Annotated in this window: 51 protein-coding genes (1 of these 51 running past the window's edge); 22 read left to right on the forward strand and 29 right to left on the reverse strand. The window is 72.9% G+C overall.

Annotated features, from left to right (window positions below):
- On the reverse strand, nt 1-1,072 hold a 1,072-nt coding region (locus Pta02_RS04295), incomplete at its 3' end, for an NAD-dependent epimerase/dehydratase family protein (RefSeq protein ID WP_203873585.1).
- A gap of 79 nt (nt 1,073-1,151) precedes the next feature.
- Between Pta02_RS04295 and Pta02_RS04300 the strand changes: the two genes are divergently transcribed.
- The 3 genes from Pta02_RS04300 (at nt 1,152) to Pta02_RS04310 (ending at nt 4,208) form a co-directional block, all read left to right on the forward strand.
- Complete coding sequence (locus tag Pta02_RS04300; protein ID WP_239129517.1) at nt 1,152-2,459, forward strand: zinc-dependent metalloprotease; 1,308 nt, start codon at nt 1,152-1,154, stop codon at nt 2,457-2,459.
- A 112-nt stretch (nt 2,460-2,571) separates the two neighbouring features.
- Nucleotides 2,572-3,117: an NUDIX hydrolase gene (locus Pta02_RS04305; RefSeq protein ID WP_203873348.1), complete on the forward strand. Its 546-nt coding sequence runs from the start codon at nt 2,572-2,574 to the stop codon at nt 3,115-3,117.
- Nucleotides 3,118-3,203: 86 nt separating this feature from the next.
- Nucleotides 3,204-4,208 carry an endonuclease/exonuclease/phosphatase family protein gene (locus Pta02_RS04310; RefSeq protein ID WP_203873349.1) on the forward strand — a complete coding sequence of 335 codons (1,005 nt, stop codon included), beginning with the start codon at nt 3,204-3,206 and terminating at the stop codon, nt 4,206-4,208.
- A 143-nt stretch (nt 4,209-4,351) separates the two neighbouring features.
- Here Pta02_RS04310 and Pta02_RS04315 read toward each other — a convergent pair whose 3' ends face one another.
- From Pta02_RS04315 to Pta02_RS04325, 3 genes are all read right to left on the reverse strand, one after another.
- Nucleotides 4,352-4,999 (reverse strand): hypothetical protein, encoded by a 648-nt coding sequence (locus Pta02_RS04315; RefSeq protein WP_203873350.1) that lies wholly within the window; start codon nt 4,997-4,999, stop codon nt 4,352-4,354.
- On the reverse strand, nt 4,993-5,526 hold the full coding sequence (locus tag Pta02_RS04320; protein ID WP_203873351.1) for a M48 metallopeptidase family protein: 534 nt from the start codon (nt 5,524-5,526) through the stop codon (nt 4,993-4,995). Before Pta02_RS04320 ends, Pta02_RS04315 begins: the two co-directional genes overlap by 7 nt.
- A 141-nt stretch (nt 5,527-5,667) precedes the next feature.
- Nucleotides 5,668-6,453, reverse strand: a complete 786-nt coding sequence (locus tag Pta02_RS04325) for an enoyl-CoA hydratase/isomerase family protein (RefSeq protein WP_203873352.1) — start codon at nt 6,451-6,453, stop codon at nt 5,668-5,670.
- A 375-nt stretch (nt 6,454-6,828) separates the two neighbouring features.
- Between Pta02_RS04325 and Pta02_RS04330 the strand changes: the two genes are divergently transcribed.
- A complete protein-coding gene (locus Pta02_RS04330; protein ID WP_203873353.1) occupies nt 6,829-7,929 on the forward strand; it encodes a ThiF family adenylyltransferase in 1,101 nt (366 codons plus the stop codon).
- 47 nt (nt 7,930-7,976) lie between these two features.
- Nucleotides 7,977-9,341, forward strand: coding sequence for an ABC1 kinase family protein (locus Pta02_RS04335; RefSeq protein WP_307837446.1), 1,365 nt, complete (start codon nt 7,977-7,979; stop codon nt 9,339-9,341).
- A gap of 842 nt (nt 9,342-10,183) precedes the next feature.
- Here Pta02_RS04335 and Pta02_RS04340 read toward each other — a convergent pair.
- From Pta02_RS04340 to Pta02_RS04360, 5 genes are all read right to left on the reverse strand, one after another.
- Entirely contained in the window at nt 10,184-10,378 is a 195-nt protein-coding gene (locus Pta02_RS04340; protein WP_203873630.1) for a hypothetical protein, read from the reverse strand.
- 70 nt (nt 10,379-10,448) lie between these two features.
- Entirely contained in the window at nt 10,449-10,718 is a 270-nt protein-coding gene (locus tag Pta02_RS04345) for a WhiB family transcriptional regulator (RefSeq protein ID WP_203873588.1), read from the reverse strand.
- A 133-nt stretch (nt 10,719-10,851) separates the two neighbouring features.
- A complete protein-coding gene (locus Pta02_RS04350) occupies nt 10,852-11,160 on the reverse strand; it encodes a hypothetical protein (RefSeq protein WP_203873354.1) in 309 nt (102 codons plus the stop codon).
- A 116-nt stretch (nt 11,161-11,276) separates the two neighbouring features.
- Nucleotides 11,277-12,143, reverse strand: a complete 867-nt coding sequence (locus Pta02_RS04355) for an acyl-CoA thioesterase (protein WP_203873355.1) — start codon at nt 12,141-12,143, stop codon at nt 11,277-11,279.
- A complete protein-coding gene (locus tag Pta02_RS04360; protein ID WP_203873356.1) occupies nt 12,140-14,209 on the reverse strand; it encodes an ATP-dependent DNA helicase UvrD2 in 2,070 nt (689 codons plus the stop codon). The genes Pta02_RS04355 and Pta02_RS04360 overlap by 4 nt, the downstream gene beginning before the upstream one ends.
- A gap of 174 nt (nt 14,210-14,383) precedes the next feature.
- On the opposite strand from Pta02_RS04360, the gene Pta02_RS04365 reads away from it, so the two are divergent.
- Nucleotides 14,384-15,319: an alpha/beta hydrolase gene (locus tag Pta02_RS04365; RefSeq protein WP_203873357.1), complete on the forward strand. Its 936-nt coding sequence runs from the start codon at nt 14,384-14,386 to the stop codon at nt 15,317-15,319.
- 129 nt (nt 15,320-15,448) lie between these two features.
- The gene (locus Pta02_RS04370) at nt 15,449-15,700 is read left to right on the forward strand and encodes a mycoredoxin (RefSeq protein ID WP_203873358.1); all 252 of its coding nucleotides are present in this window, start codon (nt 15,449-15,451) and stop codon (nt 15,698-15,700) included.
- A 113-nt stretch (nt 15,701-15,813) separates the two neighbouring features.
- Here Pta02_RS04370 and nudC read toward each other — a convergent pair whose 3' ends face one another.
- Nucleotides 15,814-16,797: an NAD(+) diphosphatase gene (gene nudC, locus Pta02_RS04375; RefSeq protein WP_239129518.1), complete on the reverse strand. Its 984-nt coding sequence runs from the start codon at nt 16,795-16,797 to the stop codon at nt 15,814-15,816.
- Between the two features lie 218 nt (nt 16,798-17,015).
- Here nudC and Pta02_RS04380 point away from each other — a divergent pair, with 218 nt between their 5' ends.
- The 3 genes from Pta02_RS04380 to Pta02_RS04390 are packed head-to-tail and all read left to right on the forward strand — an operon-like array spanning nt 17,016 to nt 21,522.
- The gene (locus Pta02_RS04380; protein ID WP_203873360.1) at nt 17,016-18,176 is read left to right on the forward strand and encodes an ATP-grasp domain-containing protein; all 1,161 of its coding nucleotides are present in this window, start codon (nt 17,016-17,018) and stop codon (nt 18,174-18,176) included.
- Nucleotides 18,173-19,903, forward strand: coding sequence for an IucA/IucC family protein (locus tag Pta02_RS04385; protein ID WP_203873361.1), 1,731 nt, complete (start codon nt 18,173-18,175; stop codon nt 19,901-19,903). The genes Pta02_RS04380 and Pta02_RS04385 overlap by 4 nt, the downstream gene beginning before the upstream one ends.
- On the forward strand, nt 19,900-21,522 hold the full coding sequence (locus Pta02_RS04390; RefSeq protein WP_203873362.1) for an IucA/IucC family protein: 1,623 nt from the start codon (nt 19,900-19,902) through the stop codon (nt 21,520-21,522). Before Pta02_RS04385 ends, Pta02_RS04390 begins: the two co-directional genes overlap by 4 nt.
- 79 nt (nt 21,523-21,601) lie before the next feature.
- Here Pta02_RS04390 and Pta02_RS04395 read toward each other — a convergent pair whose 3' ends face one another.
- From Pta02_RS04395 to Pta02_RS41020, 10 genes are all read right to left on the reverse strand, one after another.
- Nucleotides 21,602-25,159 carry an ATP-dependent helicase gene (locus Pta02_RS04395; RefSeq protein ID WP_203873363.1) on the reverse strand — a complete coding sequence of 1,186 codons (3,558 nt, stop codon included), beginning with the start codon at nt 25,157-25,159 and terminating at the stop codon, nt 21,602-21,604.
- 142 nt (nt 25,160-25,301) lie between these two features.
- Nucleotides 25,302-28,796 (reverse strand): ATP-dependent helicase, encoded by a 3,495-nt coding sequence (locus Pta02_RS41010; RefSeq protein ID WP_239129519.1) that lies wholly within the window; start codon nt 28,794-28,796, stop codon nt 25,302-25,304.
- A 127-nt stretch (nt 28,797-28,923) separates the two neighbouring features.
- A complete protein-coding gene (locus tag Pta02_RS04410) occupies nt 28,924-30,498 on the reverse strand; it encodes a beta-N-acetylhexosaminidase (protein WP_203873364.1) in 1,575 nt (524 codons plus the stop codon).
- A 92-nt stretch (nt 30,499-30,590) separates the two neighbouring features.
- Entirely contained in the window at nt 30,591-33,488 is a 2,898-nt protein-coding gene (locus Pta02_RS04415) for a CDP-glycerol glycerophosphotransferase family protein (protein ID WP_239129525.1), read from the reverse strand.
- Between the two features lie 68 nt (nt 33,489-33,556).
- Nucleotides 33,557-33,901, reverse strand: coding sequence for an MGMT family protein (locus Pta02_RS04420; RefSeq protein WP_203873590.1), 345 nt, complete (start codon nt 33,899-33,901; stop codon nt 33,557-33,559).
- 46 nt (nt 33,902-33,947) lie between these two features.
- Complete coding sequence (locus tag Pta02_RS04425; RefSeq protein WP_203873365.1) at nt 33,948-34,316, reverse strand: hypothetical protein; 369 nt, start codon at nt 34,314-34,316, stop codon at nt 33,948-33,950.
- Nucleotides 34,317-34,414: 98 nt separating this feature from the next.
- A complete protein-coding gene (locus tag Pta02_RS04430; protein WP_239129528.1) occupies nt 34,415-35,656 on the reverse strand; it encodes a S8 family serine peptidase in 1,242 nt (413 codons plus the stop codon).
- A gap of 50 nt (nt 35,657-35,706) precedes the next feature.
- A complete protein-coding gene (locus Pta02_RS04435; RefSeq protein ID WP_239129531.1) occupies nt 35,707-36,885 on the reverse strand; it encodes a hypothetical protein in 1,179 nt (392 codons plus the stop codon).
- Between the two features lie 50 nt (nt 36,886-36,935).
- A complete protein-coding gene (locus Pta02_RS41015; RefSeq protein WP_239129535.1) occupies nt 36,936-38,135 on the reverse strand; it encodes a S8 family serine peptidase in 1,200 nt (399 codons plus the stop codon).
- Nucleotides 38,129-38,860, reverse strand: a complete 732-nt coding sequence (locus Pta02_RS41020; RefSeq protein ID WP_239129538.1) for a hypothetical protein — start codon at nt 38,858-38,860, stop codon at nt 38,129-38,131. The genes Pta02_RS41015 and Pta02_RS41020 overlap by 7 nt, the downstream gene beginning before the upstream one ends.
- A gap of 132 nt (nt 38,861-38,992) precedes the next feature.
- Here Pta02_RS41020 and Pta02_RS04445 point away from each other — a divergent pair, with 132 nt between their 5' ends.
- Both Pta02_RS04445 and Pta02_RS04450 read left to right on the forward strand, forming a co-directional pair.
- On the forward strand, nt 38,993-39,487 hold the full coding sequence (locus Pta02_RS04445) for a hypothetical protein (RefSeq protein ID WP_203873367.1): 495 nt from the start codon (nt 38,993-38,995) through the stop codon (nt 39,485-39,487).
- Nucleotides 39,487-39,789: a transcriptional regulator gene (locus tag Pta02_RS04450; RefSeq protein ID WP_203873368.1), complete on the forward strand. Its 303-nt coding sequence runs from the start codon at nt 39,487-39,489 to the stop codon at nt 39,787-39,789. Before Pta02_RS04445 ends, Pta02_RS04450 begins: the two co-directional genes overlap by 1 nt.
- Nucleotides 39,790-39,959: 170 nt before the next feature.
- On the opposite strand, the gene moeZ is transcribed toward Pta02_RS04450, so the two are convergent.
- A complete protein-coding gene (gene moeZ / locus Pta02_RS04455; protein WP_203873369.1) occupies nt 39,960-41,141 on the reverse strand; it encodes an adenylyltransferase/sulfurtransferase MoeZ in 1,182 nt (393 codons plus the stop codon).
- A gap of 73 nt (nt 41,142-41,214) precedes the next feature.
- Entirely contained in the window at nt 41,215-42,102 is an 888-nt protein-coding gene (locus Pta02_RS04460; RefSeq protein ID WP_239129542.1) for an alpha/beta fold hydrolase, read from the reverse strand.
- A 209-nt stretch (nt 42,103-42,311) separates the two neighbouring features.
- On the opposite strand from Pta02_RS04460, the gene Pta02_RS04465 reads away from it, so the two are divergent.
- From Pta02_RS04465 to Pta02_RS04475, 3 genes are all read left to right on the forward strand, one after another.
- A complete protein-coding gene (locus Pta02_RS04465; protein WP_203873370.1) occupies nt 42,312-42,647 on the forward strand; it encodes a hypothetical protein in 336 nt (111 codons plus the stop codon).
- 321 nt (nt 42,648-42,968) lie between these two features.
- The gene (locus tag Pta02_RS04470) at nt 42,969-43,292 is read left to right on the forward strand and encodes a hypothetical protein (protein ID WP_203873371.1); all 324 of its coding nucleotides are present in this window, start codon (nt 42,969-42,971) and stop codon (nt 43,290-43,292) included.
- Between the two features lie 205 nt (nt 43,293-43,497).
- The gene (locus tag Pta02_RS04475) at nt 43,498-43,842 is read left to right on the forward strand and encodes an SH3 domain-containing protein (protein ID WP_203873372.1); all 345 of its coding nucleotides are present in this window, start codon (nt 43,498-43,500) and stop codon (nt 43,840-43,842) included.
- 96 nt (nt 43,843-43,938) lie between these two features.
- Here Pta02_RS04475 and ku read toward each other — a convergent pair whose 3' ends face one another.
- Nucleotides 43,939-44,760 (reverse strand): non-homologous end joining protein Ku, encoded by an 822-nt coding sequence (gene ku / locus Pta02_RS04480; protein WP_203873373.1) that lies wholly within the window; start codon nt 44,758-44,760, stop codon nt 43,939-43,941.
- 223 nt (nt 44,761-44,983) lie between these two features.
- Here ku and Pta02_RS04485 point away from each other — a divergent pair, with 223 nt between their 5' ends.
- From Pta02_RS04485 to Pta02_RS04495, 3 genes are all read left to right on the forward strand, one after another.
- The gene (locus tag Pta02_RS04485; protein WP_373872339.1) at nt 44,984-45,202 is read left to right on the forward strand and encodes a hypothetical protein; all 219 of its coding nucleotides are present in this window, start codon (nt 44,984-44,986) and stop codon (nt 45,200-45,202) included.
- A 142-nt stretch (nt 45,203-45,344) separates the two neighbouring features.
- Nucleotides 45,345-45,965: a TetR/AcrR family transcriptional regulator gene (locus Pta02_RS04490; RefSeq protein WP_239129545.1), complete on the forward strand. Its 621-nt coding sequence runs from the start codon at nt 45,345-45,347 to the stop codon at nt 45,963-45,965.
- Between the two features lie 210 nt (nt 45,966-46,175).
- On the forward strand, nt 46,176-46,409 hold the full coding sequence (locus Pta02_RS04495) for a DUF3107 domain-containing protein (protein WP_239129548.1): 234 nt from the start codon (nt 46,176-46,178) through the stop codon (nt 46,407-46,409).
- Nucleotides 46,410-46,890: 481 nt separating this feature from the next.
- On the opposite strand, the gene Pta02_RS04500 is transcribed toward Pta02_RS04495, so the two are convergent.
- Nucleotides 46,891-47,535, reverse strand: a complete 645-nt coding sequence (locus tag Pta02_RS04500) for a ferritin-like fold-containing protein (protein WP_203873374.1) — start codon at nt 47,533-47,535, stop codon at nt 46,891-46,893.
- Between the two features lie 470 nt (nt 47,536-48,005).
- Between Pta02_RS04500 and Pta02_RS04505 the strand changes: the two genes are divergently transcribed.
- The 3 genes from Pta02_RS04505 (at nt 48,006) to Pta02_RS04515 (ending at nt 51,849) form a co-directional block, all read left to right on the forward strand.
- Nucleotides 48,006-49,826, forward strand: coding sequence for a DEAD/DEAH box helicase (locus Pta02_RS04505; RefSeq protein WP_203873375.1), 1,821 nt, complete (start codon nt 48,006-48,008; stop codon nt 49,824-49,826).
- Between the two features lie 173 nt (nt 49,827-49,999).
- Nucleotides 50,000-50,872, forward strand: coding sequence for an alpha/beta fold hydrolase (locus Pta02_RS04510; protein WP_203873376.1), 873 nt, complete (start codon nt 50,000-50,002; stop codon nt 50,870-50,872).
- A gap of 59 nt (nt 50,873-50,931) precedes the next feature.
- Complete coding sequence (locus Pta02_RS04515) at nt 50,932-51,849, forward strand: oxygenase MpaB family protein (RefSeq protein ID WP_203873377.1); 918 nt, start codon at nt 50,932-50,934, stop codon at nt 51,847-51,849.
- Between the two features lie 66 nt (nt 51,850-51,915).
- Here Pta02_RS04515 and Pta02_RS04520 read toward each other — a convergent pair whose 3' ends face one another.
- The 4 genes from Pta02_RS04520 to Pta02_RS04535 all read right to left on the reverse strand — a co-directional run bounded on the left by Pta02_RS04520 (nt 51,916) and on the right by Pta02_RS04535 (nt 55,189).
- Complete coding sequence (locus tag Pta02_RS04520; RefSeq protein WP_203873378.1) at nt 51,916-52,896, reverse strand: RecB family exonuclease; 981 nt, start codon at nt 52,894-52,896, stop codon at nt 51,916-51,918.
- Between the two features lie 5 nt (nt 52,897-52,901).
- Nucleotides 52,902-53,618, reverse strand: a complete 717-nt coding sequence (locus Pta02_RS04525) for an MBL fold metallo-hydrolase (protein ID WP_203873379.1) — start codon at nt 53,616-53,618, stop codon at nt 52,902-52,904.
- A gap of 244 nt (nt 53,619-53,862) precedes the next feature.
- Nucleotides 53,863-54,477 (reverse strand): MarC family protein, encoded by a 615-nt coding sequence (locus Pta02_RS04530; protein WP_239129551.1) that lies wholly within the window; start codon nt 54,475-54,477, stop codon nt 53,863-53,865.
- A gap of 43 nt (nt 54,478-54,520) precedes the next feature.
- Nucleotides 54,521-55,189, reverse strand: a complete 669-nt coding sequence (locus Pta02_RS04535) for a DUF6758 family protein (RefSeq protein ID WP_373872340.1) — start codon at nt 55,187-55,189, stop codon at nt 54,521-54,523.
- A 47-nt stretch (nt 55,190-55,236) separates the two neighbouring features.
- Here Pta02_RS04535 and Pta02_RS04540 point away from each other — a divergent pair, with 47 nt between their 5' ends.
- Nucleotides 55,237-55,656: an NUDIX hydrolase gene (locus tag Pta02_RS04540; protein WP_203873381.1), complete on the forward strand. Its 420-nt coding sequence runs from the start codon at nt 55,237-55,239 to the stop codon at nt 55,654-55,656.
- On the opposite strand, the gene Pta02_RS04545 is transcribed toward Pta02_RS04540, so the two are convergent.
- Nucleotides 55,619-57,206: the 3' portion of a sialidase/neuraminidase family protein gene (locus Pta02_RS04545; protein WP_203873382.1), read on the reverse strand. The gene runs 935 nt beyond the window's last position; 1,588 of the gene's 2,523 nt are visible here — the last part of the coding sequence; the start codon falls outside the window, past its right edge — the gene reads right to left on this strand; the stop codon is at nt 55,619-55,621. The genes Pta02_RS04540 and Pta02_RS04545 overlap by 38 nt on opposite strands.

Here is a 57,206-nt window from a genome sequence, read left to right on the forward strand (position 1 = left end):
AGGTGCGGCGCTTCTTGCGCGCGACGCGCACGATCGCGGCGGTGCCCAGGACCGCGACGGTGGCGCCGGCCGCGGTGAGCGTGGCCTCCTTGCCGGACAGGCGGCGGCCGACGACCGCGTGCTTGCCCTCGCGCAGCTCCAGCAGCTGGGTCAGCGCGGCCTCGTTGGTCCACTGGGGCTTCCAGCCCGCCGTACGCAGAGCCGCGCAGTCGACCACCCACGGATAGACGACGTAGTGCAGGTCGGTGGCCGGGGCCGGGGTGATGCCCAGCCGGTGCAGGCGCTGGGCGGTGCCGAAGGTCAGCCCGGCGGGCAGCTCGAAGCGGCGCAGCCCGGAGACCTCCTCCACCTGCTCCTGCTCCAGCCAGCCCTCGCCGCCCACCGCGACCACGCCGGAGACCGTGCCGAGCGCGGCCAGCTCCAGGGCGGAGACCAGGTCGTCGACGTGGCAGAACTGCCAGCGGGGACTGCAGCCCTTCACCGTCAGCAGCCGGGGCGCCTCGAAGTGCCGGGTGACCACGTTGTCCACGCCGGGACCGACCAGGGCCGCGGGGCGCAGCACGGTCACGTCGAGGCCGGGATGGCTGCGCAGCGCCCGCCGTACCAGGGCCTCGATCTCCAGGTGGTCGCCGACGATCCCCGTGTCCAGCTCGGCCGCCACCGCGGAGTCCTCCGGCAGCGGGACCTCGTTGTCGGGCGCCGCGCCGTACACCATGGCGCTGGTGACCACGACGACGCGCCGGACCCGGGCGGCGGCGCTGGCGGTGAGCACCGTCTGGGCGGCGCGCAGGTTGTAGGCGCGCCGCTCCGCGGCGTCGGACCCGAGTGCGCAGTCCGTCGCCAGATGGACGAGGACGTCGATGTCGGATATCCGGTTCGCCAAGAGCGGATCCCGGATGTCGAGCACCCGCCACGTGACGTCGGGCACGTCGCCGCGCTGATCGTCGATGGCCACGACTCTGCGGAAATCCGCAGACGAGGCGACCTTCGCGAGAAAAGCGCGGCCTATGCCCGAGGCCGCGCCGGTGACGGCGACGACCGGTGGCCGGAGGCGTTTCGAGGTAGGCACCAGGTCCTCACTTTGCACTGATCCGCCGTCCGACGGATAACGTGGCGGATGTGGACTCCTCCATCCTGCATGAGGTAGAGCGGTGACTGACTTGCCAGGTCGGGAAAACGACCCCAACGAGAACCCGTTCGCCATGTTCGGGAACCCGGAGCAGATCGCGGCGGCGATGCGCCAGTTCGCCGACATGCTGTCCGCTCCGCAGAGTTCCGGTCCCGTCAACTGGGACATGGCGAAGAACATCGCACGGCACGCGGTGGCCGCCGAAGGCGACCCCAGCGTCATGGAAGGCGAGCGGCGTCAGATCGTCGACGCCCTGAACCTCGCCGACCTGTGGCTCAACGAGGCCACCGCGCTCCCGAGCGGGGTGGGCAACCCCCAGGCGTGGAGCCGGTCGGAGTGGATCGAGAAGACCGTCCCCGTCTGGCGGCAGCTCTGCGATCCCGTCGCCGCCCGCATGGTGGAGACCATGAGCGGCACGCTCGGCGCCGCGGGCCTGCCCGCCGAGGCCCAGGCCATGGCCGGGCCGCTGATGGGCATGATGAAGCAGATGGGCGGCATGATGGTCGGCCAGCAGATCGGCCAGGCCCTCGGCTCGCTCGCCCGGGAGGTGGTCGGCTCCACCGACATCGGCCTGCCGCTGTCGGGTGACGCCGCCCTGCTGCCCGGCGGGATCGCCGCGTTCAGCCAGGGCCTGGAGATGCCCGCCGAGGAGATCCGCCTGTACCTCGCGCTGCGCGAGGCGGCCCACCACCGGCTGTTCCAGCACGTGCCGTGGCTGCGCGCCAACCTGCTGAACGCCGTCGAGGAGTACGCCAGGGGCATCACGGTGGACGTGTCCGGGCTGGAGGAACAGCTGCGCGGGCTCGACATCAACAACCCCGAGCAGATCCAGGAGATCCTGGGCGGGGGCGCCCTGCTCAAGCCCGAGGAGACCGAGCAGCAGAAGACCGCCCTGAGCCGTCTGGAGACCACGCTCGCCCTGATCGAGGGCTGGGTGAGCACCGTGGTCGCCGGTGCCGCCGCCGGCAAGCTGCCCTCCGCCGCCGCCCTGGGCGAGACGGTACGGCGCCGCCGCGCGACCGGCGGGCCCGCCGAGCAGACCTTCGCCACCCTCGTCGGCCTCGAACTGCGGCCGCGCCGCCTGCGCGAGGCCGCCGCCCTGTGGCAGGCGCTGGAGGCCGACCGCGGCGCCGACGGCCGCGACGCGGTCTGGAACCACCCCGACCTGATGCCCACCGCCTCCGACCTCGACGACCCGGCGGGCTTCGTCCGGGGCGAGCCCGAGTTCGACCTTTCCGGGCTGGAGGCCTCCCTGCGGGAGTCCGCGGGTGAGAACGAGAAGGCCGACGAGGAGAAGAAGGACGAGGGCGGGGAGGGCCGCGGCGCGTGAGCGGGCGAGTCGAGGGACGCGGTCGCGCTGCGGCACCGGCGGGAGCCTCAGGGTCGCCGGGAAGCTCGGGATCGGCGGGAACCTCGGGAACCGCGAGGCCGGCGGGAGCCGGGTGAGCCTGCACGCGGACGCCCGGGCCGTGCTCGGGGGGTGGACGGCGCCGACCGCGCAGGAGGAGCTCCTGCGCAAGGATTTCCTGGAGCACCTGCACGCCAACGAGGACGGGATGTACCGCGAGTGCGTCCCCGGCCACCTGACCGCCACGACGGCGGTGCTCTCCCACGACGGCGAGATGGTGCTGCTGACGCTGCACGGCAAGGCCAGGATGTGGTTCCCGATGGGCGGCCACTGCGAGCCCGCCGACCTCTCGCTCGAGGCGGTGGCCCTGCGGGAGGCCACCGAGGAGTCGGGGATCCCGGGCCTGCGCCTGCTGCCCGGGCCCCTGGCGCTCGACAAGCACCGCGTCTGGTGCCATCAGCCGTTCAGCCACCATCTCGACGTCGAGTACGGCGCGGTCGCCCCGGCCGGGGCCGAGGCGGTCATCAGCGAAGAGTCGATGGACCTGCGCTGGTTCCCGGTGGACGAGATCCCCGACCCGACCGACGAGGCCACCCGGAGACTGGCCCGACGCGCCCGGGACGTCCTGCTATCCGGCTAGGTACGTCGAAGTTGGACCGTTTTACACGCGTTTCACATGATGCCGGTTATGGTCGTGCTCACAGACGACGAGCGAATCGGGGCAGCGTGAGTGTGGACATCGCGTCGAGCAGGAGCGTCGGCGGCACGGTCGTGACGCCGCCCCGTCGCCGCTGGCGCGTTCCCACCGCGTTGGCCTGGGCCGCCGTGGCCCCGTTCGCCGCCTGGGCGGTCGCCAGGGTGGGCGGGCTGGAGCGCGACTCGCTGACCACCCAGCTCATGACCGCGACGCCGTACGCGGCGGCGGGCTCGCTGGTGCCGGTCGTCTTCGGCCTGCTCGCCCGCAACCGCGCCGCCACCGCCGTCGCCCTGGTCACCACGGCCGCGCTCGGCTTCAGCGTGCTGCCCCGGGCCGTCGGCTCGGCCGAGGCCGCCGGGTCCGGCACGCCGCTGCGCGTACTGAGCCTCAACATGCTGTTCGGCCACGCCGAGCCCGACGCCGTCATCGATCTGGTCAAGCGGTTGAGGCCGGACGTGCTGAGCACGCAGGAGCTCACGCCGGGGATGGTCGAGAAGCTCGACGCGGCCGGGATCGGGGAGATCCTGCCGCACCGCGTGCTCCAGGACGAGTGGAGCGCCGGGGGCAGCGGCCTGTACTCCCGGTATCCGATGACCCCGCTGGAGAACCTGTTCCAGCCGATCGGGCACAACATGCCCGCCGCCGTCATCACGGTCCCGGGGGCCAAGCCGATCGAGTTCGTGGACGTGCATCCCTACCCGCCGCTGGGCGGTCAGGTGCACGACTGGACGGCGGCCATCGAGGCCTTCCCGCCGGCCGCCGCCGACAAGATCCGCATCCTCGCCGGCGACTTCAACGCCAGTCTCGACCACGCGGTGCTGCGCCGTTTCCTGGACCAGGGGTACGCCGACGCCGCCGACCGGGCCGGCAAGGGCCTCATCGCCACCTGGCCGGCGGGCAGGAGCATCCCGCCGATCATCACCATCGACCACGTCGTGGTGGACGAGCGGGTGGGCGTGAACGAGGTCAGCGTCCACACCGTGCCCGGGACCGACCACCGCGCCGTCTTCGCCGACCTGCGCCTGCCCTTCTGAGGAAGCGGCCTGCCCCTCTGAGGGGGCGGCGCGCCCTTCTGCGGGGACGGCGTGCTCTTCCGGGGAACGGGCGTGCCCTTCCGGGGAACGGCGTGCTCTTCCGAGGGGCGGTCAGCCGTACCTCCGCCCTCCTGAGCGAGGCGTCAGCGGTGTCTCCCCGCGGCCAGCAGGTCACGGGTGTTGTCCCAGCCCTCCAGGCCGGGATCGAGGCGCCGGATGTCGTCGGGGACGCGCAGGCGGTGCCAGCCGGGGCCGGTGGCGACCATGCGGCGGCCGGGAGCCGAGGCCCGCAGCGCCTTGACCGGGTCGGTGTCGTCGAGGCCCGCCCCGGCCCACTCGGGATAGGGCAGGCGGGCGGCCACCGCCACGGCCCCGCCCCCGTCGGCGGGGCAGACGGCGATCCCGGCGCGTCCCAGCTCGCGGAAGAGCTTGCCGATCAGCAGCGGCGGCAGGTCGGGCGCGTCCCCGCTCAGCAGGACCGCCTGCCCGCCGTCCGGCAGGGCCGCGCGGAGCGCCGCGAAGGCCGCCGTCACCAGAGCGCCGCCGGACAGCTCCGGATCGATGGGCAGCACCGGCGTCCCCGGCCAGACGATCTCTTCCATCCCCGGCACACCCGTCACGAGCACGGGGGTCACGAAGTCGAGCCCGGCGGCCACCTCGTAGGTGTCCTCGGCCACGGCCGTCAGGAACTCGCCGGGGTCGACGCCCACCGGCGCGGCGTCCGCCATCGCGGGCGTGACGAGGACCGCGACCAGCCGCCGGTCTCCGGCCGGAGGCTCCTCCGTCACCATTCTTCCGGGGCTCCGCTGTCTTCCGCGGCGCCGTTGGAGGCCATCGAGAATCCCTCCAGGAACCCGCGCGCCCGCTCGGCCCGCGGATAGTTCTCGACCAGCGCCCAGAACCGGGGACCGTGGCTGGGCACCAGCAGGTGCACGAGCTCGTGCATGATCACGTAGTCGACCACCCACGCGGGCATGCCCCTCAAGCGCGTGGAGATCCTGATCGTCCCGTGGTCGGGGGTGCACGAGCCCCACCGGTGATGCTGGTTCTCGACCCACCGCACGCTCACCGGCCGTGCCCTGTTGTCGAGGTAGCGGGCCGACAGCTCGTTGGCCCGCTCGAGGAGGCCTTCGTCGGAGGGCCGTCTGCGCTGCTCCTTGGCCGCCAGTCTGTCGAGCATCCGGCGCACCCACTGCTCTTCATCGGTCCTGCTCAATCCGTCTGGGAGCAGCACGATCGTTTTCTCGCCGTCGCGGTACGCGGAAACGGTCCGCCGACGACGAGAACTCCGACGGACCTCGACTGTCTCGGGGGGCACATATGCACGGTAGCCGAGAATGGTGAATCCCCACCAGAGGGCAGAACACGTTCCTGCTGGTCAATCCCCGTTCGTTGATTGTTCTTCCAGACCGATCGACTATGGGTCTGACTTATCGAATTAACCGGGATATCCGCCGTCTCACGAGTTCCCGAATCGCGGAGCCCGTCGTTCTCTCTGTGCCGCGAGTCCTTCACGCATGTCATCGGAGGTCATCGTCACCGGCTGCGCCAGGGACTCCCAGCGCAGTGCGGCCTCCAGATCCGCGTGGCCGCCGCCGGCGAGGGCGAGCTTGGTGAGCCTCGTGGCGATGGGGGCGTTGGCCGCCGTCCTGTCGGCGATCTCCAACACCTCGTCGAGCAGGGACACGCGGGGGAAGGCCCGGGTGACGAGCCCGACGGAGGCGGCCTCGGCGCCGAGAACCGTGCGCCCGGTCAGGAGCATCTCCCTGGCCACGCCCACCCCGGCGGCCCTGGGCAGCAGGTAGGTCGCGGCCATGCCGGGATGCAGGCCGAGCGAGGTGAAGGGAACCAGCAGTTTGGCGTCCTCGGCCGCGTAGACCAGGTCGCAGGCGAGGGCGAAGCAGAACCCGGCCCCGACGGCGGCGCCGTTGACCGCGGCGATGGTCGGCACCTCCAGGTCCGCGATCGACAACCACGTCCTGTAGAAGTCCAGCATGCGCTCGCGCAGGGCGGGGACGCTCTCGGCGCCCCGCTCGGCCAGCCAGGACAGGTCCCCTCCCGAGGAGAAGGCGCCCCCGGCGCCGGTGACGACGACGCACCGCACATCCCGGTCGCGGCGCAGCCCGGCGATGGTCTGCCGCCACTGCCCGGTCATCCCGTCGGTCATCGCGTTGCGCCGGTCGGGACGGTTGAGAGTGAGCAACACCACACCGTTGTCCCGCCGCTCCACCAAGAGCTCATCCATGCGGGCGAGCGTAGTGGACCCGGGATCACCTCCACGGGCGCCCCGGGCGACCGCCCGGCGGCGGGGTCGTCCGCAGCGGGTTGTCCACAGGCAGATCGCCTGCAGCCGGGTTGTCCACAGGCAGGTGGAAAGCCGTCCGGGCCCGGCGGGGACCGTGGCACGCTGGCACCTCCCCGGCACCACCGGTGCGTCCCCCGAAGGAAGGCATCCGCATGAGGTGCCGTCCGACCCCTCACAGGAAGGCGGTCCCATGAGGTCCTGCCCGAAGCCTCGCATGGAGTCCTCATACGAGATCCCCCGAGAGGGCGGTCCCATGAGGTCCTGCCCGAGGTCCCGTATGAGGTCCCGTATGAGGTCCCATGGGAAGGCGGTCGCGTGAGGCCGCGTCTGAAGCCCGTGCTCCGGCGGGTCACCAGGGACGAGCGCACCCTGCAGTTCGGCGTGCATCCCCGTCGCGCGGTCGTGCTGACCGATCTCGAACCCCGGGTCCGGCGCTGGGTCGAGAGCCTGGACGGCACGCGCGACCTTGACGGGGCGCTCGCCGGCGCGGCCGCCGCCGGTCTCGGCGGAGACCGGGGCCGGGCCCTGCTCGGCATGCTGGCCGAGCGGGGAGTCGTCGACGACGCCGGGGCGGCCTCGCGGCCGGCGCGCTCCATGACCCTGGCCGAGCGCGACCGGCTCCAGCCCGACCTGGACGCGCTGTCCCTGGACCCCGGCGTGACCGACGGCGGGCTCGCCGTCCTTGAGCGCAGGCGCGCCGCCCAGGTGCGGGTGTACGGCGCCGGCCGGGTCGGCGCGCAGATCGTCGCCCTGCTCGCCGCCTCCGGAGTCGGGCAGCTCTGCGTGATCGATCCCGGTACGGCGCGCCCGCAGGACCTCGTCCCCGGCGGGCTCACCCGGATCGAGCCGGGGATGAGCAGGCAGGACGGCGCGGTGGAGCTGGCCAGGAGCCTGTCCCCCTCCGTCACCGCGTGGACCGGGGAGAACGCCGCCCACCTGTCCGACGGGGCCAGGCGCCCCGCGCTCGCGGTGCTCGCGCCGGTGACGCCGCTGGACGGCCTGCTCGTGCGCGACCTGGTCACCTGGCGGATCCCGCACCTGCTGGCGACCGCCTTCGAGGGGTTCGGCTCGGTCGGCCCGCTGGTGCTGCCGGGTCAGAGCGCCTGCCTCGACTGCCTCGACCTCGCCCGGCGCGACCGCGATCCCGGCTGGCCCGTGGTCAGCGCCCGCCTCGGCGGGTTCCCCGCAGGGGAGATCGCGTGTTCCGCCGCCCTGTCCTCGCTGGTGGCGGCCATGGCGGCCGGTCATGCGCTTGCTCAGATCGATGGGCGTGAGTCCTCTGTGACAAACGGCACAATAGATGTAATGCCTGATTGGAGATGGAAGGCAGCATCCTGGAACGTTCATCCTCAATGTCGTTGCTTCCGAAACGAGTTGGGTTCGCTGACAATGGTCGCGTCGGCACCCTGCCGTTGACAGGCACCACAGCGAAGGGAGGGAGCGGCGTCTCGCTAACGGGAGGCATGCCGCGAACCGAGGTGAGTGACCTTCCGCGCCGCGCAGTCACGCGCTCCGCCAAGCTGGCGGCCCTGCCCATCGGGTTCGCCGGTCGCACCGCTCTCGGCCTGGGAAAACGCATCGGGGGGAAGTCCGCCGAACTCGTCGCTCAGGAGATCCAGGAGCGTACGGCGGAGCAGATATTCAAGGTTCTCGGCGAGCTCAAGGGCGGGGCGATGAAGCTCGGCCAGGCTCTGTCGATCTTCGAAGCCGCCCTGCCTCCCGAGATCGTCGCTCCCTACCGGGCCACGCTGACCAAGCTCCAGGACGCCGCTCCGCCGCTCCCGGCCAAGACCGTGCACAAAGTGCTCTCCGAGCAACTGGGTGACGACTGGCGCGAGCACTTCCAGTCGTTCGAGGACCACCCGACGGCGGCCGCCTCGATCGGCCAGGTGCACAAGGCCGTCTGGCACGACGGGCGCACGGTGGCGGTGAAGATCCAGTACCCGGGGGCCGGCAAGGCGCTGCTGTCCGACTTCAACCAGCTCGCCCGCCTCGGCAAGCTTTTCGGGGTGCTCCTGCCCGGCCTCGACATCAAGGCCGTCCTCGTCGAATTGCGTGAGCGGATCGTCGAGGAGCTCGACTATCTCCAGGAGGCCGAGGCCCAGCACGCCTTCGCCCTGGAGTTCAAGGACGACCCCGACTTCCTCGTCCCGGACGTCGTGGCCGCCAACGAGCAGGTGATCGTCTCCGAGTGGGTCGACGGCACCCCGCTCTCACGGATCATCGCCCAGGGTTCCCAGGAAGAGCGCGACCGGGCCGGCCTGCAGTTCGTCCGGTTCCTGTTCTGCTCCCCGTCCCGGGTCGGGATGCTCCACGCCGACCCGCACCCGGGCAACTTCCGGATCACCGACGACGGCCGGCTGTGCGTGCTCGACTTCGGCGCGGTCAACCGGCTGCCCCAGGGTTACCCGCCCGCCTTCGGCAGGCTGACCCGCATCTTCCACCAGGGCGACATGGACACCGTGGTCCAGGGCCTGCGCGACGAGGGTTTCATCCTCCCCCACATCGAGGTGGATCCCGAGGCCCTGCGGGCCTTCCTGGCCCCCTACGTCGAGCCGACCGCGGTGGAGGAGTTCAGCTTCAGCCGCGAATGGCTTCAGCAGCAGGCCGCCACGGCCACCGACCTGCGCCCCGGCAACGTGGTGCGCCAGCTCAACCTGCCGGTGTCCTACGTCCTCATCCACCGCGTCCACGCGGCCGGCGTCGGCGTCCTGTGCCAGCTCGGCGCCACCGCCCGCTTCCGCGACGAGGTCATCCGCTGGGTCCCCGGCTTCGCCGACGACCTCCCCGCCCAGGACACCCCGCCCGACGACACCCCTGAGGAGTGACCCCGGCCGACCCGAGACACAGCCCGAAAGGATCCGGGAAGGACAGTCGGCAACACCCGGCGAAACCCGCCCGCGAAGCGGGATCGTGCGGCGGCGAGCGCGGCGCGCGGGTGAGAGATGTCCGGACCGTGGTGGGTGCGGTGGACATGAGAAGAGGGATGCCTCGTGTGGACGAGGCATCCCTCTTCGTCGTCGCGGCCGGGCTCCGGTGAGCCCGAGCTCGGTTCGGCCAGGCGCCCAGGGGAGCCGGGCTGGTCTCAGCCGGGCTCCTTCGAGCTCGTGGCGTCTCTGCCGGGCCCCGTCGGGCCCGTTGTCCGGATGACCGCTGTCGACCCCGGGCCGCGGATCCCATTCGATCCCCGGCCCGGGGGACCTGGTCGGTCCCCGGTGCAGGAAACGCCCGTCATTTCCCGGCCCGGCCTCGGCAAAACATCGTTCTTCCGGGGCCGGTCCTGAGGGAGGCGGTGCGGGTAGCTGCCGATGAGGCAACCTCCCATACCGCTCCCCCGGAGCCTGAGCTCGGGGAAACGTCGTTCTTCCGATCCGGATCCCGGCCCTGGAGGAGGCGGTCCGAGCTGTTGCCCACCCGCGCCGGTCCTCCGGATCTCGATTCCGGGGGAGGCGGTGCGTGTGGCCGACAGCGCGGCAGCCCGCGGGGGGCACCGCTCCTCCGGGTCGGGGAGGGGTGATCCGCGGGCTGCCGGTGGAGGTGGTGCCCTCTGCTTCGGGCGGCGACCCGTGGGGGGCCGCCCTCGGGTTCCCGTTCCGGGGTCCGGAGGGGGAACCGGGTTCTGGAGGGTGATCAGTGGGCCCGTGCCGGGTGGGGCACGGGCCCGGAAGGATCAGACCAGGCGCAGGAGGGCGTGGCGAAGGCGGACGGAAGCGCGTTCAGCGTCGCGTCGGGCGCGCTGAAGACGCTGGATGCCGGCGGCCCGGCGATACTCCGCCGCCTCGCGGTGGAGGGTTTGTATTCGGTCACGCACCAGTTCTTCTTGCATAGACGGTGCGCCGAGGCTCCAGTTGGAGAAGGAGGTCATTGGAGTGGTCCTTTCAGGACGTTTCAGATTTTTCGTCGGGTGAAGCTGATGAAGCTGGTGAACCGGCCGGTCAGGCAGCGACCGGGGTCTTGCGAGGACGTCCACGCGGGCGCTTCCGCGGAACGATGACGCCCCGCAGGATGAGCTCGCCGCCCCAGACGCCCCACGGCTCCTCGCGCTCGAGCGCGCGGGCCAGGCAGGCCTGCTGGATCGGGCAGCCTCCGCAGAGCGCCTTGGCGAACTCCACGTCCTCCGGAGACTCGGCGAACCAGAGGTCGGGGTCGGTACGACAGGGGATTGCGGCTTCGTCGATCAGGTCCATGACCGTCTTGGCCCCCATCTGTGTCACCTCTCTGTTGGTATTGATCTTTTGGACTACCTCGTGGGTGGGGGTCAGGGATGATGCGGCTAAATAAGTAAGGCCGCGGATCCTGTCTGCGGATCCGCGGCCTGAAGGCTCTCCCTCTGTCAGGTCATGTGACCTGAGGGTGCCTCCAGGGTTGCGGACCACGCAGCCCACCGTTGTTACGGATGTGCTTGGTCTGCTGTGCGTCGTAGCCGCCGATTTCAGGGGCCGGGACAACCAGTGCGCCGTTCACCGCCGGGGAGCCGGCGAAAACGGCCTGACGGCCGGCCTGGATCTGGAAGAGGACGGACTTCTCCTGCCGGAGCCGGGAAGCCGGTGCATCCGCGAGGATGACCTGGCCCGCACAGGTGGGCAGGGTCGTGCCGGTGCATGCGGAAGTGAGCCCCGTCAGGACCGGCATCATGTTGATCATCACAGCGGACTCACCTCCATTCGTGGATCGTCGGACAGGACTGTCCGACTTGCTTGACCATGACCCTAAACCCGCCCCCCAGGAAGGGGCAACATATTTTCTACCTGCAGTTTTACAGATTACGAGACGCGGATCATCGCTTCCTGCACCACCGACACCGCCAGTTCGCCGGATCGGGTGAACATCTGTCCCCTGGCCAGCCCGCGCGCCGCCCCCGACCAGGGCGACTCCTGGGCGTACAGCACCCAGTCGTCGGCGCGCAGCGGACGATGGAACCACATCGCGTGGTCCAGGGACGCCCCGGAGACGTTGGAGGCCCCCCACGCCAGGCCGTGGGTCAGCAGCACCGTGTCCACCAGCGTGTAGTCGGAGGCGTAGGCGGCCAGCACCACGTGGAGCAGCGGGTCGTCGGGCAGGTCGGCGTCGTAGCGGAACCACACGTTCGTCTCGGCGCCGCGCAGCTCGGGGTCGCGGTGCGCCTCCCAGGTCAGCGGGGTCACATAGCGCACGTCCACCGGGCGCGGCCTGCTCAGCCACTCGCGCAGCGGCGAGCTCTCGCCGATGACCTCGCGCATCCGCTCCTGCAGCGTGGGGAGACCCTGCGGCTCGGGCACGGCCGGCATCGCCGACGCCTGGTGCTCGACGCCGCTCTCCAGCATGTGGAAGGAGGCCGACATGGTGAATATCGCCTTGCCGTGCTGGACGGCCACGACCCTGCGGGTGGTGAAGGACCGGCCGTCGCGGACCCGCTCGACGTTGTAGACGATCGGGATCGCCGGGTCGCCGGGCCTGATGAAGTAGGCGTGCAGCGAGTGCACGTGCCGGTCGGAGGGCACCGTACGGCCCGCCGCCACCAGCGCCTGGGCGGCCACCTGGCCGCCGAAGACGCGCTGGATGCGCTCCTCGGGGCTGCGGCCCCTGAAGATGTCCAGCTCGATCTGCTCCAGGTCGAGCAGGTCGAGCAGCTCCTTGAGCGCCTCGTTCACGCGTTCTCCGTCCTGTCCGCGGCGTCCCGGCACAGCCCGAGCACCGCATCGCCGTACCGCTCCAGTTTGACGCGTCCCACTCCGGTGATGGACAGCAGGTCCTGCTCGGATGCCGGTGCCTTCTCGGCGATCGCCTGGAGGGTGACGTCGGTGAAGACCACGTAGGCGGGGACCTTGGCCTCCTTGGCCACGGTCGTGCGCCAGGCCTTGAGGCTCTCCAGCAGGGCCTCGTCGTAGTCGACCGGGCAGGTGGCGCATCGGCCGAGCTTCTGCTCGGCGGCGGCGACCAGCGTCTTGGCGCAGACCCGGCAGCTCACCGGGACGGCGGCCTGGCGGCGTTCCCTGGGCGCCGAGGAGGAGCTGCGGGCACGGGCGGCGGGGCGGCCGGTGAGGCCGTCGAGGAAGCGCGAGGGCCGCCGGGAGCGCCGGCCGCCCTGGGCGCGCGCCAGCGCCCACGACACCGTCAGGTGGACCCGGGCGCGGGTGACGCCCACGTAGAGCAGGCGGCGCTCCTCCTCGATCTGGTCGGGCGTCTCGGCGTAGACGATCGGCAGCATGCCGTCGGTGGCGCCGACCAGGAAGACCGCGTCCCACTCCAGGCCCTTGGCCGCGTGCAGGGAGGCCAGCGTCACGCCCTCGACCGGGGGCGCGTGCTGCTCTCCGGCCCGGCGCTCCAGCTCGGCGACGAAGCCGGCGAGATCGGCTCCCTCGGCGGCCATGTCCTCGGCCAGGTCGGCCAGGGCCTTGAGTGACTCCCACTTCTCGCGCGCCTTGCCGCCGCCGGGGGGCTCGGGGGTGAGGCCGACGCCCGCCAGGATGTGGTGGACGGTCGGGGCCAGCTCGTCGTCGGCGCCGGCCGAGCGGGCGGCGCCGCGCAGCAGCACGACCGCCTGGCGCACCTCGGGGCGCTCGAAGAACCGGTCGGCGCCGCGCACGAGGTAGGGGATGCCCGCCTCGCCGAAGGCCTGCTCGTAGGCCTCCGACTGGGCGTTGACCCGGAACAGCACGGCGATCTCGCGCAGCGGGACGCCGCCGTCGGCGAGCCTGCGCACCGCCCGCGCCACGCCCGCGGCCTCGGCGGGCTCGTCGTCGTACTCGGCGAAGACGGGCTCGGGGCCGTCGGGGCGCTGGGCGATCAGGCTCATCCGGTGCGGGGTCCGCGCCGCCGCCAGCACCCGGTTGGCCAGGGAGACCACCTGCGGCGTGGAGCGGTAGTCGCGGACCAGCCGGATCACCGCGGCGTCGGGGTACTCGACCGGGAAGTTGGTCAGGTAGCGCGGGGTCGCGCCGGTGAAGGAGTAGATCGTCTGGTTGGGGTCGCCGACCACGCACAGGTCGTCGCGGCCGCCGAGCCAGGTGTCGAGCAGCAGCTTCTGCAGGGGGTTGACGTCCTGGTACTCGTCGACGACGAAGTAGCGGTACTGCTGGCGGATCTGGGTGGCCACCTCGCGGTGCTCGGTCATCAGCGCGGCGGTGAGCTCCAGGATCGTCTCGAAGTCGATCAGGTGCCGCTCGCGGCGGATCGTCTCGTAGGCGTCGTAGAGGCGCACGACGTCCTCGGCCGGGATCGGCGGGGTGCGGTGCGCCTTCCTGGAGGCCTCGGCGTAGTCCTCGGGGCTGATCTGGGTGACCTTGGCCCACTCGATCTCCGAGGCGACGTCGCGCAGCTCGGAGCGTTCGAGGTCCCGCCCGAGGTGGCGGGAGGCGCTGATCAGCAGCGGCAGCTTCGACTCGATCACCGCGGGCGGGTCGCCGCCGATGACGCGCGGCCAGAAGTAGGTGAGCTGGCGCAGTGCGGCGGCGTGGAAGGTGCGCGCCTGCACCCCGGGCGCGCCGAGCGCGCGCAATCGCTGGCGCAGCTCACCGGCGGCCCGTGTGGTGAACGTCACGGCGAGCACCCCCTGGGCGTCGACCGCTCCGCTGCGCACGGCGTGGGCGATGCGGTGGGTGATCGCCCGCGTCTTGCCGGTGCCCGCGCCCGCGAGGACGCACACCGGACCCCGTACGGCCTCGGCGACCTCGCGCTGCTCGGGGTCCAGCCCCGCCAGGACGTCAGCGGGCTCCATGGGACTCCTTAAACGCTCTCGACGGTTCGGGCCCCGGCTTTTCCTGCCGTAACCCGGGCTTCACCCATTCTGGCACCGTAACGTCTCTCACTTGGGTCACCCCTGAGATGCGTAAACAGGGATGTTTACTCCACAATGGGTGCCGACCAAACTCGGGGGAGAGGAAGAGGACCCGTGCGAACTGCGGCAACCGTGGGTGCACTCGTCGTGGCGGCACTGGCGCTCGCGCCTTCCGCCCTGCACTCCTCCCCCGCGCTCGCCGCCCCCGTGGCGGCCGCCGCGACCGGCGGGGGCGACCCCACCCCGCCTCCCCCGAGGACCGACGCCCTGGTCCAGGGGACCATCGTCGACACCATCGCCTACGGCCCGCACGTGCGCCAGCGCATGGACGTCTGGCACCAGGCCGACGAGATCAAGCGGCCGGGCGTCTTCCTGATCCACGGCGGCTGGTGGTCCTCCGGCGACAAGAAGTACATGACCGAGATCAGCCGGAGCTTCGCCGAGCTCGGCTACACGGTCTTCAACATCAACTACCGCCTCTCCAGCGACGCGGCGTGGCCGGCCCAGCGCGTCGACGCCTTCGACGCGATCGCCACGGCCCGGCGGCACGCGGCCCTGTGGTCCTTCGACCCGAACAACTACGTGGTCGTCGGCTTCTCCGCGGGCGGCCACCTGGCCACCGCGGTCGGCACCTACAAGACCGGCGGCCTGCCCGGCCTGCGGGGCGTGGTGGGCATCTCGCCGGTGGTCTCCCCGCTCACGGCCTACCTCGACGGCGCCGACACCCTGGACCCGAACAAGCGCAAGCTGCGCGAGGCGGCCATCAAGCTCGCGGGCGGCTGCGAGCCCTCCGGCAAGTGCGCCAGGATCTGGCAGAGCATGGAGGTCCCCGAGCACGCCAGCCGCGGCGACGTGCCCGTGCTGAGCGTGCACTCCCAGGACGAGTTCGTGCCGGCCTCCCACAGCAACCAGCTCAAGGACCGCCTGCGCCAGTTCGGCGTGCAGATGACGGTGGTCACCGAGCCGGGGATCAACCACAGCGCGCCGCTCTACCGGATGCCCGGCGTGGCCGATCTGGTCCAGGGCTGGGTCGCCGACAAGCTGCTCTGACGCGGGGCGGGGCCCTCCCGCTCCCGCGGCGCGGGCGCGCCCGCACGGCCGCCGGGACATCGGGAAGATGTACGGCCCGCGCTGTGTTGGCAATAAGCGCCAAACACCACCAGAGGGGATATTCACGCCATGGCGCTCACCGTCTACACCACCACGTGGTGCGGTCCCTGCAAGCGGCTCAAGGCTCAGCTCACCCGTGAGGGCATCTCCTACGAGGAGATCGACATCGAGCGGAACCCCGACGCCGCCGCGTTCGTGATGAGCGTCAACAACGGCAACCAGACCGTCCCCACCGTCGTGGTGAACTCCACCGCCGGCAAGGTGTCGCTGACGAACCCCTCGGTCGCCGAGGTGAAGCGGCTCCTCGAAGGCGCCGCCTGACCCGGTCCGGCAGAACGCGGGGCTCCCCGGAGGTCTCCCGGGAGCCCCGCGGTCACGGCCTGCGCGGATCGCGTGGCCGTGCGGCCGCCGCTCCACGCGCGGGGAGCCCGCGATCACCAGTCGCCGTTCAGCTCCGTGCCGTACCAGGTCTCGATCAGCCGGCGCGCGATCGAGACCGCCGGCGGCAGGCGCACCTCGCCGTTCTCCATCGCGGCCAGCAGCTCCGCGCGGCTGAACCAGCGCGCCTCGGCGATCTCCTCGGGATCGAGTGAGAGCTCGGTGGAGACGGCGCGCGCGAAGAAGCCGAGCATCAGGCTCCGCGGGAACGGCCACGGCTGGCTGCCCAGGTAGCGGGGGGCGGTGACGTTCACGCCCACCTCCTCGACCACCTCGCGGATCACCGCGTGCTCCAGGGACTCCCCCGGCTCCACGAATCCGGCCAGCACCGACATCCGCCCCTCGGGCCACTGCGGTCCCCTGGCCAGCAGGCACCGGTCCGCGTCGTCGTGGACGAGCATGATCACCGCGGGGTCGACCCGGGGGAAGTGCTGGCTGCCGTCGGCGGGGCACACGCGCACGTGCCCGCCCGCCCGTACCTCCGTGGGGCCGCCGCAGCGCGGGCAGAACCGGTGCGTGGAGTGCCAGGCGTCCAGTGCGACCGCGTAGACCAGCAGCCCGGCGTCGAGGTCCCCCAGCAGGGCGCCGACCTGGCGCAGGCCGGCGAGCACGGGCTCCCCCTCGGGCAGCGCGGCGGCGCCCAGCGGGGCCACGATCCGGGGCACGGGGCCGCCGCGGCCGGTCTCCCCGCCGGCCAGCGGAGCCGTCACCGAGAAGTAGGCGACGCCGTCGTCGTCCACGCCCAGCAGGTGGCGCGCGCCCTCGGGCGCCTCCGCGGGGGACAGCAGGACCAGGCGGGCCTCCCGTCCGTCGCGCCGTACCAGCGCCTGCCCGTCGTCGACGACCACGACCCTGGTCCTCTCCTCCGCCCAGGCCCCCGCGAGCCAGTCGTCGTCGCCGCGCAGCGCCGCCGACCGGTCGATGGCACTGCGCGCGAGCAGCAGCGGCCCCAACAGTCCTTCTTCTGCCGTGATCTCCACGCGTCCGTCCTTCCGAGCCGCAGACATCCTAGGCCAGGGAACGCAAAGGCGCCGGAGCGGGGAGCTTTCTCCCCGCCCTCACCTGGCTCCGGAGACGACAGGCAGGGCCGGCCGAGGGCACATATACGGTTAATACGGAGTCCCACCCCCGCGATGATCTCCAGGCGGCTAGGATGCACCGGGTTAGGTTAGCCTTACCTGATATCGGGGGTCCTGAATTGCGGCTGTACCTCACCGCGCTCAAACCGACGGATTCGGTCGCCGACGGCTTCCTGCCCGCGGCCCGCGCGCTGGGCTGCGACATCACGATCCTGACCGACCGCCCGGAGCACTACCGGGACGCCGGGGCCGAGGTGCTCGCGTGCGACGTGCGCGACGCCCGCGCGGTCATCGACGTCGTGGCGCACCACCACCCGCCCGCCGCGATCTTCTCCAACTCCGACCACATCCAGGCGGAGACCGCCCTGGCCGCCGCCTACTTCGACCTGCCGGGCAAGGACTGGCGGGCCTGCGCCGCGGCCAAGAACAAGGCGCTCACCCGGCGCAGGCTGGCCGAGGCCGGGGTCGAGACGGTGCGTTCGGTACGGCTGGCGCCCGGCGACCCGGTGCCCGGGGACGTGCCGCTGCCCGCCGTGGTCAAGCCCCGGGAGGGGGTGGCCAGCGAGGACGTGGTGCTGGCCGGGGACGCGCGCGAGCTGGCCGAGGCCGTACGGGCCATCCGCGCCCGCCGACCCGGCGAGGCCCTGGTCGTGGAGGAGTATCTCGACGGTCCCCTGCACACGCTGGAGACGCTGGGCGACGGCCGGACCCTGCAGGTCCTGGGCGGGTTCCGCACCACGCTCGGGCCGTTGCCGTACTTCGTGGAGGAGCGCCTGGACTGGGAGCCCCCGCCCGGCGCCGACCACGTGCTGGCGGCCCTGCGGGCCCTCGGGGTGGGCTTCGGCGCCTGCCACACGGAGTACGCGATGACCTCCGGCGGGCCGCGGATCATCGAGGTCAACTATCGCGTGATCGGCGACCACTGCGACTTCCTGATGGCGGACCTGCTGGGGATCCCGCTGTTCGAGCGCATCCTCGGCGTGCACCTCGGGGCCGGCCTGGCCCCGGAGCCCGGCGTCGCCCGCGGGCACGGCACCGCCCTGAGCCTGGTCGCGGAGCGCTCGGGGACCGTCGTCGCCGCCCCGGGGACGGTCGCGCCCTCCGGCCCCGGCCCGGTGCGGATCTGGCACCGTCCCCTGCGCGCGGTGGGCGACCGGATCGACCTCAGCCACACCAACCGCGACTACCTGGGCGTCGTCCGCGCCATCGGGCCCGACCGGGCGAGCGTGGACGAGGCCCTGGCGGCGTTCGGCGCCCGGAGCCCGTGGGTGGTCGGATGAGCGTGAGGACCGCCCTGACGGCGCGGGAGCCGTACCTCGCCGCCCGGGTCCTGGACTGCCTGCTGCGCGAGAACTACGGCGGCCTGGCCGGCCGGGTGACCCGGAGCAAGGACGGCGTCGCGCTGGTCCTGCCCGCCGGGCGCCGCATCCGGCTCACACCCGGCTCGCCGTTCCAGGACTTCGTGGTGGCCCCCGAGGAGCGCCTGCGCCTGGAGGAGGTGCTCTCCGCCCTGCGGGAGATCGCCCCCGCCGCCGACGCGCCGGGGGTGGAGGCCTTCGCCCGCGAGTGCCACGAGGCGCTGCGCGCCCTGGACCTGCACGCCGCCCGGTCCGGGGAGATCCTGGAGCGCCTGGGCCGCGGGCCGGGCGCGGGCGCCGTGCGCTACGAGACGCTGGCGGCCTTCGTCGACCATCCGGTGTACCCGACGGCGCGGTGCAAGAGCGGGCTGACGGACGAGGACCTGACGGCGTACGCGCCGGAGTTCGCCCCGAGCTTCGAGCTGCGGTGGGCGGCGGTGCCCGCGGATCGGGTGGCCGGGGCGCCCCTGCCGCCGGCGCCGGGAGGCCCCGCCGGCAGGCTCATGCCCGAACGGACCGGAGATCCCGCCGGGAGCCTCGTGCCCGGCCGGGCCGGGGGTCTCGCGGCGGGGTACGACGCCGATCCGGCCGAGGGCTTCGCGGCGGCCGGGCTGCCCCGGGAGCTCGCACGGACGCATGTGCTCTTCCCCGTGCACCCGCTGACCCTCCCGGCCGTCCGGGAGATTCCCTGGGCGGTCCCGGCCCCGGAGCCCGGCGTGACGGTCAGGCCCACCCTGTCGATGCGCACCGTCGCGCTCGACGGGCGCACGCACCTGAAGCTGCCGCTGGCCACCAGCACCCTCGGGCTGCGCAACCGGCGCTCGATCAAGCCCGGCACCCTGGCCGACGGAGCGCGCGCGGAACTGCTGCTGCGCGCGATGCCGTTCCCCGGGGTGCTCCTGGCCGACGAGCAGACCCACGCCCACGCCGGGCACGAGTATCTCGGCTGGCTCGTCCGCCGCCTGCCGCCGGGCGAGGCCGTCCCGGTCGCCGCGCTGCTCGCCCCGCTGCCGGGCGGGGGCACGGTCGTCGAGGAGCTCGCCCACCGCCGGTGGGGCGGTGACGTGACCGGGTTGCTCACCGAGTATCTGCGGCTGCTGTTCGGCTTCGCCGTACGGCTCCTGGTCCGGTACGGCACGGCGCTGGAGGCCCACCAGCAGAACCTCTCCCTGGTGGTCGGCGGTGAAGGCCCCGTGCGGCTGCTGGTCAAGGACAACGACGGCCTGCTGACCTCGCCCGACCGCCTGCGGGCGGCGGGGCTGGCCGTACCGGACTTCTCCGACGGGCGGATGCTGACCGACGACCCGCACGCCCTGGCCGACGTCTTCGTGACCATCACCCTCCACCTGGCCGCCGCCGCCCCCGCGTTCGGCGCGCTGCCCGCGCCGCGGGCCGCCGGGCTGCTGCGGGAGACGCTCGCCGAGGCCCTGGAGCCCTACGGCGACGACCCGATGGCCCGCCTGCTGCGCGCCAGGACCCTCGACGCCGCCCGGCTCGTCGGCAAGTCGATGGTCACCGCCGGGACCCTGGTCGACAAGGCCCGCACCGGGGCGCGCGACGTCAACAAGTTCTACGGCACCAGCGGCCCCAACTACCTTCGCCATCCCCCTCAGGCCATCCGCCCCGTGACCACGCAGAGGACGCCATGACCAGCCTTGCGCTCGACTCCCCCGCCGCCGTCGCCGAGGAGGCCTCGCTCGCCGCGTTGCTGCGCTGCTGCGTCAGGGAGGTGGCCGGGCCGCGCGGGCAGGTCCGGCACTCGGGGCCGTACGTGCTCCTGCGCGTGGCGGGCGTCCCGCTGCGGGTCCGGGCGCACGGCGGCCTGGCGCTGCGCTTCGAGGGCTCTCCCGAGTGGCTGGACGGCGACAGCTGGCAGCCGCTGTCCGCCGGACGGCTGGTCCGGCTGGTGGAGGCCGAGCTGGGCGGCGGCAACGAGGAGTTCGCGTCCCAGGTGGCGGCGAGCCGGCGGGCCATGGCCACCCTGCTGCGGGCCCGGCGGGAGACGGCCGCCCCGGCCGACCCGTGGCTGGCCTCCGAGCAGGCGCTGGTGTTCGGGCACCCGTTCCACCCCAGCCCGAAGGCGCGCGGCGGGACCCCGGCCGACGCGGCTGACGACATCGAGGGCGACGCCGGCTGGCTCGCCTACGCCCCCGAGGCGCACGCGAGCTTCCCGCTGCGGATCCTCGGGGTCCGCGACGACGTGCTGGCCCAGGCGGGCGACACGGCCGCGCTGGACGAGCTCGGCACGGCCCCGCCCGGGTACTCCCCGCTGCCGGCGCACCCCTGGCAGCTCGGCCTGCTCGCGGCCGAGCTGGCCGCGCCGCTGGCCGACGGGAGGCTGATCGACCTGGGGTACGGCTCCCGCCCGGCGGTCCCGACCTCGTCGGTGCGCACGCTCTACGAGCCGGCCGTCGACCGGTGCCTGAAGTTCAGCCTGGACGTGCGCATCACCAACTGCGTGCGCAAGAACTCCTGGTACGAGCTGGCCGGGGCGGTCGAGCTGACCTCCCGGCTGGGCCCGGTGTTCCGGGAGCTGTCCGCGCGCTTCCCCGGCACCCGCTGGCTGCCCGAGCCCGGATACCGGTCGGCGGACCTCGGCACCCGGCTGCTGGAGGGGCTGGGGGTGATCGTCAGGATGAGTCCCTGGCAGGTCTGCCGCCCCGGCGTCACCCCGCTGCTGAGCGGCGCCCTGGCCACGCCCGGTCTGCCGGGCGTCGTCGCTACCGTGTCCGAGGCCGTCGCGGCCGACCCCGTGCGCTGGTGGCGGGCCTATGTGGAGCGGGTCGCGCTCCCGGTGCTGGACGCCTATCTGACGCACGGCGTGGTGCTGGAGCCGCACCTGCAGAACGTGCTGGTCGGCGTGGACGGGGCCGGCACGCCGGTGGAGGCGGTCTTCCGCGACCTGGAGGGGACCAAGCTCGTGGCCGGGCGCCACGAGCTGTCGGGCGTCCCCCGCCGGGTCGCCGAGGCGCTCACCTACGACGCGGCCGGAGGCTGGAACCGGGTGCTGTACTGCCTGATGGTCAACCACCTGCCCGAGGTCGCCGCCACGCTCGCCGGGACCGGGCCGGTGCGCGAGCTGTGGGCGGTCGCCGGGGACGTGCTGGCCGGGTACGCCTCCCGGCGGGGATGGCCGCGCGAGCTGTCGGACCTGCTGGCCGGGGCGCCGCTGCCCGCCAAGGCCAACCTGTCGGTGCGGTGGGCGCGCTCGGCCGACCGCAGGGCCGGTTACGTGCCGGTGGCCAACCCGCTGGCGGCCTCGGCGTGAGCCCTCCCGCCCGCCGTACGCGGCGGGCGGAAGCCGTACCGGGACATACCGGGGGACATGCCGGGGGACATGCCCGGGGTCATCCGAGCACGGGGACCGACTCGACGAGCGCGACCAGCCCCCGCTCGTCCAGCAGGTTCACCGGGCGGACCGTCTCGTTGACGCGCACGTAGTGGAAGGCCGCGCTCACCCGGTCGAGGGGGACGCCCGCCAGGTGGGACCAGGCCAGGCGGTAGGCGGCCAGCTGCACGGCGGCTGCCTCGGCCGCCTTGCCCGCGGGGCGCCTGCCCGTCTTCCAGTCGACGACCTCGTAGCCTCCGCCGGGCGTCCGGAAGACGGCGTCCATCCGGCCGCGGACCAGCCGGTCGGCGATCATCGTCTCGAACGGGACCTCGACGTCGAGGGGCTCGCGGCCCGCCCACTCGCTCTCCTCGAACCTCTCCTGGAGCTCGGCCAGCCGGGCGCCGGCACCGTCGAAGTCCGCCGCGTCCTCGGCCTCGTCCCCGGCGCCGGGCAGCTCCATCTCGTCGAGGAGGCGCTGCTGGCCCCAGCGGGACTCCAGCCACTCGTGGAAGGAGGTGCCGCGCCGGGCCAGGGGGGCGGGCTTCCTGGGGACGGGACGGCGGATCTGTCGGGCCAGGGCCTTGGCGTCGGCGGCCAGGGTGACCAGGGACGACACGGTGAGGTGGGTGGGCAGCTCGACCTCCTTGCCGCCGCGCCGCCGGTTGCGCTCGCGCTCTCGCAGCAGCAGCTCGGTGTCCCGCTCCCAGGCCTTGGCCCGCTCCCGGTCCCACCCGCGCAGCTCCGCCGGCAGCCGGTCCCCCTCGCCCCCGGGCTCGGACCCCGCTTCGCCCGCCCCGCCGGCCTCCACCGCGGAGGCGCCGACGGCTCCGCTCACGGAAGACGGCGTCGCGGCGGTCTCCGCAGCGGGGACCGGTACGCCGGAGGAGGCGGGGGCCGGCGCGTCCGGCGCGGGGGCCTGGGCGGCGGGCGTCGCGGTGGTCTCCCCGGCGGGCGTCGTGGGAGTGACGGTCTGGGCGGCGGTCTCCACGGCGGGCGTCTCGGGGGTGGCGGCGCGGGCGGCGAAGTCGGCCAGGGCGGCCTCGACGAGGAAGGCGCCGTCGACGACGGACTCGTAACGGGCGCCCTCGGGGGTGACCGGCCAGGTGGTCTCCGCGGGCTCCTCCAGCAGGGGGTTGGTGGCGCCCTCCTCGATCTCGGGGGCCCACGTGGCCACCCGGCCGCAGGTGTCGCGGATCTCCAGCAGGAAGTCCGACGGCTCCAGGGGCTTGGCCGCGGTGCCCCAGCGGTAGCCGGAGGCGACCAGCAGATAGTGGGCGCGGGTCACGGCGACGTAGGCCAGCCGCCGCTCCTCCATCAGGTCGCGGTCGCGGCAGCGCTCGTCGAAGTCGGCGAGCTCCTCCCTGGCCAGCCCGGTCAGCGCGGGCAGGTCGGAGGCGTCGCCGCGCAGCGGGTACGGCAGCCGCCGCGGGTTCTCCGTCCACCTGGGGCTCACCATCGGCCGCGCGGGGAAGATCGTGCCGACGGCCAGGCCGCCGGTCTTCGACAGCGCCTGGGACATGCCGGGCACGATCACGACCGGCCACTCCAGGCCCTTGGAGGCGTGCACGGTCATCAGCTTCACGCTGTTGCTCTCGCCCACCCGCCCGGAGTCCAGGCCGTTCTCCTCCTCGTCGGCCGCCTTCAGGAACGCCAGGAACGCGCCCAGCGTCGGGTCCTCGGAGTCTCCGGCGAAGCGGGCGGCGGCGTCGAGGAAGGCGTCCAGGTCGGCCCGGGCGGCGAACGCCCCCACGGCCGCGTGGCGCGCCGCCACCTCGATGTCCAGGCCGAGGCGGCGCTCGACCTCGACGATCAGGTCGGGCAGCGGCTGGCCTGCGTGGGCGCGCAGCGTCCGCAGCTCCTGGGCCATGGCGAGCAGCCGTACCCGCGCCGCCGGCGAGAACCGGTCCTGCCACTCGGGGCGGTCGGGCAGCTCGTCCAGGGCGTCGACCAGGCTGCCGCGCTCCTCGGCGAGGTCGGCGACGACCTGGTCCAGCGGATCGGCCACCGGGGAGGCGTCCTCGCGGGTCTCCCGGTTCAGCTCGCGGGCCCGCTCGCCCAGCTCCTTCAGGTCGGCCGGGCCGATCCGCCAGCGGGGGCCGGACAGCAGCCGGACCAGGGCGTCCCCGGCCGTCGGGTCGTAGAGCACGCGCAGGGTGGCCACGATGTCCGCGACCTCGGGCACGGTGAGCAGGCCGCCCAGGCCGACCACCTCGACCGGGATGCCCCGGTCCTCCAGCGCCCGGCGCAGCGCGGGGAACTGCGAGCGCTTGCGGGCCAGGATCGCCACGTCGTGGGGCTGCAGGCACTGCGGGCCGCCCCACATGCTCTGCTTGGCCTTCTTGCGCTCGCCCTCGCCCCACGGCAGGCCGTCCGGCGCGGTGTCGCTCCCCAGCAGCCGGGAGATCTCGCGGGCGATCCACTCGGCCTCGTCCTCGGCCGTCTCGTGGAAGGCGGTCACCACCCGGCCGCGCTCGACCCGGTTGCCGCCCGGCACCAGCACCGGCACCTCGCGGGCCTCCATCCGCAGCGGGATCTGCACCCGGGCGGCGACGTCGAGCACGGCGTCGCCGTTGCGGAAGCTGACCGACAGCTGCCGGATCTGGGCGGGCTCCCCCGAGGCGGTCCTGAAGTCGCGCGGAAAGCGGGTGAGGTTCCCGGCCGAGGCCCCGCGCCAGCCGTAGATGGACTGGCAGGGGTCGCCGACGGCGGTCACCGGATGCCCGTTGCCGAACAGCGAGCGCAGCAGGACGAGCTGGGCGTGGCTGGTGTCCTGGTACTCGTCCAGCAGGACGACGGCGAACCGGCTGCGTTCGAGCTCCCCGACCTCCGGGTGCTTGGCGGCGATCCGGGCGGCCAGGGCCATCTGGTCGCCGTGGTCGACGACCTCGCGCCTGCGCTTGAGCCGGTTGTAGGCCTCCACCAGCGGCAGGAGCTGCTCCCTGGCCTTCTGCACGGCCAGGGGCTTGCGCTGGGCCACGATCGGCGAGCCGGGCAGCGCGGCGTACCGCTCGGCCAGCCAGGCGCCCACCTCCCGCACCTCCGCCGGCCGGCGCAGGTGCTCGGCCAGCTCCCCGGCCAGCTCCAGCACCGCGCGGGTGACGGTGGCCGGTCCCCATTCGATCTGCTCCATCGGCCCGTCGTAGCCGCTGACCACCCGCCCGGCGAGCTGCCAGGCGACGGCGGGGGTGATCAGGCGCATGGTGGGCTCCAGCGCCTCGCGCAGGGCGTGGTCGGTGACCAGCCGGGCGGCGTAGGCGTGGTAGGTCGAGATCGTCGGCTCGCCCGCCAGCAGGTCCGCGGGGACCCCGGAGCCCAGCGCGGTGAGCCGCTCGCGGACGCGGTGCGACAGCTCGCTGGCGGCCTTCCTGGTGAAGGTCAGGCCGAGCACCTGCTCGGGCCGGACCAGGCCGTTGGCGACCAGCCAGACGACCCGCCCGGCCATGGTCTCGCTCTTGCCGGACCCGGCTCCCGCCACCACGACCATCGGTTCGAGACCGGCCTCGATGACCGCGGCCTGTTCGGGGGTCGGGGGAAGGATGCCCAGCTCCGCCGCGAGCTGGATCGGGCTCAGCACACCATGCCTCCGTCTGCGCCTCCGTCTGTGCCTCCGTCTGCGCCTTCGTCCGTGCGCCCGGAGACGGCACGACAGGGGGTCGTACGGCCCGCCGCTCCGCCCGCCCGTCCGGCCGTGCCGGGACGGTCCAGGGTAGTACGGCTCAGCACACCTGGCCCCCGCTGTCGTTGACCGGGCAGCTGGCCCGGGCGGCGCAGGTGCGGCAGCCGTCGTTGACCTTGGCCTGGAAGAAGGGGCCGGACATGCCCAGCGCCACGGTGTCGACCATGTCGCGGGCCCAGCCGGGGTCGTCGTCCTCCGAGAGCGGACGCTGGGACTGCTCCCTGGCGTCCTTGCCCGCCGCCTTGCCCACCTGGACCAGGGCGGCGCCGCCGGGCTCGGTCATGCCGTGCCGCTCGAAGGCGCCCAGCAGCGCGGCGAGCTGGTAGACGCCGAGCTGGGGATGGCGGTCGAGGTCGGTGTCGGAGGGCTTGGTGCCGCCGGTCTTGATGTCGATGATCACCGCCCGGCCCTCGCCGTCGCGCTCGACCCGGTCGACGCGGCCCTTGATCTGGACGCCCTCGGAGACCGTGGCGATGAAGGACTCCTCGATGCCGACCAGCTCGCGGGGGTTCTCCTGGTGCCAGCGGACGAACCTGGCGATCATCTTCTCGGCGACCCGGCGCTGCTTGCGGTTGTACCAGACGCCGCCGAAGTCCAGCTCGTTCCAGACCTCGTCCAGGCGCTTGCCCAGGGTCTCCTCGGTGGGCATGCCGGTCGCGGCGAGCACGGCCAGGGCGTGGATGACCGTGCCCAGGCCCCGGGCCATGTCGGTGCCGCTCGCGCCCACGGAGGTCTCCAGCAGCCAGCGCAGGCCGCACTTGCTGAAGCTCTCCACGGCCGAGGGCGAGATGCGCACGGTGTCGTCGGGCCAGCCGAGCGGGCGGTCGTCGGAGATCGGCGTGAGGGCGTACCACTCGTCGGGGTGGGCGCCCTGCACCCCGGCGGCGGCCAGCCTGGCCAGGTGACCGGCCGCGGCCCTGCGCAGCGGTTCCGGCCGGGTCGGGTCGCACACCGCCGAGCGCAGGTCGGCCACCAGGGCGGACATGCTCAGCCAGCGGGACCGCTCGTCGAGGACGGCAGTCTCCTCGCCCGATCCCGGCACCAGCTCGGTCAGGAAGCGCGAGGGCCGCTCCTCGACGTCCTCGCCTCCCACCGCGGTGACGACGAGCTTCTTCCTGGCCCTGGTCGCGGCCACGTAGAACAGCCGGCGCTCCTCGGCCAGCAGCTGGGAGGCGAGCGCGGCGCTGACCGCGGCGGGGTTCTCGTGCTCGGAGCCCTCGGCCCGGGCGACCATGTCGTCGGTGCTCAGGACGGTTCCGCGCAGCCGCAGGTCGGGCCAGGTGCCCTCCTGCACGCCCGCGACGACCACGACGTCCCACTCCAGGCCCTTGGAGCGGTGGGCGGTCATGATGCGCACGGAGTCACCCTCGGGCGACCGCGCCGCCAGGGAGTCACCGGGGATCTCCTGGGCGATCAGGTCCTCCACGAACACGTCGACGCCCGCGTGGGGCAGCCGGTCGACGAACCTGGAGGCGTAGTCGAACAGCGCCACCACGGCGTCCAGGTCGCGGTCGGCCTGCCGTCCCCGGTGCCCTCCCACAGCGCTGGTCTCGCTCCACTTGGGGACGAGCCCGGTGGCGTCCCAGACGGCCCACAGGACGTCCTCGGCCGTGCCGCCCTGCCGTACGGCCTCGGTGGCGGCGGTGATGAGCCGGGCCACGCGCTCGGCGGGCAGGGCCACGTGCGGGTCGACCGGGACCAGCTCCCGGGCGTCCTTCAGGGCCGCGATGAGCAGCTCGCCCGACGACCTCGGCTCGCCCGGGCGGGAGCGGTGGGAGGCGGACAGCGCCAGGTCCCCGGCGTCCTCCGGATCGCCGGCGCCCGCCGGGAGCACGGCCTCCTCGGCGTCCCCGGCCTCGTCGAGGTCGTCGAGGTCGTCGAGGTCACCGGTCTCCGCCAGGGCCGCGCGCTCGCGCGCCTCCACCCGGGCCCGGCGCTCCCTCGCGGCCACCGTACGGGGATCCGGTCGCGCGCCGGCCGGCTCGTCACCGGAGGCCCCGCGATCGGGCGCCCCGGGATCCCCGGCCCCGTCGCCGGACGCCCCGCCGTCGGGCGTCCCGTCACCGGAAGTCCCGGCCGCGTCCCGCTCGCCGTCCGCACCGCCCTCGCCGTCCGCACCGCCCTCGCCGTCGAGCTCCACCGGCAGCGCCATGGCCTCGTGCTCGGCGATGCGCAGTGCGCGGCGCAGGCGGCGCACCCCGATCATGTCGGTGCCGCCCAGCGCCCCGGTCAGCAACTCCTCGGCCAGGCCCTCGTCGAGGGTGTCGGGGTGCATGGCCACCTGGATCAGGCGGATCAGCGGCCGCACGCCCGGCTCCTGGAACAGCGGCACCTCGCCGCCGCCCACCACGACCGGCACCCCGGCCGCGACCAGCGCCCGGCGCAGCAGCGGCGTCTGCCGGGTCGCCGACCTGACCAGCACGGCCATCCGCGACCAGGGCACGCCGTCGAGCAGGTTGGCCCGGCGCAGGGTGTCGGCGACGATCGCCGCCTCCTGGGTGGGGCTGTCGGCCACCACCACCCGGACCGTGCCGTGCTCGGCCTCCGGCAGGGGCGTCAGGTCGCGGTGGGCGGCCCCGCCGGGGACGGCGGGCAGGCGGGCGGCCACGCGGCGGGTGGCGGCCAGCAGCCCCGGGCCGCTGCGGCGGCACACGCGCAGCGCGATGATCGGCGCCCGCCGGCCGCCGGCGTCGCGGAACCGGTCGGGGAATCCCATGATCCCGTGGACGTCGGCGCCGCGGAAGCCGTAGATCGACTGGTCGGGGTCGCCGACGGCGATCAGGTCGCGGCCCTCCCCGGCCAGCTGCGCCAGCAGGAACTCCTGGGAGGGGTCGGTGTCCTGGTACTCGTCCACGAGGACGACGTCGTAGGCCGAGCGTTCGCGCAGCCGTACGTCCGGGTCGGTGAGCAGGGCTCCGGCGGCGCGGATCAGCTCGGCGTAGTCGAGCACCGGCTCCAGGTCCAGGTCGAAGCGGGCCTGGTAGCGGTCGGCGAACCGCCCGGCCGCGATCCAGTCGGTGCGGCCGTGGCGGCGGCCCAGCCCGACCAGGCCCTCCCCGTCGAGGCCCCGCTCGGAGGCGCGGGCGATGAAGTCGCGCAGCTCCTGGGCGAAGCCGCGGGTCTTGAGCGCCTCGCGCATGTCCTCGGGCCAGTGGAGCGCGCCGTCCTCCAGCTCGCCCAGGAGCAGGCGGCGGATCTCCAGCAGCTGCTCGGGGGCCGTCAGCAGCCGGGGCGGCGGGTCCCCGGTCAGCACCGCCTCGCGGCGCAGCAGGGCGTAGGCGTAGCTGTGGAAGGTGAGGGCGAGCGGCGTCCTGGTGGTACGGCGCAGCCGGCCGGTGATCCGCTCGCGCAGTTCGTCGGCGGCCTTGCGGCTGTAGGTCAGCACGAGCACCCGCTCGGGGTCCGCCCCCCGGCGCTCCACGCGGTCCACCACGGTCTCCACGATCGTGGTGGTCTTGCCGGTGCCCGGGCCCGCCAGGACCAGCAGGGGGCCGCTCTCATGGGCCACCACCGCCCGCTGATGCTCGTCGAGCACGGGGGCAACGGCCCTCCCCGTATCCCCGCGACGCACCAGCCGCCAGCCCTGACCACTCACAACTCGTCATTCCACCAGATCCCGGGCAGTGATCGTGCCGAGTCGGCGGGTCCGGCATGAGGAGAGATCAGTTCGGCCAGGTCACCGCCGGTGAGCGATGGAAGTCCACGCCCAGCTCGGACCACCGGGGCCCGTGCCCGGCCAGGCGGGCCGCGAAGTCGCCGAAGTCCCTCGCCTCCTGCGGCGTCCAGGCCACCTCGGCGACCGCGGGCAGCCGGGGGAAGGCCAGATACTCCAGGTCGTCCATCGTCTCGGCGGTCTCGGTCCACAGCGGGGCCTCCACACCGAGCACGCGGTCGTCCCCCACCCCGTCGACCAGCTCGGCCGGATCCCAGCCGTAGGCGTCCTCGATCTCGATGAGCCCGGCCCACTCCAGCCCGAGCCTGGTCTCCTCGTCGTACTTCATGTCCAGGTAGACCCGGGAGGCCGGGGACATGATCAGCTTCGCGCCCCGCCGTACGGCGCGGTGGACGTCGTCGGGGGTGCGGCCGGTCTGCCAGTACTGGCTGACGCTGCCGGGGGCGAGCCGCGCGCCGCCGACCTCCTGCCAGCCCACCATCCGCTTGCCCGCGGCCCCGACCAGCTCCTGCGCCCGCTCGATCAGGTCGTTGTACTGCTCCTGCGTGAGCGTCTCCACCTCGTCGCCGCCGATGTGCAGGTAGGGGCCGGGTGTCAGCCGGGCCATCGTCGCGATCACGTCGGCGAGGAAGCGGTCGACGGCGGGCCGGCCCACGCACAGCGCGCTGAAGCCGACGTCGATCCCGGTGTACGGCCTGCGCCGCCTGCCGTCGCAGCTGAGCGCGGGGTCGGCGGCCAGCGCCGCGTTGGTGTGGCCGGGCATCTCGATCTCGGGCACGATCTCGACGTACCGCTCGCGGGCGTGGGCGACGATCCGCCGGTAGTCCTGCTCGGTGTAGGAGCCCCCGGGCCCGCCGCCCACCTCGGTGGCCCCGCCGACCGCGGTCAGCTCGGGCCGCCCCGCGACGGCCAGCCGCCAGCCCTGGTCGTCGCTGAGGTGCAGGTGCAGCACGTTGATCTTGTAGGCGGCGAGGAGGTCGACGTACCGCTCGACCTCCTCGACGGTGAAGAAGTGCCGGGCGACGTCCAGCATCGCGCCGCGCCAGGCGAACCGCGGCCGGTCGGCGATCCGCACACCGGGCAGGGTCGCGCCCCGTCTCGGCAGGAGCTGCGCGAGCGTCTGCACCCCCCGGAAGAGCCCGACCGGCGTACCGGCCCGCACCCTGGCCCCGTCCCGGTCCACGGTGAGCTCGTACGCCTCGGCGCCGGGGTCGCCGACGATCGGCCCGTCCGCGGAGGAGCCTGCCCCGCCGGACGCGCCCGGCCGCTCGCCGGTCAGCTCCAGGCGGATCTCCCCCTCCCCGCCGATCCGCGGCGTCCACCCGGTCGCCCGCCGTACGGCCGCCGCCAGATGCCCGGCCGCGCGCCCGGCCTCCGGCGGCGCCGCGATCGCGGTGTCGCGGCCGATCGTGAAGCCGGCCCCGCGGTAGGCGACCTCGGCGGGCAGGGGCACCAGGCTGTGCCAGGTCCCGCTCGGGGACGCGGTCGCGCCGTCGCCCGAGCACGCACCGGTGGCCAGGACCGCCGCCGCGGCCAGCGCGGCGGGGAGCATGCGCCATCTCATGTGCGCATCAGATCATCGCGATCCCGGGGAGGGGAACCTCCCGCGGCGTGATCCGCCGCGGGAGGACGAGTGGCCGGGACGGGAGCGGCGGGTCAGGACGGGAAGACGTGGTCGACCAGACGGGCGGTGGCCTTGCCGTCGTCACGGGGCGCGTAGGTGCGCCTGAAGTTCTCGTAGCGGTCGGCGCCGGCGGCGGCCACCTGGTCGATGGTCCGGATCGCCTCGATCACGTCGGCGCCGGTGGACAGCAGCGGACCGGGGCCCTCGGCCTCCAGGTCGAGGTAGAGGCCGCGCTTGGACGAGTAGCGCTGCAGGTCGTAGGTGAACAGCAGGATCGGCCGTCCGGTCGCGGCGAAGTCGAACATGACGGACGAGTAATCCGTGATCAGCACGTCCGCCACCAGCAGCAGATCCGCCATATCCGGATATGTCGTGACGTCGTGCCCCAGTCCCCGGGGGACGTTGGGCGCCGCCTGCATCGAGTGCCCCCTGATGAGGAACTCGTGGTCGGAGCCGAGCACCCGCCGCGCCTCGGCCAGGTTCAATTTGAGCGAGGCGTTCTTGCGGTCGTAGTCGCGGTAGGTCGGCGCGTACAGCACCAGCCGGACGCCCTCGGCGATGCCGAGCCGCGCCCGCACCCGCGCCGCCAGCTCCTCCCGGTCCGGGGAGGCCAGCACGTCGTTGCGCGGGTATCCGCTCTCCAGGACCTCGCCCTGGTAGCCGAAGGCCTTGCGCAGGATCGGGGTGGCCCACGGGCTCTGCGAGACCAGCAGGTCCCAGCCGCGCACCTCGACGGCCTGCCGGTGCCAGGCCGGCGGCTTCGGGTCGCGGGACATGTGCGGCAGGTCGTTGCCCATGCGCTTGAGCGGGCTGCCGTGCCAGGTCTGCACGACCACCTGGTCCTCGCGCGCCCGGAACCACGGCGGCAGGAAGGCGTTGGTCACCACGTACCGCGAGCGGGCGAGCGCCGCGTAGTGCTCGCGGCTGCCCGCGCGCACCACGGTCGGCCGGACGTCCCCGAAGCCGAGCTCCGCCGACCCCGGCGGCGTGAACGCGCCGTCCTTGACGATCCAGATGTGCTCGCGGTCGTCGCCGCGCCGCACCCGCTCCTCGTAGACCGCGCGGACGTTGCCCTCGTACTGCCGCCCGTCGTAGGCGACGTAGACCGTCGCGTCGTTCAGCCCGCGGGAGCGCTCGGCCGGGTAGAACGAGCGCTGCAGGGCGTACAGCCCGCCCGGGCCCTTCTCGTCGTCGGGCCGGTCCTCGGCGACGGCCAGCACCGGCACGTCGAACCGGGTGGAGATGACGCGGTACTCGCGGCCGTCGATGATCTTCGGACCCTCGTCCAGGTCGTCGAGGGCGGCGTGGTCCATCCGGATCGGGACGATCTCGCCGGACTCCTCGCGGGCCGCGATGCTCCAGTTGCCGCCGCCCAGCGGGACCGTCTCGCCGAAGCGGGGCATCGCGGCCGGGGCCAGGCGCACCGAGAAGTCCTCGCCGTCGCGCTCCATCGGCGTGGCGTAGATCAGCCCGGTGCGGTGGCGCAACGTCAGCTCCGCCCGCCCCGAGCCGGGATAGGAGCCTTCGAGCAGGAGCGTGCCGTCCTCGCCCCAGACCGCCCGGGAGACGACCGGGCGGACCCGGTGCGCGGAGACCATCACGCGGTCGCGCCGGTCGCCCAGCACCGTGATCTCCCGCTCACCGATGATCGAGCGGCTCTCCGCGGCGGAACCGAGCATGACGGGGGCCGCCGGATCGCCCTTGGGCTCGATCCAGAGCCTGCCGCCGTCGCGCTCCTGGAGAAGCGACGACACGGCCAGCGGGACGACGACCTCGGTGCCGCCCGGGCCCGGGGTGAAGTCGGCGGCGATGCGGTGGCCGTCCAGCCGCGCGTGCCCCTTGGCGAAGCGCCGGTCCGGCAGGAACACCGTCAGCTCCAGCCGCTCGCCCTCCAGCCGCACCCCGGTCAGCTCGGCCCGGGTCGGCTGGAGCACGACCTGAAGGGCGCGGTCGGAGGTCCAGACCGGCCGGACCCACCAGCCCTTGCGGAGCTCGGTGCCCCGGGGACGCTCGGTCCGGCCGCTGGACGGCCCGCGGAGCATGCCGACGGCGCGGGCGCCGCGGCTCCAGATCACGATCTCGGCGCGCCAGGTGGTGGTGTCGCGCACCGTGGCGCGGCGGCGCAGCAGCCGCTTGCCGCCGCGGACGACGGCCCGCAGGGCGGCGCGCCACCGCAGCGCCGAGGGGTTCAGCTCCGCCGTGAAGCCCGACCAGTCGTAGTTGCAGCCGGCCTCGCGGGCGCCGTACGTCGCCTCGGGATGGTGGACCCTGCGGGTGCGCATGCGCACCGGCGGCAGCCAGCGGGGGCCTCGCAGCACGACGGTCGCCCGGTTGAAGCGGCGGCTGCGGACCGACAGCCCCGCGAGGTAGGCGTGACCGCCGACCCGCAGCCGGCCGTTCTCCCAGGTGATCTCCTCGACCTGCGTCACCGGGATGAGGTCGGCGGCGCGCAGCCGGTACAGCGACTCGGGGAGCTCCTCGCGCAGCGGGAGGTCGGCGTACCAGCGCATCTTCTTCCTGACGCGCCGGGACGGCTCCGCGGCGGCGGCGACCAGCTGCTGCAGGGCGTCGCCCTCGGCCAGCTCGTCGACGTCGCGGTGCTCGACCAGGTGGAAGGCCAGCCGGCGGGCCACCGGGAGATCGAGCTTGACCTTGGGGTCGACCCCGATCACGTAGGGCCTGACGAGCGTGAGGAACTCGCGGCGGCGGGCGGCGCCGCGCTTGACCGCGATGTCCATCCGGGAGCCGAGCGGACCGGCGAGCACCTCGGCGTCGAACCGCCTGCGCTGCGCGGGAGTCAGACCTCCCGCGGTCAGCGCCTCCATGATCGCCGGCAGAGGTTCTCCCCGGTCGCAGAGATCCTGGACGATCCGCAGACGCTCGGCGACGGCATCGCCGCTCGCTCGCGCGGGTGAGACGCCGGTGGCCATGGGGGAGGCACCGCCTTTCGGGCAGACGCTGTCCGTCCCACGCCATGTTAGTGGGACCGGGGAGCCGGTTAAGCGCTACTTTCCGACTGTCCATCCCATCTCGCGGATCCCATGTCCGCCCGGGAGCCCCGCAGCGGGGTCCCCTCCTCCCGCCATCGGGCGAGACACCGCTGCTCATGACCCGGAGGCGGGGTGCCGTCGGCGTGCACGACCCGCCACCACGGAACGCCGCCTCCCCACGTCGACATGACCCTGCCGACCTGACGCGGACCGCCGGAGCCGAGATACTCGGCGACGTCGCCGTAGGACATCACCTTTCCGCGCGGGATGCGCTCGACCAGATCGAGGACCGTCTCCGCGTAGGGATTCGGGTGCCCTCGCGACCCCGTGTCCTGCGCGGCGTCTTCCCTCATGTCATCCACGGCGTCTTCCATGGAGTCTCCCCAGCGCTCCCGGCGGTCAGGCCCTCCACGTGGCGGGCCCGGCCGCGAGGATCTCCTCCAGCCGCCCGAACTCGTAGGCCGCCTGGTCGCCCGTCTGCTCCACGACGCCGTCACGGATCGCGTAGGACTCCCCGTCCTCCCCGACCAGCCGCGCCCCGAGCAGGCCGGACACCCGGGCGAGCTGGGCCACGTGCCAGTCGGACCCGGGCGCGCCGGACAGCGCGCCGTTCCAGACGGCGACGGCGTGGACCCCGTCACCGTGGCGCGCGAGGACCTCTCCGGACTCCGGCGAACCGCGGAACTCGAAGCCCGCGCGCCCGAGCACATTCGCGAGCTCCGCGAAGGAGAGAGGCGCCTGGCGCTCCACCCGCAACTCGTACCCCATGGGCGGGACATTAGCGAACCTTGACCGGCCCCCGGAGCGGGAAAGGCGACATCGGGCCGACCGCGTCCGAACAGTGTCCAAACCGCGTTCGAATCGCGTCACACGCGCCACACGCGTCCTTCGGCGCCGAACTCCGCGTCCGGCGCGGTCCCGGCCGCCGATCTGAGCGCGGACTTCCGGTTGAGGACCACGACGGCCCCTGCGAAGGCGAGCACGCCCAGGGCGAGGCCGGCGCCGTACAGCCACAGGAGGAACGGGTCGGCCCCGGGCCTGGCCGGCTCCTCCGGGAGCGGGCCCCCGCCGAAGTGCCGGCCGTCGGGCACCGGGGACGGGGACGCGACGCCCGCCAGCTCCCCGGCCCTGGCCAGCGCCGCCCCGGCGTCCACCACGCCGAACCCGACGTGCTCGTCGTAACCGGCGCCGGGGGTGAAGCCCGCGGTGGAGGTCAGGGCCCGCGCCACCTGCTGCGGCGTCATGTCCGGGTACTTCGCCTTGATCAGCGCGGCCACCCCCGCCACCAGGGCGGTCGCCACGCTCGTCCCGTCGGAGTTCTCGTACTTCCCGCCGGGGAGCGCCACCGGGACCTGCACGCCCGGCGCGGAGACCAGGACCGACAGGTTGTCGCTGCTGAAGACCGCGGGCTGGCCGAACCGGTCGGCCGCGCCCACCCCGACGACCCCCGGGTATCCGGCCGGGAAGTTCCAGTAGGAGGTCTGGTGGGTCGTGGAGTACTCTTCGCCGCCCTCGTTGCCCACGGCGGCGATGAGCACCACCCCCTTGGACAGGGCGTAGGAGACCGCCTCGCGTTCGGCGCGGTGCGGGCCGTACGCGCCCAGCGACATGCTGATCACCTGCGCCCCGTGGTCGGCGGCGTAGCGGATCGCCCGGGCCACCGGGCTGCCCCGGAGCGTGCGCCGGTCCGCCTCGGGGACGTCCTCGCGCTCCTCGAAGTTCAGCGGCAGGGACAGGATCCGCGCCTCCGGGGCGACCCCGAGCAGGCCGTCCTCGCCGCCCTTGCCCGCCCCGGCGATGAGGGAGGCCATCGCGGTGGCGTGGCGCATGCCGGAGAGCCGCTCGTCGCCGGTGGCCTGCGACCCCATCTCGGGCCCGGTGACGACCCTGCCGCGCAGCTCGGCGACCTCGCCGTCGACCGCGCCGTCCACCACGGCCACGGTGACCCCGGCCCCCCTGGTGACCTCCCAGGCCTCCTCGACGTTGAGCGCGTCCAGCACCCACCGCTGCCCGTCCCGGATCTCGTCGGCGGCGGCCGGGGGCGCCGCGGTCGCGGAGAGCGCGGTCAGGAGCACGGCCAGCAGGACGGCCAGGATCGCCGGCGGCACGGCGCGCGGGGACGCGGTCGGCGCCTCCCTCCCCCGTCTCCCCCGTCGGCTCAGCACACGTTCCCCTGGGTGCAGCGCGGTACGGCGGGCTCGGCGCCCAGGGCGCGGGCGATGCGCCCGGCGACCGTCTGGGCCGTCGGCCACAGCTCGCTGTGCAGGATCTCCTCCTGGGCCACCGCCTCGCGGGTGCGGCCGTCGGTGTAGCCGGCGGTGGAGAAGACGATGTACGGACCGACCCCGACCCAGGCGTTGCGCTGGCGCTGGGCCGCGCCGAACAGTTCGGTGGCGGTGCCGGGGAAGGCCACCGGCCGCACCCCCACCCGGTCGTCGGTCGTCAGCTGCCCGGTCGCCGCCCGGCGCTTGTCGGCGTCCTCCATGACGGCGACGCCCACAGTGATCGCGAAGGTGGACGTCTGGTCGACGTAGGTGGCCCGCAGCAGGGTGCGGCAGCCGTTCTCGGAGAGGATGGCCCCGACCGCGGCGTCGGTCCCGGCCCGGCAGGGGGTCTCGGGGGCGATGCCGACCCGGCGGGCGTACTGCTGGGTGCGGCCGAGAGCGACGTACTCCAGCTCGCCGGGGAAGACCAGCGTCGTGGGCCAGGTGTGCCAGCGCCTGGCGATGTCCTCCTGGACGTAGAGGTTCTGCTCCGCGGCGGTCAGCGGGCGCGCGGCGGTCTCGCGCAGCAGCCCGACGGCGCCGGACAGCACGTCGGTCGTGGCGATGGCCAGGATGGTCCCCATCAGCAGCAGGAAGATCGTGCGCAGCCGGATGCCCTGTTCGAGCGCGATCACCTCGACCCGCTCGGCCCCGGGCTGCCTGCGGTTCGCCCCCGGCCACGGGCGGACCCGCGCCCTGCGGGCCCCGGCCGGCGAGGCGGACGCGCGGCGCATGCGCGTGGCCCCGGGAAGCCGGGTCGCGCCGGAGGAGCCGCCGGACGCGCGTCCCGGCGGGGCACCCCGCCCGGCGCCCGGCGCCGGGGCGTCCTTGCCCGTCCCGTCCGGCGTCGAGGCGCCCTCGCGCCTCCCGTCCGGCGTCGTCGCGCCGGGTGCCGCTCCGTCCCGGGCCCTCCCGCGCGGCGATCCGCCCTGGGGGCCCTCGCCCTGTGACGCCCCGCTCCTGTCCGGCCCGATCCGCGCGGCGCGCGACCCCGCCGGGGGCCAGCCGCGGGTGCGCGGCGTCGAGGGCTGCAGGCGCCGGCGCGGCTCCTGTGACCTCCCGGGCTGCGACATACCTTCGATGCTACGTCCCGGGAGTCCGACACCCCATATCCGGAGTGTATTTATATTCTCACCCTCCGCGCCCGGCGGATCATGACCATGATCACCGCGAGGGAGACGGCCGCCACGGAACCGGCCGCCACGGCCACCCCTCCGTAGAGGGCGATCCTGCGCTGGTCGCGGTGGACCACCTGAACCGGCCCGGCCGGTCCGCCCAGCGGGCGGCCGGGGTCCTGGGCGTCGCCCTTGCGGGCGGTGTGGGTGTGCCGGGAGATCCTGGCGGCCTCGGCGAGCGCCCGGCCGGCGTTGACGATGCCGAACCCCGTGCCGGTGTCGTATCCGCCGGCGGGCCTGCGGGTCGCCCCCGCGGTGAGCGCCTGCACGACCAGCGCGGGCGACATTTTCGGATATTTCGCTTTTATGAGAGCGGCGACCCCGGAGACCAGGGCGGTCGCCTGCGAGGTGCCGCGGCCGACCCAGTACTCGTCGCCGGGCCCCGCGCCGAGGATGTCCACCCCGGGGGCCGCCACCAGGACCGAGGAGTTGGAGTTGGAGAACGACGCCCGGCGCATGCCCCCGTCGGTCGCCGCGACCGAGACCACGCCGGGGAAGGAGGCCGGATAGGAGTACGGGGCGTGTCCCTCGGCGTCCTGCTCGTCCGCCCCGTCGTTGCCCGCCGCGGCGACGAGCACCACCCCCTTGGAGATGGCGTGGCGGACCGCCGCCCGCTCCTCCCGGGTCGCCAGGTCCTTGGAGATCGACATGTTGATCACGTCGGCGCCGCGGTCCACGGCGTACCTGATGCCCTTGGCCACCACGTTCTCGAACCGCTCGGAGGCGTTGAACTCGCGGAAGCCGGCCTCCTCGTCCTCCAGGATCACCCGTACCGACAGGATCCTGGCCCTGGGGGCGACCCCGATCACCCCGTCCGCGCCGCCGGGACCGTGTCCGTGCCCGGCGATGAGCGAGGCCATGTAGGTGCCGTGCAGGCGCAGCGGCTCCACTCCGGGCGGGTTGGCGCCCTCGGTGAAGTCCCTGCCCTCGGTCACCGAGCCCGCCAGGTCGCGGTGCCCCGCGTCCACCCCGGAGTCGAGCACCGCGACGGTCACGCCCTCGCCCTCGGAGGTCCGCCACGCCTGCGGAAGGCCCAGCGTCTGCAGCGCCTGCCGCTGGCCGTCGCGGACGTCGTCGGCGTGGACGGGCGGAGTCAGGAACAGGGCGAGGACCGCCGCCGGCACCACGACGGCCAGGCGCCTCAGCACCGCCACTCCCGGGAGTGGCAGTCGGGCGGCACGGGGGTGGACACGCCGGCGAGGATCTGCACGGCGATGTCGTCGGCGAAGGCGAACATGGTCGGCCGCTGCTCCCCCACGGTCTTCGCCGGGCGGCCGTCCGTCTGGCCGATAGTGATCATGACGAGGTACGGCCCGCTCCTGCGCGCCGAGGAGGTCTGCCGCCCCGCCGCGGTGAACCGGTCGGTGACCGTGCCGCGGAAGGCCAGCGCCTTGAGCCCCGGCGAGGGGCGCCCGCCCTTGGGCAGCGCCGCCTTGGCCGCCGCGGCGCCCTCGTCGTCGGGGAAGGCGGCGACGCCGACGGTGATGACGACGGCCTGGAGCGCGTCGAGGTAGGTGGCGCGCAGGATCGCCCTGCACCCCGCCCGCCGCAGGGGCTCCCTCAGCCTGGCGTCCACGGCCCGGTCGCACCGGGTCTCGGGAGAGATGCCCACCCGGCGGGCCTGCTCCTGGCCGCCCTGCTCGGCGGAGTAGCGGACCCGCGCGGGGAAGATCCGGCCCGAGGGCCAGACCTGCCAGCGGCGGGCCACCTCCTCGGCGGCCGCCCGGCGCAGCTCCCCCGCGCTCGGACCCCGGGTGAGCTCGGCTCCCGCGGTGCTCGCTGCGACTGCGGCCACGACCGCGCAGCTCAGGGTGAGCGCGGACGCCGCCACCAGCGCCGGCCATACCCGGCGCCGGTCCGGCACGTCGTTCACCCCATCGACATTAATGCGAGAGAGCGGATGTCACCTCCGATCCACTCCGATCCGATCGCATGGAAAGTACTTGACGCATTGGAAAGTGGAAAGTACTTTCCTTCTTGGAAAGTGAAACCGAAGGAGTCCCCGGTGAACGACACCTCCCGCGAGGCCGACCTCTCCCCCGAAGAGGCCGCCCGCGCCCTGTCCGGCATCCGCGCCACCCAGGCCCGCGCCGTGCGCTCCACTCCCTGGTTCCCCACCTGGTTCGTCATCGGCATCGGCCTGTCCGTCACCCTCATCCAGTTCGCCGCCGACCCCCTCACCGCGCTGCCCCTGCGGATCGCGGGCCTCGTCCTGGCGGTGGCCGGCATCACCGGCTGCTCCATCGTGATCGGCCGCAGCGGCAAGATGCGCACGCACAAGAGCGTCGTCGAGGCCGGGGGCATGGTCGGATACTTCGTCTGGGTCATCGCGCTCGTGGTCTTCGCCGTGGCGCTCGCCCTGGTCCTGGCCGCGCTGGACATCCCCTACGCTGCGACCTGGGCCTGCCTGGCGATGACCGCGGTCATGGGTCTCACCGGCCCGCTCCTGGCCCGGTGGATCTCCCGCCGCATCGCCGACAAGCTCGAAAGGGGTCGCTGATGGGTCTCGACCCGGTCATCCACGCGCCGGTGCGGCTGCAGATCGTCGCTCTGCTGGCCGCCGCGGAGGAGGCCGAGTTCGGGTTCGTCCGCGACCAGGTCGAGGTGAGCGACTCGGTCCTGTCCAAGCACGCCAGCGCCCTGGAGGCCGCGGGATACGTCGACATCCGCAAGGGATACGTCGGCAAGCGGCCCAGGACCTGGCTCAAGCTCTCCGCTCAGGGCCGCCAGGCCTATCGCGCCCACGTGGCCGCCCTCCAGGCCATCGTCGCCCGGTCCGGCCTCCGGCTCACCCCCGAGTGACACCGCCCGCCGGCCACTCCCCGGACGGCACCGCCCGCCACACCCGTCCCGGCCCCTTCGGGAAACCGCCCGCCGCACCCGTCCCGATCCCTTCGGGAAAACGCCGAACGCCCCGCGGAGCATGGGCTCCGCGGGGCGTTCGCGTCCGGCCGGGGTGGGGCGGGCCCGCCTCAGTAGGCCGGCAGGCTCGGGTCGACCGTCTTGATCCAGCTCAGCACGCCGCCGCCCACGTGGACCGCGTCGGAGAAGCCGGCGTTCTTGACGATCGCCAGGCACTCGGCGGACCGGACGCCGGACTTGCAGTGCAGGACGATCTTCTTGTCCTGCGGGAGCCTCTCCAGGGCCGAACCGTTGAGGAACTCACCCTTGGGGATGAGCACGGCGCCGGGGATGGAGACGATCTCGTACTCGTTCGGCTCGCGGACGTCGATCACGTAGATGTTCTCGCCCTGGTCCTGCCAGGACTTGAGCTCGGTCGCGGTGATCGTGGAGCCGGAGGCGGCCTCCTGGGCCTCCTCGGAGACCGCGCCGCAGAACGCCTCGTAGTCCTCCAGGAGCTCGGTGACCGTGGGGTTCTTGCCGCAGAGCACGCACTCGGGGTCCTTGCGGACCTTGACCGAGCGGTAGGTCATCTCCAGGGCGTCGTAGATCATCAGTCGGCCGACCAGCGGCTCGCCGATGCCGGTGAGCAGCTTGATGGCCTCGTTGACCTGGATCGAGCCGATGGAGGCGCACAGCACGCCGAGCACGCCGCCCTCGGCGCAGGAGGGGACCATGCCGGGCGGCGGGGGCTCGGGGTACAGGCAGCGGTAGCAGGGGCCGTGCTCGGCCCAGAAGACGCTGGCCTGGCCGTCGAAGCGGTAGATCGAGCCCCAGACGTACGGCTTGCCGAGCAGGACGGCCGCGTCGTTCACCATGTAACGGGTCGCGAAGTTGTCGGTGCCGTCGACGATCAGGTCGTACTGAGCGAAGATGTCCATGACGTTCTCGGTGCTCAGCACCTCGTTGTGGACCACCACGTCGATCAGCGGGTTGATCTCCCTGACCGACGCCGCCGCGCTCTCGGCCTTGGGGCGGCCGACGTCGGACTGACCGTGGATCACCTGACGCTGCAGGTTGGACTCGTCGACGACGTCGAAGTCGATGACGCCCAAGGTGCCCACGCCGGCGGCGGCGAGGTACAGCAGGGCGGGGGAGCCCAGGCCGCCGGCGCCCACACAGAGCACCTTGGCGTTCTTCAGGCGCTTCTGCCCGGCCATGCCCACGTCGGGAATGATCAGGTGGCGCGAGTAACGGCGCACCTCGTCGACGGTCAGCTCGGCTGCCGGCTCTACCAGCGGTGGCAACGACACAGTTCTGCTCCCGTTTCAGGGGTCTTGAGGAGTGCGGCTAGCGCACCCCTCACAACCTAGCCGGGGGCCCCGGTCATTCCCCAATCGAGATGGGAGTCGTCTCATATATCAGACGGCGTGCCTCACGAGCCACCCTTCCCGGCACTTCCATCTGCGCCACGTGCCCGGCGTCGGGCAGCAGCACCAGCCGCACGTGCGGGAACGTCCGCCCGGCGCGTGCGGCCGAGCGCGGGTTGACCAGCCGGTCGCGGCGGCCGTGGATCACCAGCGTGGGCGCCTTCACCTGGGCCGCCTGACGCCACAGGCTGTCGGCTCCGCGCCCGAAGTACTCCCTGAAGTACTCGGAGATCAGGCCTCGGGCCGAGTTGACCAGCGCCGACCCCGCGTACGGCAGGTCGTCGCGGCGGCGCAGCTCGTCGGCCGCCTCCCGCAGGCGCACCGGGTGGACCCGGCCGAGGTCGGCGTAGCACATGCCGAGGGTGGCGTTGAGCCTGCGCTCGGCGGGCAGGGCCCGCAGCCGGTCGAAGGCCCACTCCCCCAGGCGGGGCATCGCCGACAGTGCCACCCGGGCGGGGCCGTACCTGGGCAGCAGGTCGGGCAGCGCCGGGGAGACCAGTGTGAGCGAGCGGACCAGCTCGGGCCTGGTCGCGGCCACCCGGACCGCGACCGCGCCGCCCAGGGAGTTGCCGAACAGGTGGACGGGCCGCTCGGCCACCTTCTCGGCGAGCCGGGCGACGGCCTCGGCGTGGGCGACGATGGAATAGTCGCCGTCCGGCGGCTCCGGCGAGTATCCGGAGCCCGGAAGGTCGATCGCGTGGCCGGTCACCACGTCGGACAGCTCGCCCATCAGGTCGGTCCAGTTGGTCGCCGACCCGGCGAGACCGTGCACGTAGACCGCCGTCTCAGTGGGACCGGGCGGGGTCGAGCGCACGTGGACGCGCCGCCCTCCCAGGTCGACCATGGTTCCCGGCCAGCACGGAATCGGGTTGTCCCCCACGTGTCCTCCCACGGTTCACTCTCTGCTCCGTCCTTATTCCACAAGAGTGAACCCGAAGAACCTATGCGTTCGGCATACAGACCGAGCGTCGCCCCACATTGAGCGTCGAATCCTGACATCCAGGACGGAACAGGCTCTTACCTCTCGAAGGTACCTCTCGAAGGAGTTCCGTCATGCGACTCAAGCGCCTTCTCGTCGCACTCCTCACCGCCGCCCTCACCGCCCTCGGCACGGTGGTGGCGGGCGCCGCCCTGGCGAGCCCCGCCCGGGCCGCGGATCTCAACTGCGTCTATCTGGTCAAGCGCACGGCCGCGGTGAAGGCCGAGCCCGCCAAGAAGGCCAAGACGACGGACCGGGTCCGCCGGGGGGACCGGACCCTGGGCAGCTGCCGCAAGTACGGCAAGGAGAAGAACTGGCACAAGGTCGTGGGCACCCGCAAGCTCAAGAAGGGCTACACCCGGCAGCGCAACCTGAAGAGGCTCGGCACGACCAAGCAGTTCGGCCTGTGAGCCGGCCGCAGAGGTCTGCGAACGGGCCACGCAGGCCCGCGAGCCGGTTCTAGAGATCTGCGAACCGGCCGCGGAGGCCCGCGAGCCGGTCGTCGAACGGCCCCGGAGGGGCGGCCCACAGGGCCGTCCCTCCTCTCACTCCTGTCACGCCCGTACCGCGGAGCGGATTCGCTCTGCGGTATGTCCCTTTTGTCCGAAAATAACAAAAGGGCACGCATCTTAACGCTATGTGTTTGGTATATGACGCTCTGTGCCCGTTTTCGGTTCACGAATCCGGACATCAAGGCCGTAGTCACCGCATCGATAGAGAAGGAGTGACTAATGATCTTTAAACGACTCGCTGGCGCTCTGATTGCCACCACCGTCGCCGGCGGCGGCATGGTCGTCTTCAGCGCCGTCACCGCAACCGCGGCCGAGGCCGCAGTCTGCGCCTACCGGGTGCGCAACGTCCCGGCGGGCAACCAGCTCGCCGTCCGCGCCCAGCCCAGCAGGGTCGCCGACGTCATCGACGTCCTGCGCCCCGGCCAGATCACGATCGGCAGGTGCGCACTGCAGCGGCCGAACTGGCGAGCCGTCAACGGCGTCAACGGAGTCCAGGGCTTCTCGCACAAGCACTACCTCAAGAAGCTCTCGCGGCTGTCCTGACAGCCGGAACGACTCTCGGACGGCGATGACGCGGCGCTCACGAGGAGGGCCCCAATGTGTCGCGTTTGTCCGCATGTACACGGGCCTTGAAAAGACGCGTCCGACAACTTTCCCCTTGCGATAAACGGCATTTGCGCCATATGTGGCAATTGTCCGTTGCAGGGCGACGAGTTAGTCCGAAACGACTGCAAGGAAGTGACCGAAAATGAAGTTCCAGCGCCTCGCGAGTACTCTCGCGGCAGCGACCATCGCGGGTGGCGGTCTGATCGTCCTCAGCGCCATCACCGCCACTCCGGCCAGCGCGGAGACCGCGTGCTTCTACAAGGTGCGTAACGTCTCCGCCGGCAGCTACCTCAACGTTCGCCGAGGCCCTGGCATCAAGGCCAACGGCAAGCGTTACAAGGTCATCGACGTTCTCATGCCCGGCCAGACCACCGTCGGCAAGTGCAGGCGCGCCACGGAGAACTGGCGCTCTGTGATCGGCAACTCCGGCCTGCAGGGCTTCTCTCACAAGTACTACCTGAACAAGGGACAGAAGTTCCGGTACTGATCGGTGACTGTCGAACCCGCCAGGAGAACCCGTGCCGTGGTGCCCGCAAGGGCCCACGGCACGGGTCGTGTCCACGGCCGTGCCGCGCACGGCGGCTCAGGCGGAGCGGCGGGTCTTGCGGGGTTTGCGGCCGGTCGTCCCGCGGTCCCGCTTCGCCGCGTCCACGCTGGCCCGCAGTACGGCCATCAGATCCGCCGACGGCCCGCCCTCCGCCACCGGCGCCTGCGGGCGGACGACCTCGTGACCGTCCACCTTCGCCTGGATGACCTCCTGCAGCGCCTCGCGGTAGGCGTCGTGATGGGCGGCCGGGTCGAAGTCCTCGCTCATGGTCTCGATCAGCGACGCGGCCATCCTCGACTCCTGCGCGCGGATCTCCACGCCTTCCTCCAGGAAGCCGAACTCGGCCTCGCGGACCTCGTCGGGCCAGAGCATGGTCTCCAGGACGAGCACGCCCTCCCTGACCCGCAGTGCCGCCAGCGACTCGCGCTGCCGCAGCGCCACCTTCGCGATCGCCACCCGCCCCGACCGCTGGAGCGCGTCGCGCAGCAGCACGTACGGCTTGACGCCCTCGTCGCCCGGCTCCAGGAAGTAGGACTTGCCGAACAGGATCGGGTCGATCTGCTCGGCGGGGCTGAACTGGAGCACCTCGATCCGGTGGGCGGTCGTCAGCGGGAGGTCCTCGAAGTCGTCCTCGCCGAGCACCACCATCTCCCCGGTCGGCAGCTCGTAACCCTTGGCCACATGGGCGAAGGGCACCTCCTCACCGCAGATCTCGCAGACCCGGCGGAACCGCACCCGGCCGCCGTCCTCCCGGTGGACCTGGTGGAAGGAGACGTTGCGCTGTTCGGTAGCGGTGTAGAGCCTGATCGGGATCGTGACGAGCCCGAACGACACCACGCCGTTCCAGATGCTTCGCATGACGTCTCCCTGTCTCGACCTACTTCAGGAGCTTCCTACTGATTTTCGCGCATATGTTCGGAAATATCGCCAAGTGGATGGAAACACTTACCGGCGGGGCACATACCCGCCACGGGGGAACCGATGCCCCTGCCTTGTCGAACGGGTGGGAACCGGAGACGTACGCTGGATCACACCCATTGCCCGAAGAGGACGGAAGGACAGGCCGATGTCGGAGATGGATGTGAACGAAACCACCCTGGAGGAGATCGACGACGCCCTGTCCGGTGAGATCGGGACGGAGATCGACGTCGAGACCCCCGAGGCCGACGCGGCCGAGCAGCACCGCTCGATGCAGGAGGAACGCTTCGCCTGGCCCGACCGGATCCCGCTCGACGCCGACCCCGCCGACGCCGCCGACCAGACTCGCGAAGTGGGCATTGACGAGGACGACTATCGCTGACCTGGTTACCCGCGCGTAGGATGACCCGAGACATGGAGTGCTCGACAGCGGGAGCACGCACAGCAGGCTCCGCCTGGGCGGCGCTTGGTGAGGCCGCCTCTGCCGCCGGACACTCATAGGAGCATCCCGCAAGGAGACCGCCGTGACCGCTACCCCGGACGCCAAGCCCCGGGGCACCCGGCTGCCCCGGATGGCCCGCCGCCGCCAGCTGCTCAACGCGGCGCAGGAAGTGTTCGTGGAGAACGGCTACCACGCGGCCGCGATGGATGAGATCGCCGAGCGGGCCGGGGTCAGCAAGCCGGTTCTGTACCAGCACTTCCCCGGTAAGCAGGAGCTCTACCTGGCCCTGCTCGACCTGCACGTCGACGACATGATCACTCGCTGCCGCGACGCCCTCGCCTCCACGACGGACAACAAGCAGCGGGTCCAGGCCGCCATCGGCGCCTTCTTCGACTTCGTCTCCGGCCAGGGCGAGGCCTTCCGCCTCGTCTTCGAGTCCGACCTGCGCAACGTCGCCCAGGTCCGCCAGCGCATCGAGCGCAACCTCCGCGAGAGCGCCGAGATGATCAGTCAGGTCATCCAGGAGGACACCGGCTGCTCCAGCGACGAGGCCCGCCTCCTCGGCGTCGGCCTGGTCGGCATGGCCGAGGTCAGCGCCCGCTACTGGATCAGCAGCGCCGGCTCCATCCCCAAGGACGCCGCCACCCAGCTCATGGCCCGCCTCGCCTGGCGAGGCATCTCCGGCTTCCCCCGTACGAATTGATGCTGTGTTGATGGCGACGCTGCGCGTCGCGGCTCGGGGGCTCCTTGATCCGGCTCCCGCCCTCGTCACGTCCTCGCTTCGCTGCGGGCGTTCCTCGGTTGGTTCACCGGCGCCCCCTCGCAGCTCCGTAGTGTTCGCTTGACGCGATCAACCGGCGCGTCGTGGCGGGGATGGGGTGACGATGGGACGGAGCCGTCGTCGAAAGGGAACATGATGGAAGTCAAGATCGGCGTACGTTCAGTGCACCGTGAGCTCGTGGTGGAGACCGAGCTCACGGCCGAGCAGGTGGAGGAGGAACTGGGCAAGTCCCTCTCCACCGACCGCGGCATCTTCACCCTGACCGACGTCAAGGGGCGCAAGGTCCTCATCCCGATCTCCTCCCTGGGGTTCATCGAGATCGGCGAGGAGGAGGCCCGGCCGGTCGGCTTCGGCGGCACCCTCTAGGAACCCTCTGGAACGAGCCCTCCGGAACTGCGGGGCCGCGGCACAGGCGTGCCCTCGCCGGAGGCCTCCGGAGGATCGGAGGCCTCCGGCAGGGGCGACGGCCCGGCCGGCGGGGCTGCGGGCAGCCCGGCGTGAGGCCGGTGACGCGACCCGGCCGAGAGCCGCCCGGACGGTCCGATGGGATCAGCCGCCCCGGCACTCTCCACGCCCGCCGAACCCGCAGCCACGCGGGCGCCGGATGCGCTGGACGTCGTCCCGTCCTGGATCGGTGGCCGGGCAGTCCGCGCTCCCCCTGCGCAGCACTGCACGCGAAACCCAGCGGTTCGGCCCACATCTCGTCAAGGAACTGCCGTAGCGGCGCGAGGCCCTCATGCTTGGCACGCTACCGCCGTTCGCCCCCCTCACGCCGCCCGATCAGAAGACCGGGCCTCTCCTCATCGGGGATCGGAGTCGCCGCACGCCCCCCGGAGGCTCGCGGAAGTCAGGGGCCCGGGGTCAGGCCCAGGGCGTCCATCCGCCTGTTGTGGGCCTCCGTCAGCCGGGTGAACATCCGGGTGATGTCCTCACCGCTCACCAGCAGCGTCGCCAGCTCCGGGCGGGCGGCGGCCACCTGCTGCGCCTGGCTCAGCGCCTCCCCGACCATCCGCCTGGCCCACAGGGCCAGCCGTCCGGCCTGCCGGGGGTCCTCCTTGATCGCCGCGCCGACCCGCTCCACCGCGAACTGCGAGCGCCCCTCGTCGGCCAGGACCTCCTCGACCAGCCGGCGCGTCTCGTCGTCCAGGTGGGCGGCCGCCTCGCGGTAGAAGTCGAAGGCGATCCCCGTACCGACGTACGCCTTGACCAGGGCCTCCAGCCAGTCGGCCGGCGCGGTCTGCTCGTGCCAGCCGTCCAGCGGTCCGACGAACGGCTCCATCGCCTCCTCCGGATCCGCCCCGAGCGAGGCGAGACGCTCGCGGAGCAGACGGAAGTGCGCGTACTCGGCCGCCGCGAGCTCGCCGAGCGCGGCCCGGTCGGCGAGCGTCGGAGCGTGACACGCGGCGTCCTCGGCGAGGCGCAGGAACGCGGTCAGCTCGGCGTAGGCGAGGACACCGAGCAGATCGGCGACACCGGGAGAGGAATCACTCATGAGCGCAGCCTACGAGCCGGGGAGCCCGGCGTCGTCATGCGGCGGGCGGGTAATCACCACGCGGCGCCGGCGTCGGGGAGGCGCAGCGGCCCGGCGGTCCGGAGCCCCGCTGGTGGAAGGCCGGAGGGCTCCGCGATTCAGAGGGAATGCCGAGCAATCAGTTCTCCGTTGTGGTATCGGGTACACTACTGTGTGAAAGTGCGACCGCACTGTGTTAATCCGGGGGTTCTCCCCCCGGACGCCCCCAAAAGTCGGCGTGACGCCGCAGCGGTCGCTGATGACATGAGAGGGCTGGCCCTTCCGCGAGGACCCGGCACGGGGAGACTTTTTCGCCCGCGGTCCCGGCAGGACTGCCTTCAACGGAGATTAGGCAGGCCAAGCTGACGACGTTCCGAGACCTCGGAGTCACCCCGGAGATCGCCGACGCCCTCGAGACAGAGGGCATCATCACGCCGTTCCCCATCCAGGAGATGGCACTCCCCCTGGCCCTCAGCGGCCAGGACATCATCGGTCAGGCTCGCACCGGCACCGGCAAGACCTACGCCTTCGGCGTGGCGATGCTCCAGCGTGTCGGCAAGCCCAGGAAGAACCGCAAGAAGCCGCGCGGGCTGGTCGTCGTGCCGACCCGCGAGCTGGCCCTCCAGGTCACCGAAGACCTGGTGACCGCCGCCGGCAAGCTCGGCTCCCGCATCCTCACGGTGTACGGCGGGCGCGCCTACGAGCCGCAGATCGAGGCGCTCAAGCAGGGCGTCGACGTGATCGTCGGCACCCCCGGCCGCCTGCTCGACCTGGTCAAGCAGAAGCACCTCGACCTCAGCCAGATCGCCATGCTGGTCCTGGACGAGGCCGACCGCATGCTCGACCTGGGCTTCCTGCCCGACATCGAGCGCATCATCAAGCTCGTCCCGGCCGAGCGGCAGACCATGCTGTTCTCCGCGACGCTGCCGGGTGAGATCGTCGCCCTGTCCCGGCGTTACCTCAACCGCCCCACCCACGTGCGGGCCGAGAACAACGACGCCGAGGCCGAGGCGACCCCGCAGACCACCCAGTTCGTCTGGCGCACGCACCGGATGGACAAGATCGAGATCATGGGCCGCCTCCTCCAGTGCGAGGGCCGCGGGCTCACGATGGTCTTCTGCGAGACCAAGCGCGCCTGCGACATGGTCGTCGAGCAGCTCAAGGAGCGCGGCTTCGCGGCCGCGGCCGTCCACGGCGACCTCGGCCAGGGCCAGCGCGAGCAGGCCCTGCGGGCCTTCCGCAACGGCAAGATCGACGTGCTCGTCGCGACCGACGTCGCAGCGCGCGGCATCGACGTCGACGACGTCACCCACGTCGTCAACTACGACTGCCCGCAGGACGAGAAGTCCTACGTGCACCGGATCGGCCGGACCGGCCGGGCGGGGCGGACCGGCGTCGCGGTGACCTTCGTGGAGTGGGAGGACCTCACCCGCTGGAAGGTCATCAACAACGCCCTCTCCCTGCCGTTCGCCGAGCCCGTCGAGACCTACTCGACCTCGCCGCACATCTACAGCGACCTGGGCATCCCCGAGGGCACCAAGGGCGTGCTGCCGCGCGCCAACCGGTCCCGCGCGGGCCTGGCCGCCGAAGAGGTCGAGGACCTCGGCGAGACCGGCCGCATCCGCTCGCGTTCCCGCAAGGGCCGCGACGACGACCGTGAGGAGCGCCGCGAGCGTCCCGCCCGCACGCCCCGCGAGCGTCGCCGCACCCGCGGCGGCCGCGGCCTCGAGGCCGCGGAGCAGGCGATCGCCGAGCCCCGTCCCGTCGAGGAGCCGTTCGAGGGGCCGGGGGACATCCTCGCCGAGGAGCCCGCGAGCCGTCCCGTGGAGGAGCCGAAGGCCCGCCGCACCCGCGGCGGCCGTACGACGGGGGAGACCCCGGCGCCGGTCGCGCCCGAGGAGAACCAGAGCCCTGTCATCGAACTTCCCCCGGTGGAGGCGGACGTGACACCGCGCAACGAGGAGTCCGCGCCCCGGCGCGGTCGCACCCGCAAGGCGGGTCTCAACCCCGAGGTCACTCTCGGCGCGACGCCGCCCGAGCAGGCCGAGGTCTCCGGTTGGGACGACGAGCCGGACCACGAGGCTCCCGCCTCCCGGCCCCAGCCCGAGAAGATCATCCCGCCGAGCCCGTTCGCGGTGATCTTCCAGTCGCCGGACCTGGCGACCGACGACGACGAGATCGCCCCCTCGGCGGCCTCCGAGCGCGCCCAGAACCGCCGCCGGCCCTCGCCCAGGGGCCAGGGCCAGCAGCGCGGCCCGCGACGCGGAAACTAGCTCCATCAGCACGGAAGGGACGCACCCCGCGCGGGTGCGTCCCTTCCGCCGTTCCGGGGGCCGGGCCGCTGCCTCGTCCCGCCCCGCAGGGAAGCGGATGCCCGCTTTCCGCTCAGCTTCCACTCTGCAAGTAACACCGAGTCATCCCGGTCCTGGCGGTATCGTGGTCTCACGTGAGTACGCCGCGATTTTTGACCCTGCCACCTGGTGTTCGAGCCACCTCGATCGACACGGCGGTGGGCTCGTTCGCCGCCCTGGAGGCGCTGCCCGTGAGCGGCGTCCCCGAGCGCTGGCCCGCCCTCCTGGTCCCCGGTCTCACCGGCAGCAAGGAAGACTTCATCGCGGTTCTGCAGACGCTCGCCCAAGCCGGCCGCCGGGTCATCGCGGTCGACATGCGCGGCCAGTTCGAGACCGGCGGCCCCGACGACCCCGGTGCCTACACCTGCGCGGCGCTCGGCAACGACGTCGACGTGCTGGCGCACACCATCGGCGGCGGCGAGCCCGTCCACCTGGTCGGCCACTCCTTCGGCGGACTGGTCACCCGGGAGGCGGTGATCGACGGCCGCACCAAGTTCGCCTCCTACACGCTGATGAGCTCGGGCCCCGGCCCGATCGTCGGCCCCCGCGAGCGCGCGGGCCGGATCATGCTCGCCGAGATCCCCGAGCGCGGCCTGGAGTACCTCTGGCACAACCGCATGGAGCCGGAGGCGCTGGCCGCCGGGGTGCCCGACGAGATCATGACGTTCCTGCGCAAGCGGCTGTTCTCCAACTCCCCGGTCGGCATGGCCACGATGACCGGGGAGGTGCTCTCCGCGCCCGACCGCTGCGAGGAGCTCATCCAGGTCGAGGTGGACCTCCTGGTGCTGTACGGCGAGCACGACGACGGCTGGCCGCCGGAGATGCAGTCCGACATGGCCCGCCGGCTGAACGCCGAGTGCGTGGTCGTCCCCGGCGCGGTCCACTCCCCGGCCGTGGAGGCCCCGGAGACCACCGCCGCCGCCCTCACCCGGTTCTGGAACGCCGCCGAGGCCCGCCTGCTGAGCTGAGCCGTACTGACCACCCTTCTTGGACAGCTAGTCCAATGTCATGTAATCATCTACTTACTATGACGAGCATCGAAGACATCGTCGTCCAGCCTCCGCACACCGCGACCTGGCTGGTGCACATCGACCGCTCCATGTGGATCGGCGGCGTCCGGGGGCTCATGCTCCAGGCGCTGCACCCGCTGGCGATGCGCGGGGTCTGGCAGAACTCCACCTTCCAGGAGGACCCGTTCGGGCGGCTGCGCCGTACGGCGGACTTCGTGGGCCGCGTCACCTTCGGCAGCCCGCAGGAGGCCGGGGAGATCGGCCGGCGGGTCCGGGGGATCCACCGGAGCCTGCGCATCGACGACCCCGACACCGGCAGGATCCACCGCGTGGACGACCCGGAGCTGCTGCTGTGGGTGCACTGCGCGGAGGTCTCGTCCTACCTGTCGGTGGCGCGGCGCGCGGGTCTCGGGCTGAGCCGCCGCCAGGCCGACCGCTATCTCGACGAGCAGCGCCGCAGCGCGACCTACGTGGGCCTGCACGCCGAGGACGTGCCCGGGTCGCTGGCGGAGATGGACGACTACTTCGCGGGGGTCCGGTCGCGGCTGAAGGTCACCCCGGAGGCCGCCTCCACCGTGCGCTTCCTGCTGTGGCCGCGCCTGCCCGCCGAGCTGCGGATGCTCAACCCCGGCAAACCGGCCTACTTCCCGTTCGGCGCGCTGTGTTACTACTCGCTGCCGGACTGGGCCAGGCAGATGTACGGCGCCCTGCCCGAGGTGCCGCGCGCCACGGTGACGGCGGCGCTGCGGGCTTTCCGGCTGGGCATGAACGCCATCCCCGAGCCCGTCCACGACCGCGCGTTCATGCCGCACACCCGCGAGATGCTCGCCGCCTCCCGGCAGCGGCTGGGCGCGGCGGGCTACGACGTGAGCCGCGGCCTCAAGGGCCTGACCGACCCCCGCCGCTGGCCGGGGGGAGCCTCCAGGGCCGCCTGAGCCGCGAGGGGGCGCCGGTGAACCAACCGAGGAGCCCCCGAGCCTGCGACGCGTCAGCGTCGCCGTTCAAACAGCCAGAGCGTCCCAGGGGGCCTTGTCGGGGGCCGCCGCCCTGCCGTCGGGGCAGTGGGCGCGGAAGTCGCACCAGGAGCACAGGGGCCCCGTGCGGGGCGGGAAGAGGGCGTCTATCTCCGGGGGTACGGCCGGCGGCACCCGCTCGGCACCCGCCGCGTGCGAACCCGGCCCCTGGGAGCCCTCGGCCGGGGTGCGCGCCGCGCGTGACCCCGAGCCGCGGGAGGCCGCCGTACGCGAGCCCGGGCCGCGGGAGGTCTTCCCCGTGCCCGCCCAAGCCTGATAGCGCTCGTCGGCCTCGGAGGCCTCGCCGCCGATCTCCTCGGCGCGCGACAGGTGACGCCCCAGGGACTCGTCGGTGTGCTCCCACTCGACGACCGAGCCGGTCGGCAGGTGGTGGAGCTCCACCCGGTGGCACGGGCGGCGCAGCATCCTGGAGGAGGCGACCGCGTAGACCGCCAGCGCGAGCGAGGACCGGGCGTCGTCCGCCGTCATCGGGCGGCGTCCGGTCTTGTAGTCGACCACGACCAGTTCCTCACCCCGCTGGTCGAGCCGGTCGACGCGGCCCGACAGGGCCAGGACGGACGTCCTGGTGGCCACGGTCCGCTCGACGCCGACCGGCTCGTGGGAGGGGTCGAGGGTCGCCGCGTAGTCGACGACCATCTCCCGCGCCCGGTCACGCCAGGCGGAGGACTGCCCGGCGTCCTTGAACCCGTCGCCGATCCACCCGTTGGACAGCAGGATCCCCGCCATGGCCGGGGTCCTGCGGTCGTACGGCTCCCGCCACCAGCCGGCCAGGGCGTTGTGCACGCTGATGCCCACGCTGTTGTGCGCCCACCGCGGTCCCCGCTGCGGGGCCGGGCGGTCCAGGTAGGTGAACCGGTAACGCCGGGGACAGTCCAGCCAGGTGTTCAGCCGCGACGGCGTGCAGGAGTACAGCCTGCGCGGCATGCCCTCCAGGGGGAGCTGGTCCATGAGGACTAGTCGCCGTCCATGTTCAGCCGGATGCCCGCCGCGCGCGTCCCGTCGGACAGCGGCCCCTCCTCCTCGGTGTCCGAGCCGCCGCCGGTCAGCGAGCCGGAGAGCCAGGAGTCCAGCTTCGGCTCCAGGTCGCCGATGACCGCCTCCTCCCCGTGCGCGGGCAGCACACGGGTGTTGTGGCGCAGGGTGAACAGCCGGCCGGCGATCGCGGTGAGCTGGTCGGCCAGCGCGGGGTACTCTCCGCCGAGCTTGCCGGGCCCGTCGGCCAGCAGCGTCTTGCCGGTGAAGACCGCGTCCAGTTCCTCGCAGTAGAGCGAGATGCCGCCGTGGGTGATGCCGGGCGTGGACATGACCTCGAGCTCGACGTCGGCGACGGCGAACACGCCCTCGTCCTCCAGCTCGATGTCCGGCCAGGTGTCGGGCCAGGTGCGGCGCCACTGCGGCTTGTCCTTGGGGTGCATGGCCACCACGGCCTCGTCCCGGGCCGCCACCTCGATGGCCGCGCCGACGTGGTCGGGCAGGCCGTGGGTACAGATCACCGCGAGCACCTCGCGCTCGCCGACCTGTTCCAGGATCTTCTCCGCGTCGCGCGCGGCGTCGATGACGATGACCTCCTCATCGTCACCCACGATCCAGGTGTTGTTCTCGACCTTGTACTCGACGCCGTCGATGTCGACGACGCCTTCGGTCACCACTCGCTCGATACGCGCTGTCACGGCTCAAAACCATACCTACTAATGGCGACGCTGTGTTTATGGCCGTGCTGCGCACGGCGGCTCGGGGGCGTGGGGATCCGGCTCCCGCCGTCGTCGCGTCCTCGCTCGTTCCTCGCTCCGGGCGCTCCTCCGTTGGTTCACCGGCGCCCCCTCGCAAGGGCGTGACGACGGGGAAAGTCGTCGGGCGGTTCCCCGGCGGTCCTTCGGGGTGGTCGTGATGCGGGGGAAAGGGGAGATCAGGGGGCTATGCCGCGCCGAGGAGGGTGCGGACGGCGGTGATGATGAGTTGTACGGCCAGCGCGGACAGGAGCAGGCCCGCGATGCGGGTGACGAGTTCGATGCCGTTCTCCTTGATCACACGGACGATGGTCACGGAGAAGCGCATGAACACCCACAGCAGGATGTGCACGACCGCGATGGCCAGGGCCAGGGCCAGGATGCCGCCGGTTTTGGTCTCCGCCTGCTGGGCGAAGACGATCGTCGCGACGATCGCGCCGGGGCCGGCGAGCAGGGGGGTGCCGAGCGGGACGAGCGCGACGTTGACGTTGGACTTCATCGTGCCGGCGGGCGGTTCGGTCTCCCCGGTCAGCAGCTGGAGGGCCACCAGCAGGAGCAGCAGGCCGCCGGCGATCTGCATGGCCGCCACCTCGACGTGCAGGTAGGCGAGGATCGCCTGGCCGAACACCGCGAACAGGACGATGAGGCAGAAGGCGACGATGGGGGCCTGCCGGGCGACCCGCTTGCGCTCGGCCGCGCTGCGGCCGCCGGTGTAGGCCAGGAAGAGCGGGATGATGCCGGGCGGATCCATGATGACGAACATCGTGATGAGTGCTTCAACGAAGAACTGGACGTCGAACACGAATCCCCCCGGAAACGATCAGGGGGACGAGTCTAGTGACGGATCAGGCGCCTTCCATGCCCAGGCGGGGCGAGAAGGCCCCGAAGGGAAGATCGAGGGCCTGGTCGTCGTCACGCAGGTCGCGCAGGCAGAGCTCGGTCAGCGTGATCAGGCAGCCCGCCTCGGCCGGCCAGGCGACGGCCCACAGCCAGTCTCCCAGCGCCTCTCCGGCGTAGACCGCCCGGTCGGAGGCGCCGTCCACGCACCACAGCGCCGCCGGATGGCCCTTGACCTCGATCTTCGCGTGCGGCGGGCCCTGGCCGAACCCGTCCCCCGGATCGGGGCCGTCCAGCCCGGCGAACGCCGCGCCCAGTCCCACTCCCGGCTCCTCCGCGATGATCAGCAGATCGGCGGGCCCCTGGGTCACCGAGGGACCCGAGAGCGCCACCACCGTGGCCCGGGTGCCGGTGCGTTCGTCACCCGCCTCGGCGAAGCCCGTGACGAGCCATCCGGCCGGCAGCGGCCAGGGCAGCCAGACCGGGACGCGCGCGCTCTGGACGACCGCCTCCACCGCCGCGGACGACGGGCGTCTGGCTGGCTGTAAAGGCAGGACGTCCCCGTGCGGGCCGCACCGCCAGGCACTTGACCAAGCACTCGGCGGGCGGAGCGGGCCGAAACAGCGCGGGCAGGTAGGCGAGGCTCTCACGACTACCCACGGTGCGCCCCCCGCCACCCATGAGTCAAGGCCGAAGGTCGTTATACAGTCGTAATCTTGTCCATGTGCGCGTAAATTGTGTGGGAGCGATCGTCTTCGACGCCTCCGGGCGGATCCTTCTCATCCGTCGTGGCCGCCCACCGGCCCAGGGAATGTGGTCCGTTCCCGGGGGCCGGATCGAGCCTGGCGAGTCCGACGCCGAGGCGGTCGTCCGCGAGATGCTGGAGGAGACCGGCCTGAGGGTCGCGGTCGGTCCCCTGGCCGGCGCGGTGGACCGCCCGGGTCCCGGCGGGGTCGTCTACGAGATCCGCGACTATCTGGCCGAGGTCACCGGCGGCACGCTCGTCGCCGGTGACGACGCCGCCGAGGCGCACTGGTTCCCCGTCGGAGAGCTGCCGCGACTGCCCCTGGCCCCCGGTCTCCTGGAGGCCCTCACCGAGTGGGGGGTCATCGGCCGCCGTCCAGGGTCGAACGCCACAGGGTGAGGTGGTCGGCGTCGTAGGTGGTCGACCGTCCCAGGGCCACCACCTGATCGCCGGAGACCGCCACCGCGCCGAACCCCTGGGCTCCGTCGCCGGCCAGCTGCCCCTGGGTGGGCGCGTGCCGCTGCCAGGACAGTCCGTCCCCTGAGGTCCAGACCACGCTGTCGCCCTCGCCCGGCGTGCCCTGCCAGCCCACCGCCACCACGCCGTGCTCGACCGCCGCCAGGTCCTGTACGGCCGCCGCCCCCTCGGCCGGCAGCCAGACCGTCCGCCACGTCGTCCCGTTGTCACGGGAGATCGCGGTGAAGGCCCGCTCGCCGTCCGGGGTCCGCGCGACCCCGGCCACGACGGCCTGCCCGCCGTACGTGACCACGTGCCGCAGGCTCGCCGCGGTCGCCCCGGCGGGCAGGACGGGCTTGCGCGCCGTCCAGTCGGCCCCGTCGGCAGACACCCAGACCACGCCGGTCTCGCCGTCCCGCGTCCCGGCGCCGCCGACGGCCATGTAGCCGGAGGAGGTCGGCGCGACGTCGTACAGGCGCACTCCGGCACCGCCCGCGGGGAGCTTGCCCGCCCTGGTGAAGCGCTTGAGGTCGGCGGAGAACCACAGCACCGGCACGGTCCCGGACAGGTTGCGCTCCTCCCCGGCCAGGACGTAGCCGGACGGGCCGGCCGCGACCGCGTGGGGGACCAGGGAGGTCTCGTCGGCTCCCTCCGGCTTCAGGGCGCCCATGACCGGGACCCTGCGCCAGTTCCGGCCGTCTTCGGAGGTGACCAGCAGGGGTTCGGTGGAGGCGACGCTGCTCATCGTGCTGCCCACGGCGAGCCAGCCCCGCCTGCCGTACGCGATGTCGCTGAGCGCCTGGCGCCGGTCGCCGCCGAGGACCTGCGCGGGGCCGCCGGGCGTCCACCGCTCGCCGTCCGGGCTGGTCCAGATCCCGGCGTCGCCGGACATGGCGCCGACCGCGACGAACCCGTCCCTGCCCGCGGCCACGCGGGTCATCTCGCGCGCGGGCCGGGTGAGGCCGGTGATCGCGTCCAGGGAGACCTGCCTGGCCTCCCCCCCTCGGGGGGCCGTCATGAGGACGAGCCGGTTGTCCACCCCGGCGCCGGGCTCGTCACCGCCGACGACGAGGGTCCCGTCCCCGGAGATCGCCAATGCACGCAGCGTGCCGGGCACCCGGCCGAGGCCGGTGCCCCTGGCCCACTGACGGCCGTCCTTGCTGGTGTAGACGGTGTAGCTGCCGGGGCCCGAGTCGGCGACCGCGGCCAGTCCTCCGGGGAAGGCGGCCAGGCGCCTGACGCCGATCCCCTGCCGGTCCAGGCCCGTGATGGCGCCGCACCGGCTCCAGTCACCGCCGTCGGAGGAGCAGTAGACCGCCGTCTCCCCCTTGGCGCTGCGCTGCTGCGAGGGGACCAGGACGAACTGCTTGCCCGCCACGGCCAGCGATCCCGGCTGGGCCGCCACGCCGTCGAGTTCCTTGTCCCCCCGGCGCCAGGACTCGCCGCCGTCGTCCGATCGCAGGGTGACGACGCCGCCGCCCTCGCGGTCGGCC

Source organism: Paraplanobispora takensis (assembly GCF_016863195.1).
In the GTDB taxonomy this organism is placed as follows: Bacteria; Actinomycetota; Actinomycetes; order Streptosporangiales; family Streptosporangiaceae; genus Planobispora; species Planobispora takensis.

Excerpts from the sequence above, each read along its gene's own strand:
- Pta02_RS04315 (WP_203873350.1), bottom strand. The coding sequence starts at position 4,999 with ATGGTGACGGAGGAGCCTCCGGCCGGAGACCGGCGGCTGGTCGCGGTC.
- Pta02_RS04325 (WP_203873352.1), bottom strand. The coding sequence starts at position 6,453 with ATGGATGAGCTCTTGGTGGAGCGGCGGGACAACGGTGTGGTGTTGCTC.
- Pta02_RS04335 (WP_307837446.1), top strand. The coding sequence starts at position 7,977 with ATGCCGCGAACCGAGGTGAGTGACCTTCCGCGCCGCGCAGTCACGCGC.
- Pta02_RS04340 (WP_203873630.1), bottom strand. The coding sequence starts at position 10,378 with ATGACCTCCTTCTCCAACTGGAGCCTCGGCGCACCGTCTATGCAAGAA.
- Pta02_RS04345 (WP_203873588.1), bottom strand. The coding sequence starts at position 10,718 with ATGGGGGCCAAGACGGTCATGGACCTGATCGACGAAGCCGCAATCCCC.
- Pta02_RS04360 (WP_203873356.1), bottom strand. The coding sequence starts at position 14,209 with ATGGAGCCCGCTGACGTCCTGGCGGGGCTGGACCCCGAGCAGCGCGAG.
- Pta02_RS04370 (WP_203873358.1), top strand. The coding sequence starts at position 15,449 with ATGGCGCTCACCGTCTACACCACCACGTGGTGCGGTCCCTGCAAGCGG.
- Pta02_RS04385 (WP_203873361.1), top strand. The coding sequence starts at position 18,173 with ATGAGCGTGAGGACCGCCCTGACGGCGCGGGAGCCGTACCTCGCCGCC.
- Pta02_RS04390 (WP_203873362.1), top strand. The coding sequence starts at position 19,900 with ATGACCAGCCTTGCGCTCGACTCCCCCGCCGCCGTCGCCGAGGAGGCC.
- Pta02_RS04410 (WP_203873364.1), bottom strand. The coding sequence starts at position 30,498 with ATGAGATGGCGCATGCTCCCCGCCGCGCTGGCCGCGGCGGCGGTCCTG.
- Pta02_RS04415 (WP_239129525.1), bottom strand. The coding sequence starts at position 33,488 with ATGGCCACCGGCGTCTCACCCGCGCGAGCGAGCGGCGATGCCGTCGCC.
- Pta02_RS04420 (WP_203873590.1), bottom strand. The coding sequence starts at position 33,901 with ATGAGGGAAGACGCCGCGCAGGACACGGGGTCGCGAGGGCACCCGAAT.
- Pta02_RS04425 (WP_203873365.1), bottom strand. The coding sequence starts at position 34,316 with ATGGGGTACGAGTTGCGGGTGGAGCGCCAGGCGCCTCTCTCCTTCGCG.
- Pta02_RS04435 (WP_239129531.1), bottom strand. The coding sequence starts at position 36,885 with ATGTCGCAGCCCGGGAGGTCACAGGAGCCGCGCCGGCGCCTGCAGCCC.
- Pta02_RS04450 (WP_203873368.1), top strand. The coding sequence starts at position 39,487 with ATGGGTCTCGACCCGGTCATCCACGCGCCGGTGCGGCTGCAGATCGTC.
- Pta02_RS04460 (WP_239129542.1), bottom strand. The coding sequence starts at position 42,102 with ATGGTCGACCTGGGAGGGCGGCGCGTCCACGTGCGCTCGACCCCGCCC.
- Pta02_RS04465 (WP_203873370.1), top strand. The coding sequence starts at position 42,312 with ATGCGACTCAAGCGCCTTCTCGTCGCACTCCTCACCGCCGCCCTCACC.
- Pta02_RS04470 (WP_203873371.1), top strand. The coding sequence starts at position 42,969 with ATGATCTTTAAACGACTCGCTGGCGCTCTGATTGCCACCACCGTCGCC.
- Pta02_RS04475 (WP_203873372.1), top strand. The coding sequence starts at position 43,498 with ATGAAGTTCCAGCGCCTCGCGAGTACTCTCGCGGCAGCGACCATCGCG.
- ku (WP_203873373.1), bottom strand. The coding sequence starts at position 44,760 with ATGCGAAGCATCTGGAACGGCGTGGTGTCGTTCGGGCTCGTCACGATC.
- Pta02_RS04495 (WP_239129548.1), top strand. The coding sequence starts at position 46,176 with ATGATGGAAGTCAAGATCGGCGTACGTTCAGTGCACCGTGAGCTCGTG.
- Pta02_RS04500 (WP_203873374.1), bottom strand. The coding sequence starts at position 47,535 with ATGAGTGATTCCTCTCCCGGTGTCGCCGATCTGCTCGGTGTCCTCGCC.
- Pta02_RS04505 (WP_203873375.1), top strand. The coding sequence starts at position 48,006 with ATGGCACTCCCCCTGGCCCTCAGCGGCCAGGACATCATCGGTCAGGCT.
- Pta02_RS04515 (WP_203873377.1), top strand. The coding sequence starts at position 50,932 with ATGACGAGCATCGAAGACATCGTCGTCCAGCCTCCGCACACCGCGACC.
- Pta02_RS04520 (WP_203873378.1), bottom strand. The coding sequence starts at position 52,896 with ATGGACCAGCTCCCCCTGGAGGGCATGCCGCGCAGGCTGTACTCCTGC.